Raw genomic sequence first — 48640 nt, forward strand, 5'->3', positions numbered from 1 at the left:
TAGGCGGCGCTGGTGCGCCCGGCCTTGGCCCCGGCGGCGAGCATCGCGCGGGCTGCCCGCTGGAGCCGTTCGGCGTCGTCCCAGGGGGTGGCATCGGCGGGGCCGGGCAGTTCGCGACGCCAGCTCAGCTCGTCGCCGGGGACGGCGAGGGCGAGCAGGATCGAGCGGGCGGAGGGGGTGCTGGAGCGGGAGAGGGCGGTGACGGCGTCGGTGAGGAGTTCGACCGCGTCGTCGAAGCCGTCCCCGGTGGGGACGAGGAGGCTGGTGCCGGGCTCGCCGTCGGGCGGGGTCCAGCGGCCGTACCGGGCGGCGGGTCCGCCACGGCGGATCCAGCCGTGCCGGGCGAGCAGGGTGGCGAGCACCGCGGGGTCGACGGTGGCCGGGTCCGGCAGGGCCGGGGTGTGGCCGTCCGGTCCGTGCGGCAGTGTCATGGGCGTGGTTCCTCGCTGCCGGGGCCGGGTGGTCACGGGCTGTCGCCCGCCCCGACCCGGGCCATGATGTCGCAGAGCGCGCGGTCGTCGAAGACCTTGTCGGTGGGGACCCGGACGTTGGTGCGCCGCTGCCCGGTGACGGGGTGGCCGGCCAGGTTGACCCAGTAGCAGCAGTGCCGCAGTTCGAGGGCGTCCGGGCGGGCCCGGAGCCAGTGGTCGACCCGGCGGGGCAGCAGCATCACGACCAGGATGCGCGGGACGGCGACCCGGGCGCGGGCGAGCTTGCGCAGGTGGTCGTTGTCCAGGGTGAAGCTGAAGAACGGCCCGGCCGGATCGGGCGCGATCTGCTGGGTCGCCTTGAGCTGGATCTTGATGGTGACCTCGTCGTCCACCTCGTGTTCCCGGTGGCCGTGGCTGACCTGCCAGTCGATGCCGTTGTCCGGGAACGGCTGGGAGAGCGAGCAGCCGGCCGCGGCGGCGACCGCGTGCAGGTAGCCGACCTGCAGCGTCTCCATGCAGGCGGTGACCGCGAGGTTCCCCCTGAGTGCGGCCGCCGCCCCGTCGGGCTGCGGCTGGGTCAGTGCCATCCCCCCGTGGCCTCCCCCGGCTCCGGGCCCGTCCGGATCCGGACGGGACTGTCGTGGGCAGGATCCCCGGTCGGGGCTGGGCCAAACGGGTTGAGCGGGCGTCAGGAACGGGTATCACCTGGGCGCGGATCGCACGCCTGAGGGGCAGTCATGCAGCAGCACTGGTACACCGGCCCACTCGCTTCCTTCGACACCGAGACCACCGGCGTGGACGTGGAGACCGATCGAATCGTCTCGGCCGCCCTGGTCGTCCAACTCGCCCCGGGCGCACCGGCGCAGACCACCACCTGGCTCGCCGACCCGGGCGTGCCGATCCCGGACGGCGCCCGGGCGGTGCACGGCATCACCGACGAGCGGGTCCGGGCGCACGGCCGGCCTGCCCGGGTGGTGGTGGCGGAGGTCACCCGCGCCCTGGCGGCCCAGGCGCGGGCCGGCCGCCCGGTGGTGGTGATGAACGCGCCCTACGATCTGACGCTGCTGGACCGGGAGTTGCGCCGCCACCACGGGCTGACGCTGAACGCCGGGCTGGACGGGGCCGGGCTGGTGGTGCTGGATCCACGGGTGCTGGACAAGCACGTGGACCGCTACCGCAAGGGCCGCCGGACGCTTACCGACCTGTGCGCCCACTACGGGGTGGACCTCACCGGGGCGCACGACGCGGCGGCGGACGCGACGGCGGCCATGTCGCTGATCCGGCGAATAGGCGCCCGCTACCCGGCGGCGCTCGGCGGACTGTCGGCGGCGGAGCTGCACCTGCGGCAGGCGGTCTGGCACGCGGCGCAGGCGCGCGGGCTACAGGCCTGGTTCGACCGGTCGGGGGCGCCGGAGCGGGTGGACCTGTCCTGGCCGCTGCGGCCGGCACGGTGCGCCTGCGGCCGCCGGATGGAGCCCGAACACGGTTGCGAGGCGGCCGCGTAGGCCCCGGGAACGCCGCAGGCCCCGACCGGTTTCCTGGTCGGGGCCTGCGTGCTGTCCGGTGGGCGATACTGGGATCGAACCAGTGACCCCTTCGGTGTGAACGAAGTGCTCTCCCGCTGAGCTAATCGCCCGGGCAACGAGAAGAACTGTAGCACCAATCGGGGGCGGTCGTACAACTCGCTCTTCCGGAGTACGGCCGACAGAACCACAGAACTCGCGCTCCGCGCGGAAGGTGACTGACCCTCAGCCGGATTTGCGGCCGGCACTCCGAGGGGATTCCGGAAATACATGTGAGGCCCAGCCGATAATCGACTGGGCCTCACATATCACAATGCATTCCGGTGGGCGATACTGGGATCGAACCAGTGACCCCTTCGGTGTGAACGAAGTGCTCTCCCGCTGAGCTAATCGCCCGGGTGCAGGGAAAACATTACCGCATCCCGGAGGGTGCTCCGAACACCCCGCCCTCCCACCGCCCCCGCCCCGGGCTCCCCGGCGGCCCCCGTCCGCCCCAGCCCCTGCGCCCAAGGGCCCCGAGCCGCACCTCCGCCTCCCTCCACCGCCCACGCCTCCCGCCCGCACGCACGACTCGTCGGGCCCGGCCGCACCACCCGCTCCCCTGTTCCCAGCCCTCTCGGTGCTTCGTACAGGAGGGGTACGGGCCGGCCCGGAATCCACCAGAGAAGAACCGCCGGTAATGCCCCGGGCGGGTACTCCGCGACGATTCCGCAATGCGCCGTAAGGGGTACGACTCGCGCCCGAATCGGGACAGAGGGGTTTACATCGGTCTTGGAGGTGGGATGGTCCGTTCGCCGACGTGCGATTCCCCGAGCGCACACTGAGCGAAAGGCCATGGCGCTTATGAACACCACGGTCAGCTGCGAGCTGCACCTGCGCCTCATCGTGTCCAGCGAGTCCTCACTGCCCGTCCCCGCGGGCCTTCGCTACGACACCGCCGACCCCTACGCCGTGCACGCCACGTTCCACACGGGCGCCGACGAGACCGTGGAGTGGGTGTTCGCCCGAGATCTCCTCGCGGAGGGGCTGCATCGACCCACCGGTACCGGCGACGTCCGGGTGTGGCCGTCGCGCAGCCACGGGCAAGGGGTGGTCTGCATCGCACTGAGCTCTCCGGAAGGAGAAGCCCTGCTGGAGGCCCCGGCCCGGGCGCTTGAGTCGTTCCTCAAGCGGACGGACGCCGCGGTGCCCCCCGGCACCGAACACCGTCACTTCGACCTCGACCGGGAGCTGTCCCACATCCTCGCCGAAAGCTGATCCCGCCCGCAGGCGGTGCAGCCCCGCTGTCGGCGGGGCCGTGTTTCCTGCCTGCTGTCATCGCGGCCGTCCTACTCGGGGGCACGGCAGCGGACTCAGCCGCGCGCGACGCGGTCTCGGGGCCGGTGAACGGCCCGCTCCCCTCGGAGCGGGCCCCCAGCACCGCAGGCGCCCGGCACCGGAGCCGGCCATCCGTACGGGTGGCCGGCCTCGTTGCCGGGCGCCTTCGTCCTTCCTCTCCTCCGACGGCCCTACGCGCCTCCCCCGGGGGGTCCACCGCGGGACTCGGCGCGGGCCCGGCGACCGCTTTGGGCCACTCTGACGGGATCCGTACAAGCCTTCGAACAAAGGCGCCGCCCTTATGCCGCAAGGGCCGGTATGGTCTGGGGTAACCGTGGACGCGGGGTACCGGAGTCCCCCTGCGCGAGGAGTCCCAACGTGCTGATCACCCATGACACCGAGTGCGCGCTGAGCATCCTCGTCGATCTGCTCAACACCGCACCCGAGGTGTGCGGAGACGAGCGGCTGCCGGACGTCGCCGCACTGGACGCCTTCGTGGACCGCCAGGAGATCAGCGAGATCGACTCGCTCACCGAGGACGACCTGCACCAGGTGCAGGAACTGCGCACCCGGCTGCGCGAGGTCTTCGGGACGGAGTCCACCGAAGAGGCCGCCGAGCTGGTCAACGCGATCGTCGCGGCCGCCGGGACGACGCCCCGGCTGGTCAACCACGACCACCACGACTGGCACATCCACTACTTCGCGCCGCACGCCGCGCTCGGCCCCCACCTCGCGGCCGAGCTGGGCATGGCGCTGGCCTTCATCCTGATGGCGGGCGAGCGGGAGCGGCTGCGCCGGTGCGAGGCGCCGGACTGCGCGCGGGTCTTCGTGGACCTCTCCCGGAACCGCTCGCGGCGCTACTGCGACAGCCGCACCTGCGGCAACCGGCTGCACGTCGCCGCCTACCGGGCGCGGCAGCGGTCGGCGGAGGCCGTCGCCTCCGCCTGACGCGCTCCGGCCGGTGGGCCAGGGTGCCCGAGTGCCCGGCTGTGCGCCCGCGGGCCCGTGGGCGCGGCTCAGATGCCGCGCTTGCGGAGGATCTCCTCGATGTCGGCGAAGTCGCCGAGGCCGTCGTCGTGCTTGCCCGTCTGCTTCTTGGGAGCCCTCGGCGCCTCGGGTGCCTGGGCCACCGCCGGGCGCTCGGGGGCCGGTCCGGCGGCGGCCGGACGCTCCGCCGGGGCCTCCACGGCGCCGCGGCGGCCCACCCAGCGGGTGGTGACCAGCAAGGCGGCGGAGACGCCGAGCAGCACGATGCCGGCCCACACCCGGGGGTCGAGCACCAGCTTGGCCGCCCAGTCGGCGAACTCCCGGCCGATGGTGCTCGCCAGCGGGAACAGCCCGGTCAGGTAGAGCCCCGCGGGCAGCAGGGCCACCGCGAACCAGCGGGTGGCCGAGAGGAAGCGCCGGCGCCAGGCCCGCTGGCCCGCGACGGCCACTCCGCCGGCCGTGAGGAGGAAACTGATCGCGGCGGTCAGCACGAGTGGGCCCCTTCGCTTCCGATCGTCCTGGTCATCGGTGCCTCCCTCTCGGTCCGCCCTCGGGCGCACCGCCGGGCGGGAGCGGGCACCCACTAGTGGAACACTGGGGGGATGATCGATGGTTCCCTCCCCCGCCTCGAGTTCTGGTGCGACCTCCAGTGCCCGGACTGCCGCACCGCGCTGGACGACGTACGGGCGCTGCGCGCGCAGTACGGCGACGCACTCTCCGTGGAGCTGCGGCACTTCCCGCTGGAGAAGCACAAGCACGCCTACGCCGCGGCGGAGGCGGCCGAGGAGGCGTTCGACCAGGGGCTGGGGTGGCCGTTCGTGGAGGCTCTGCTCGCGCGGGTCGAGGAGCTGGACGCGCGGGGGCAGCAGGTGTTGCTGGAGGTGGCCCGGGAGGTCGGGGCGGACGTCGAGGAGGTCGACACCGCGCTGATCGACGGCCGGCACATGCTGACCGTGGACGCCGACCAGGCCGAGGGCAGGGCGATCGGGGTCACCGGCACGCCGACGTACGTGATCGGCCGGGAGCGGCTGGACGGCGGCAAGAGCCAGGAGGGGCTGCGCGAGCGGATCGTCGCCGCCATCGAGGCGGCGCGGGCTTCCTGACGCCGCGTTCTGACGTCCCGTCAATTCCTCACAGCTGCTTGCCGTAGCAGCGGTTGACGGTCCGGTAGCCGAGCGAGGCGTAGAGCCGCAGGGCGACCTCGTTGCCGGAGAAGACGTTCAGGCCGAGTTCGCGCACCCCGGCGGCCAGGCACTCCTGTTCGGCGAGCAGCATCAGGGCGCGACCGTGTCCCCGGCCCCGGTGGGCCGGGGACACCTCGACCACCATGACCCAGGCGAGCGGGGTGCCGTCCGGCAGGTCGCGCAGGTGGAGGTCCACCCAGAGCGAGCCGAGCGGCTCGGGGGCCGTCCGGTCGTCGCCGCCCGCCCGGTAGAGGCGGCGCAGGGCGACGCCGGGGGTGTCGGCGCCCTGCTGGAGGACGTTGCGGTGGTCCAGGTGCGATTTGGCCCGGGCCTGCTCCTCGGTGAGACCGGAGTCCACCAGGGAGCGGACGTACTCCCGGGCAGCCCGGTCGAGCCACGCCGGGAACTCCGCGGCGCCGATCGGGCGGGCGATGACGCCGGCGGGCAGGGCGGGGGCGGTGGCCAGGGTCTTGCCCAGGTTCCGCATCCGCTCGGTGTAGCCGAGGGTGGCGGCGAGTCCGCGGGCGACCTGGGCGGACTCGGGGACGACCACGTCCGCCCGGGTGCAGCCCCAGGTGCGCAGCACCTCCTCCGCGGCCAGCGCGCCGAAGGTGCCGCGCCCCCGGCCACGACCCTCGACGATCTCCAACTCCGATATCTCACCCCAGAGTTGACCGCCGTGACGGGTGGAGGTGGTGCGCAGTCCGCCGACCTGGTGGCCGTTGCTCAGGATCCGCCAGCGTCTGGTGCGGCCACCGGCCGCAGTGGGTGTCTCCGGGCCCTCGGGGCGCAGCGTGGTGGTCATGGGTGGTCCCTTCCCTTCGTCGGGAAGGTTATCCGCGCCGCCCGTTCCGTCTGCTCGGGCGCTGCCCCGGGGTGGATCAGGGGTCGAGGTCGTCGCCGCTGCGCTCGGCGAAGACGGTCATGGCCTTGGCGGTGACCGGGCCGGTGCCGGGCAGTTCGCGGTCGTCGACGCGGGTGACGGCCTGGACGTCGCGGGTGGTGGAGGTCAGGAAGATCTCGTCGGCGTCCTGGAGGGCGCGGAGCGGGAGGTCGGCCTCCTCGGCGCCGCACCAGTCGATGACCAGCTGCCGGGTGATGCCGGCCAGGCAGCCGGAGGCGAGGGTGGGGGTGAGCAGGCGGCCGCCGATGACCACGAAGACGTTGGAGCCGGTGCCCTCGCAGAGCCGGCCGGCGGTGTTGGCGAACAGTGCCTCGGAGGCGCCGGCGCGGTGGGCGGCGGCGAGGGCGACGACGTTCTCCGCGTAGGAGGTGGTCTTGAGGCCGGCGACGGCGCTGTGCTCGTTGCGGCGCCAGGGGACGACGGCGACGGCGGTCTCGTCGGGGCGGCGGTGGATGGCGCCGAGGGCGACGACCAGGGTGGGGCCGGTGGTGCCGCGCTCCGAGCCGAGCGGGGCGTTGCCGCCGGTGTAGGTGACGCGCAGGCGGCCGAGCGGGGCCGGGTTGGCGGCGAGGACCCGGGCGCAGGCCTCTCGGACCAGGTCGTGGTCGGGGTCGGGCAGGCCGAGGCCGCGGGCGGAGCGGGTGAGCCGGTCGAGGTGGCGGGTGACCGCGAAGGCCCGGCCGTCGACGGCCTTCATGGTCTCGAAGACGCCGTCGCCGGTGGTGAGGCCGTGGTCGAGGACCGAGACGGCGGCGTCGGCGGAGTCGACGAGGGTGCCGTTGACCCAGCTCGTGGTGCGGTTGTGCATCGAGGGCTGCTCCTAGGCGCGGTGCGGCTCGTGGGGGGTGCCGGTGTCGGTTTCGCTGGCGGTGTCACCGGCGGTTTTGCTGCCCGACGCTATCGCGACCAGCCGGGCCGCCTTCAGTTCGGTTTCCGCCCATTCGCGCTCGGGGTCGGAGCCCCAGGTGATGCCGGCGCCGGTGCCGAAGCGCAGGACGGGTGCCTGCGGGTCCTGCCGGTCGAGCCAGAAGGTGCGGATGCCGACGGCGAGTTCACCTTCGCCGCGGTCGGCGTCGACCCAGCCGACGGCACCGCAGTAGGGACCGCGGGGGGCGGTCTCCAGGGCGTCGATGATCCGCAGGGCGCTGGACTTGGGAGCGCCGGTGACGGAGCCGGGCGGGAAGGTGGCGGTGAGCAGTTCGGGCCAGCCGGAGCCGTCACGCAGGGTGCCCTCGACGGTGGAGACCAGGTGGACCAGGCCGGGGTGCTTCTCGACGACGCAGAGGTCGGGGACGGTGACGCTGCCGGTCTCGCAGACCCGGCCGAGGTCGTTGCGGACCAGGTCGACGATCATCACGTTCTCGGCGTGGTCCTTGTCGAGGAGGTCGTCCTCGGTGCGGCCGGTGCCCTTGATCGGGCCGGAGGAGACGGTGCGTCCGCTGCGGTGCAGGTAGAGCTCGGGGGAGGCGGTGGCGATCTCGACGCCGTGCCCGGGCAGCCGGATGGTGCCGGCGTAGGGGGCGGGGTTGCCGTGGGCGAGGAGGCCGGTGAGGGCGTCGATGTCGCTGCGGTCGGGGTCGGGCAGCGGTGCGGACAGCACTCGGCAGAGGTTGGCCTGGTAGACCTCGCCGGCGGCTATGTGCTCGCGGATGCGGCGCACGCCCGCGGTGTAGGCGGCGCGGTCCAGGGAGCTGCGCCAGCTGCCGGCGTCCGGGCCGTGCCAGCCTGCGCCCGACGGCGGGGCGGGGGCGGGGGCGGGGCGGACCTCGTCGAATCGGGCGCAGGTCAGCCGGCCCTCGAAGTCGTACGCGACGGCCCAGTAGCCGGAGGATTCGAGCGCGGCCGGGTCCGAGGTGACGTCGCGCAGTCCGGTGGCCACTCGGCCTGCGAAGCGGGCGAGCGGGGTGCGGGAATCGGGGTGGCCGGACACGGTTCTCCTGCGCGGTGGTGCTGGGGGCGGCGGTGCCTGAAGTGTAGGTCGGAGGGCGCGGCTCCGGTCGGGGCCGGCGCTTCCCGCGCCCCCGCGTACGGGCGGCCGAGTGCGTCGGGCGGGTGTGCGCCGGGTGACCTGCGGGTGATCGTCCGGGAGCGCCGCAGGTGGTGGCCGGTGACCGACCGGAAGGGCTGACGGGACGGCACGCGGCGGGCATCCCCTCGCCAGGCTGCGGGAACGGATTTTTAGCTGGCCCGGGAATCCGCTAGAGTTCAACACGTCGCCGGGGAGCGCAGCCGAAGAAAAGCGGTGAAGATCCCGGGAGACAGGCGGACGTGGCTCAGTTGGTAGAGCATCACCTTGCCAAGGTGAGGGTCGCGAGTTCGAATCTCGTCGTCCGCTCGATGGAGAACAGTGTAAGATCGTTCTTCGTGTGTTGCCTGGTGGAGTGGCCGAGAGGCGAGGCAACGGCCTGCAAAGCCGTGTACACGGGTTCAAATCCCGTCTCCACCTCCAAGAGGCTCTCCCGGACCTGCCGGGAGACCTCCCCGCGCGATTAGCTCAGCGGGAGAGCACTACCTTGACACGGTAGGGGTCACTGGTTCAATCCCAGTATCGCGCACGCCGGATCCTCCGGGATCTGCTGCACAACCGCCACACCAGGCGCGATTAGCTCAGCGGGAGAGCACTACCTTGACACGGTAGGGGTCACTGGTTCAATCCCAGTATCGCGCACAGTAACGGGCCCTTCGAGGCCTGCTGCACAACCGCCACACCAGGCGCGATTAGCTCAGCGGGAGAGCACTACCTTGACACGGTAGGGGTCACTGGTTCAATCCCAGTATCGCGCACAGTAACGGGCCCTTCGAGGCCTGCTGCACAACCGCCACACCAGGCGCGATTAGCTCAGCGGGAGAGCACTACCTTGACACGGTAGGGGTCACTGGTTCAATCCCAGTATCGCGCACAGTAACGGGCCCCTCGGGGCGCGCTGCACAACCGCCACACCAGGCGCGATTAGCTCAGCGGGAGAGCACTACCTTGACACGGTAGGGGTCACTGGTTCAATCCCAGTATCGCGCACAGTAACGGCCGAGGCCGCGATCCTTCAGGGTCGCGGCCTCGGCCGTCTGTCGTTCCGGTGCCGGTGAGAAGTTCCGGTGCCGGTGAGAAGGAGAAGAGCCGCGTACGGTCGTCCTCACCGACGTCCGTACGCGGCGTCTCCGCCTGCCGGGGCGCTCTGCGCACCGCTCTCGCCCGTCCGCGTGTCATCGCGGCCGCGGCCTCCCCGGCGGCACTGCTCCCCGTCCCCAGGGGAACAGTGCCCGTTCTGGTGTTCTCTTTCCGCGGCCTCGACGGCCTCGGCCGCCTCAGCGGGAGATCAGCTCGGCCAGGGCTTCGGCCTGGTTCGCCATCTGCTCCCACCCGCCGAAGAGCAGCACCAGGAGCACGGCGCACGGCAGGGCCATGGCCAGCGCGACGGCGGGGTGCCGGGTGGGCTGCTCGGCGGACTTGGGCTGGGTGAAGGCCGGCCGACGGCGGCGGGTGGTGGTGCCCGTCTGCTGTATTGCCATGGCCTTGCTCCTGATCCGGTCGAGTGGGCGCGGTGGACGGCTTACCTCGGGGGACGAGCTCCCCGTCCACCGCTGAGCACAACGCTATTGGTCAAGGGGCCGTCCGGACGTCATGCCGTCGTACTGTTCCGCGGGCATCCCGGAGGATGACGCTCAGACTCAAGGCGTACTACCGGAGAGGGAGGGCGGCCTCACCCCGCCCCCGAGGGAACCCTGAGGGGTAACCCCGAGAAACGATTCGGCGCCCCCGTGACCTGCAGCTCAGAGCACGATCCGACAATCGCACGATGGCTTGAGGTGTTGCGTATCAGCACACCGCAGCGGGCAGTCCGTAAGCTGTGCCAGACAGGAACTGACGATGCCCCAACCGACGGGGCCTCACCCACAGGCTGACGGAGAACGGGACATGGCGATGATGCGGCTGAGGCGTGAGGACCCCCGCATCGTCGGGCCGTACCGCCTCCACCGGCGACTCGGCGCCGGCGGCATGGGCGTGGTCTACCTCGGCTCCGACCGCCGCGGACAGCGCGTCGCCCTCAAGCTGATCCGCGCCGAGCTCGCCGAGGACCAGGAGTTCCGCACCCGCTTCGCCCGCGAGATCGCCGCCGCCTCCCGGATCCGGGGTGGCTGCACCGCACGGGTCGTCGGCTCCGACATCGAGGCCGACCGCCCCTGGCTCGCCACCGCGTACGTCCCCGGGCCGTCCCTCTACAAGCAGGTCGGCGACGAGGGACCGCTCAGCTGGCCGGAGGCCGCCCGGATCGGGGCCGCACTGGCCGACGGGCTGGTCAAGGTGCACGAGGCCGGGGTCGTCCACCGCGACCTCAAGCCCTCCAACATCCTGCTCTCGCCGCGCGGCCCGCGGATCATCGACTTCGGCATCGCGTGGTCGCGCGGCGCCAGCACCCTCACCCACGTCGGCACCGCGGTCGGCTCCCCCGGCTTCCTCGCCCCCGAGCAGGTGCGCGGCGCCGCCGTCACCCCGGCCACGGACGTCTTCGCCTTCGGTGCCACCCTCGCGTACGCGCTCACCGGGGACACCCCGTTCGGATCCGGGGCGTCCTCCGAAGTGATGCTGTACCGGGTCGTCCACGAGGAACCCGACCTGTCGGCCGTGCCGCCCCAGCTCGCCCCGCTGATCCGGGCCTGCCTGGCCAAGGAGCCCGCCGAGCGGCCCGGTGCGGCCGCACTGCACGAGCGGCTCAGCGAACTGGCCGTCCGCGGGGCGGCGACCGCCGGCGGCAGTGGGCGCGCGCCCCGGCGGGGCACGTCGCCGGCCGCCGCGGCTGCCGGGCCCACGGCGCCCGCCGGTGCACCGCGGGCGCCGCAGCAGGACGGCGGGCGGCAGATCCCGGCACCCGGGCGCTCTCCCGAACCGGCCGCGTCGGCGCCCCGGGCCCGGGCGGCGGCGGGGCGTCCCGGCGGGCAGGCGCCCGGCGCCCCGGGACGGCGCCAACAGGGCGGCCCGCTCCCCCGGCCCGAGCCGACGCCGGTCACCCGTCCACTGCGCAACCAGCCCCACACTCCCCCGCCGGCCCGCCCGCGGCCCCGGGACCGCCAGCACACCCCCGCCCCCGGCGGGCGGCCCGGCACGGCGCGCCAGCGGCTGCTGCGGCAACGGCTGGTGGTCTTCGTCACCGTGACGATCGGCGTCGCACTGGCCATCGCGGCGGCGCAGGGCTGCGAGAACCGGAGCAACCAGGGGGCGCGGTCGCTGGTCGTCCAGACCGCGGCCACCGCGGGTCGCGGCGGCGAACAGGCCGTATCCGGGACCTCGGTGGACGTCGCACCCCCGGCCTCCCCGACTCCGCTCCCGGCGGCCGCGCGCGGCACGGCGGACGGGGCGCTGGCACCCGCGCAGGGGCCGGGGCCCGTGGTCGACTGGCCCAACCGCGGCTACTCCGACGGGGCTGGCGGGCCCGCCATCGCGCTGAAGGACGGGCACTCGGCCGGGGCCGGACCGCAGCTGGCACTGAGCGCGGTGCTGCCGGCCCGGTACAAGGGCCAGCCGGCCGCGGTCGTCGTGCTGCGGCGAACTGAGGGATCGGCTCCGGCCGACCTCGTCCAGCTCTACACCTTCACCGGGGACACCCCCTCCGTCACCACCTCCCGCACCTCCACCGCCGACCCGCAGGCCACCACCACCTGGCGCCTGGACGGCAGCGCGGTCGTCCGCGAGGAACGCGTGGCCGCCACCGGCGCGGTCATCTCCACCCGCTACACCGTGCGCGCCGACGGCACCCTCGACGAGTCCTGGCCCGGCGCCGGCGCCTCCGGCGGCGCCATCCCCACCACCCCTCCTCCCGCCGCCGCCCCGGCCCCGCCGACAGCCCCAGCGAGCTGAAGGCGCAGCGGCCCCGTCGACTGCCGACGGCCGCGCCGCAGGGGAAGCCGGCCCGACCGACTTCCCGTGCACGCCCTGCGAGCTGCGGGCGGGTCTCGTGGCCGCCCGGCCCGTGGCCAGCGCGCCGCTCTGCCGGGGTGGCAGAGCGGCTGTGCTGTGCCGCACGATCCCGGAGTGGGACAGGAAGTCGGACGGGGCGACCTCCCGTGTTCGGCGGACACCGAGCCCGACCACCTCCAGCGCACGACGGCCGCCGGGCCGCGCGACCACCAGAGCCGTGCGTCACCGTGCGTCACGCAGACGCGCACGGGACGGCGGACAGGTCGACTTCCCGTACGCAGCGGGGCCGGTCAAGGCGTCGGCGGGACTGCGTGCAGCGCGCTCGGCGGTCCGCGCTGCGGTAGGCAGGTGCCGGCACCACCCCTCGGCCTCCCCGGTACGCGGATACCCGGGGGAAGCAGTTGCGCATGCCGGCTGATGCGACAGGCGTCACGGGGAGGGCGTGGGGGTCAGGGGGTGGTGACCGCGTAGAAGGCCACGGCGGCGGCGCCGACGTTGAGGGAGTCGATGCCGTGGGCCATGGGGATGCGGACGGGGTGGTGGGCGGCGGCGATGGCGTGGGGGGGTGAGGCCGTCGCCCTCGGCGCCGAGGAGGAGGGCGGTCCTGGGGAGGGCGTGGGGGGTGAAGGTGGCAAGGTCGACGGCGGTGTCGGCGGAGGTGAGGGCGAGGAGGGTGAAGCCGGCGTCGCGGACGGTGCCGAGGGCGGCTGGCCAGGGGTCGAGGCGGGCGTAGGGGACCGCGAACACTGCGCCCATGGAGACCTTGACGGCGCGCCGGTAGAGCGGGGCGGCGCAGTCCGGCGAGAGCAGGACGGCGTCCATGCCGAGGGCGGCGGCGCTGCGGAAGATGGCGCCGCCCGTCTTCCGTTTTTCGGTCTACCACGGAAGGCGAGCAGGTGGACCCCGTCCGTCTCGCTACCCCTGGCAGGCGGCACTCGGCCCGCCCGTGTCGGGCCGCCATCTCGGCGCGGCAGGTAGCAGCCGTTGCCGCGCAGCCAGCCGCGGGCGTGAGTTTGCGCAGCTTGCCACGCACTGGCTCCACGCTCGCGGTGCACACCGGGTATGCGGTGCCGGGGCCGCCCGCGAGGATCTTCTGGCAGGTGATCTCGTGGCGCCAGCAGTCGCCGAGGTCGTAGGTGTAGTTCAGGCAGCTGCCCTGCCAAGGCAACACGTCGGCGAGGAGAACGGTGTCCTCGTCGACGGCGTCCAGGTCGCACCAGGCGGGGGCGTAGGTGCGACGGCCGGGCCCCTGGAAGAGATGCAGGTGGTCGTCGTCCCAGTCCAGGACGGTGCGGATGACCTCGTGCAGATCGCCGAGGGCGAGGGTGGGGCGTACCAGGACGCGGCGCCATGCTCTGCAACCGGTCAGGGAGATCTTGAGCTGGTACACGCTGGGCTGTGACTGCTCGGCACCGCTGTGCGTTAGGTGGTCGGCGAGGGCCGCGGCGTCCGGGTGGCCGCTTGCGCGGACAGCGGTCAGACGCTCGGGGCCGTCGGCGCCCGGCAGGTCAAGGAGAAGTGGTGGGGCAACGACCACTGGCCGGCGCGCGCCATTTCGAGGATGCGGGCCCTGACATCCCCCGCGTCCAGCGTGCCGCCGGCGTTGGAGAGGACGGACAGAAGGACCGCGAGGCAGGTGGCTCGCTGGTCGTCGTCGAGCGGTCGGTCTGTCCCCGCACCGAGGGGGACGGCCGCCGACAGAGCGTCCAGCCAGCGCCGCAGGACGGTCTCCGACGGCAACTTCGACCAGTCCGCCTCCGCTGCAGCGCCGTGGCCCCGGCGCCCGGTGGCTGGGCCTCTCAGACCGTGCCGAAGGTCGCGCTCAGCCATGCCAGGTCGGCAGCGGCCCTGGCCCGCGCGTTCGCGGCGCTCGTGAAGAGCTTGTCGGTCTTGGTCAGCACCAGGGTGTAAGGGCGCCCCTGCCGGCGGGTCTGGTGCCGTACCGGCAGCTCCGCCGCGTCAATCCGGGAGTGGATATGGCGACGCCCGTCCTTCGCCAGCGGCCACTCGTGGACCCGCTGCCTCCGCGAGCCGAGAAACGTTCCCAGCCGAGCGCAGAGGTCGCACCCGCACCCGGTCCACGAGATCGACCAGTCGTCTTCACTGCGCGGCGGCGCAGCGGCGATCCGGCCGAGCCGCCGTGCGCAGTCCCGGGCGAGCGGGTTGAGCCCGCCGTCCCCCGCGCGTGTGCCAGGCGCAGCGCCGGCATCAGGCACTCCAGGACGGTATCCGCGTACGCGTGCAATGTTCCCGTGATCTCGTCGCGGATCTCGTCGTCAGCCACTTCGAGGAGCCGCGCCAGAGGTGCGCTCAGGATCTCCAGCTGCGCCCGGCGGAGGTCGCTCTGCGCGATGGTAGTCCCTTGCCGGAGCCCACCGCCCAGCCAGCGCCACACTTCGGCTGCCAAGTGCCGCGCCACGTCCGGGTTGCCGGCGGTACGCAGCGCTGCGTACAGCTCGGGCAGTGTGCTGCCGACCCATTCGGACAGGCCGGTCCGATGGCGCCGCTCCGATCCGAACCAGCCGCCGATGACACTCCGCGTCCAGTCCTCGCCGTACAGCCCCGCCACTGCCGCCAGCCCGTCCGTGTGCTCCCGCGCGAGCAGCCCGGCATGGAACGGCTCCAACAGCATCGCGGCCGTCCCGGCCGCGTTCACGGCCTCCGCCGCGTCCAGGGCCTCGGTGAGCAGGCCCGCCTCTGCTTCCAGCCCTCCCCAGAATGGTGCGAGGGACTCCGCCGCGCTCCGCGCGCTCGGCAGATCTCCCACGTCGACGCGGGAGCGGATTTCGCGCAGAGCCCACCGGAACCCGGCCTCGGCCCGCGCCGCGAACGCCCTCTCGCGCGGCCACACGACGACCGCGGCCCGCCGGTACCACCGGTCCAGCGTGTTGCCGTAGTTGCCCATGTAGCCCTCGTACTCGGACTGGTAGGGCGTCAGACTCGCGTTCGGGGTGGCGGTGCACACCTCGTAGTCGCGGACGTGCAGCGAGACCGGTTCACCGCCGGTGCCGTCCTGTCCGGTCCACCAGTCGAGGGTGATCTCGTCGTCGATCAGCTCGTTGAGGTGGTAGTCCTCAAGGGCCTCGTCCGCCGCTTCGATCCTGTCCTCCTCGTCCTCCTCCTCGTCCTCGTAGCGGTAGTAGTCGTTCCACGGGTCGTCGCCGTCGGGCAGGGCGTCCCACGTCTCCTTCACCTCGGCGAGTGCCAGCATCGTCTCGCATCCAGCCTGCTCCGCTGCGGCGCGCAGCAACGCTGCTCGCTACGCGTCGGCGCCCTTGAGCCGGTTCCGGATCAGGCCCCGTTGGGTGTATTCGTGGTCTAGCAGGAAGACCAGCCGGTTCGGCGGGGCGAGGTCGGGGCCTCCGTAGCGTGGGGTGGCCGGCGTGCTGAAGTGCTCGGTGAGGAAACGTGCCGACTCGATGGCGGGACCGGTCCGCGTGGCCGGGGAAACGGCGTCGGCGAGCAGGTTGAAGGTGAGCGTGTGACGGTACCCGGACGTGACGGGCTTCACCTGGTGGCGGCAGTCGGCGTAGAACGCGACGAAGGTCAGTTCGTCCTTCGAGGCCCGGTAGACGACGCTTTCCCCGGAATGGTCGATGATCAGTTCCCCGCCGGTGTGCGCCGAAGGCAGGGACACCACCAGGGTGCCTACCATCGCGTCGTCCTTCTCCGAGTCCTGATGGGGGAGGAAGAACTGCCCCTTGCCGTAGATCAGCATCGAGTGCGGTTCGGCTCGGAGACGGGACCCGCGCGGCAGCCCGAGCTCGGCACGGAAGTGCTCCAAGGCCTTGCCGAGCAGCGCCGGCCTCACTACGACATGGACGAGTACGTCCACACCACGGTAGGGGACGACCTGCCCGGTTTCCCGTGACCCGGTTCGTCGGCCAGCGGATCCTCTCCGTCCGGGAGATCCACTACCAGCACCGCAACTACGACTTCGCCGTCGGCATCACCCTCCAGTTCTCCAGTGGCACCACCCGCATCCTCAATCTCGCAGACGAGGTCGTCCTGGCCCATGACCAGCACCTGGGGTCCGGTCGAAGAGCAGCTCTGCGAGGCGACGGCTCCCACGCTAGGGAATCGCCGACCAGCGACCCGCTGTGCACCGGTGGCAGTGTCAGTACCTCATGTCACTGTGCGACCCGTGATCAACAATCTTGAGGGCGTCGACCGCGTCGACTGGTCGTCGATGGGTCACGCCTACGGTCCGGCCGACGAAGTCCCGCTGTGGCTGGAGCAGATGGCCTCGCCCGACCCCGACGTCCGGGAGAGGGCCTTCAGCAGCTTCTACAGCTCGGCCCACCACCAGGGCGACGTCTACTCGTGCACGGCAGCGAGCCTGCCGTTCCTGTTCGCGCTCGCCGACGATCCCCAGGCGCCCGACCGCGCGGCTGTCATCCGCCTCCTGCTCAGCATCGGCAGCGCGGCGCTGGACTGCGACCCCGACGGCGTCTACTACAGTCCGTCCGGCCACGCGTCGACGCCCCATGCGGATGTCGTGCCTCAGATGCGTGAGCGCGTCGAGGACTTCATCCGGCACGCGGCGGACCCGGACCCGCAGGTGCGGCAGGCTGCCGTCCCAGCCCTGGGGCTGTTTCTCGACGACGCCGGCCGGGCGTTCGCCCTGCTGCGTGAGCGGCTGGCGGCCGAGACCGGCACTGTGGAGCGGCTACTGGTCATCGAGGCGGCCGCGACACTGGCCCAAAGACTGCCAGCCGCGCTCGGCCCGGTGACGACCTGGCTTGCCGCCCTGGCGGCCGACCCCGCGCCGGACGCCGACATCCGGCTCGCCGCCCTCGTCCACCGGGCCGCCTGCACACCGGAGGCGATCGATGCCGGCCTCGTCCCGACGGCGACCCATCTGCTCCAGCAGCTCACACCCGAGCCCACGCCCCAGGACGAGATCGACACCCGGCCAGCCGACTGCGGGCAATGCACCTGCGCAGACCTCGCCGCCGCACCGGCACCGAACCCGGGTGTCCCGCCGCAGCTCGCCGCCATCTTCGCCGACCTCGACCGGCACGGCCGTGTACACGCCCCGACCACCGAGCTGCTGACCACCCTTCACCGGCTCCTGGACAGACGGGTGCCCGAGCGCACGGCCCTGCTCACCACCCAACTCCGCAGCCTGGACCGGGCCACCCGGTACGACGCCATCGGGATGGCCAAGGCCCTGGTCGGCTCCTGGCGCGGCGACCACTCCGGCCTCGTCCGACTGCTCGCCGACTGCCTGCTGCCCCAGGACCCGTACACCGCCGCCGAAGCGGCCGAGACCCTCAGCCGACTCCCCGCCGCCCTGACCGAACCCGCCCGCGAGGCCCTGGCCGCCTTCGTCCAAGCCCACCGCACCGCCCACGGGCCGACCGTTTGGACCACACCGCACCCCATGCTGCGCCGGGCTCACCAGGAGGCGGTCACGGCATTGGCCCGCCTCGGCGACGAGCGTGCCCTGCCCGGGCTGCTGACGGCGCTGGACATCGACGCCGATGCCTGGCGCGCGGTGCAGGTCGCCGGCTACCTCCCCCAGGCCGCCGGGGAACTGCTTCCCAGGCTGTCCCGGCGCCTGGCCGACGCGGACTTCTCGCAGGACTGGTCCTGGTCGGACGCTCGCGCGCTGGTCGCCGCCCTTCGCCGGCTAGGCGACCCGGCGGCCGTACCCGCACTCATCGCAGCCGTGACCGCCTCCGTCCGGCAGGGGCAGTGGCGCGGCGCAGCCGCCGCCCTCCACGCGCTGGCCCGCTTCGGCACCGGCGCCGCCTGCGCCCTGGAGACGGTCCGGCCGCTCGCCGACGCCGAGGACCTGGACCTGCGCCTCGCCGCGGCAGAAGCCCTGTGGGCCCTCGAACGCGACCCCGCGGATGCCGTCCCGCGCCTGACCGACCTGCTCGACACCCACAAGCAGCAGGACGCGGCCGCCGTCCTCGGCCGGATCGGAGCGCCGGCGACCGCGGCCCTGCCCCACCTGCGGCAGATACTCCACGCCGGGCACGAGCGGACCCGGGTGCACGCCGCCGCCGCGATCTACGACATCGGCGGCCCGGCCGAGGCAGAGGTCGTCCTGCCCGTGCTATTGGAGGTCTGGGAGAGGAACGACTCGACCGCCAACCACGTACTGAAGTGCCTGCAGCGGATGGGCCCCGCCGCCGCGCCCGCCCTTCCCCGGATCCGTGTGGAACTTGCCCTGGCCCGCCGCAGCGGCGGCTTCTTCAAGAGTGTCGAGGACGACGAGGCACTGCAGCGCGCCGCCCTGGCCGTCATCAACCAGCTGGCCTGAGGCGGGCCTGCTCGGCCTGGTCCTGGGGGAACCGGCAGCCCTGAGACACCCGGGCAGGGGGTTGGAACATCGGAACGACGCGAACGGACGGCCACGGCTCGGATGGTGAACTCGGCCCAACCGGAATCGGCCCCAGCGTTCCGGCTGCCGACGCGCCCGGTCGACGTTCCAGCAGTTCCCCAAGGCGGCAGCTGCCTACTCGCGTGCGCGGCCGGAGAGGAAGCGCCGAACCTTGCGCCACGGCACTGCCTTGCTGGTGATCCGCCGGCTGGAGGAAGTCAAGGGTTACCCTGAGTGATCTACCGGACCAGCTCGCGTCACGGGCGGGTCGCGTAGAAGGCCACCGCCGAGGCCGCTGCGACGTTGAGCGAGTCGACACCGGCATCCATCGGGATGCGGACATGCTCGTCGACCGAAGCGAGTGTCTTGGCGGCGAGGCCGTCGCCCTCCGTGCCGAAAACCAGGGCAAGCTTCTCGTCGTCCCGCGAAGCGAGTTCATCGAGGGTGATCGCCTGGTCGCTCAGGCACAGCGCCGCGACTGTGAAGCCTGCGGAACGCAGGATCTCGATGTCCTTCGGCCAGGCCTCCAGGCGAGTCCACGGCACCTGGAAGACGGCACCCATCGACACCTTCACGGACCGGCGGTAGAGGGGATCGGCACAGCGCGGGGTGAGGAAGATCACGTCGACGCCCAGGGCGGCCGCGTTCCTGAAGGCCGCCCCCATGTTGGCGTGATCGACGATATCCTCGAACACGGCGACGCGCCGAACTGCATGTTCCGGTAGACCCAAAGGCAACACCGCGCCGAGGTTGGTGTGGTCGACCAGGCCTTCCAGGACGGCGACGCGGCGGGCGCCGGTGAGCAGGTCGGCGGCGTCGGGGAGGGGCTTGCGTTCCATCGAGGCGAGGGCGCCGCGGTGGACGTGGTAGCCGGTGACGGCTTCGGCGAGCGCGGGTTCGACCACGTGCACGGGGGCGTCGGCGGCGGCGATGACGTCGGCCATCACGTCCAGCCACTTGGCCGTCAGCAGCATCGACCGCATCCGGTAGCCGGCGGCGAGGGCGCGGCGGATGACCTTCTCCCCCTCGGCGATGAAGAGGCCTTCGGCGGGTTCGCGGCGGCGGCGCAGTTCGACGTCGGTGAGGCCGGTGTAGTCGGCGAGGCGGGGGTCGGCCGGGTCGGTGATGGTGCTGGGTTCGGACACCCTGCGATCTTGCCAAGCCGGGGCGGGGAAGGCCAAACGGTCCGGATGACGGGGTGGTCCGGGGCTGGCTGGGATGTAAGCATGGCGGTATGGCCCGAAATCCGGGCCGATCCTGGGCTCCGTCGGCCTCTGGTGCCACCGGCGACGCCGGCTCCTTCGGTGGGCGCCCACACGGTCGGCAACAGTTGCCACGCGCGAAGCGCCCGCGACCGGCACGGCACCGGTCGGTGGCCGGGCAGGTGTTCGCGCTCCAGATCCTGGTCGTGCTGCTGCTGGTGGCCGGAGCCGCGGTCGCGTTGGTGGTGCAGTCGCACAAGGACGCCGACCGCGAGGCCACCAACCGGTCGGTGGCGGTCGCCCAGTCCTTCGCCAACTCGCCGGGCATGGTGGTCGCATTGCGCTCGCCGGACCCGACCGCGCTCCTCCAGCCGAAGGCGGAGTCCGCGCGGATCGCCTCGGGCGTGGACTTCATCGTGGTGATGAACAACCAGGGCATCCGCTACACCCACCCCAACCCGGCCCGGATCGGCCACCAGTTCATCGGGATCTACGAGCCTGCGGTGCACGGCCAGGTGGTGACCCAGCACCTCACCGGCACGCTCGGCCCGCTGGTCCAGGCGGTGGTCCCGGTGTACGCGCCGGACGGCTCGGTGGTCGGGCTGGTCTCGGCGGGGGTCACCCTCAGCAAGGTCTCCACAGCGAGCGAGCGCCAGCTGCCGGTGGTCCTGGGCGCCGCGGCGGGCGCGATCGGGCTGGCGACGCTGGGCACGGCGCTGATCAGCCGACGGCTGCGGCGGCAGACCCACGGGCTGGGCCCGGTCGAGATGACGCGGATGTACGAGCACCACGCGGCGGTGCTGCACGCGGTGCGCGAGGGCGTGATGATCGTCGCCGGGGACGGGCGGCTGCAGCTCTGCAACGACGAGGCGCGCCGGCTGCTGGACCTGCCGCCGGACGCCGAGGGCCGTCCGGTGACCGAGCTGGGCCTGGACCCGGCCCCGCTGGAACTGCTGACCGCCGACCGTCCGGTGACCGACGAGGTGGTGCTGGCCGGGGAGCTGCTGCTCGCGGTGAACGTCCGGCTGACCGACCAGGACGGCGGCCCGCCCGGCTGCGTCGCCACCCTGCGCGACTCCACCGAGCTGATGGCTCTGACCGGCCGGGCCGAGGGCGCGCAGCGGCGGCTGCGGTTGCTGTACGACGCGGGCATGACGGTGGGCAGCACGCTGGACGTCACCCGGACCGCGGAGGAGCTGGCGCAGGTCGCGGTGCCGCGGTTCGCGGACTTCGTCACGGTGGACCTCGCGGAGCAGGTGCTCGCGGGCGAGGAGCCGCCGCGGGGCACCTCGCTGGGGCGGATGCGGCGGGCGGCCGTCACCGGGACGAGGGCTGACGGCCCGTTCTACCCGGTGGGCACCGTCCTGGACGTGGTCCCGGCCACCCCGCTGGCCAGGGTGCTGCACAGCGGCGTGCCCGGCCTGGAACCGCGGCTGCCCGAGGCGCAGGGCTGGCGGGACCAGGACCCGGAGCGCTCGGCGCAGCTGCTGGCGTACGGCGTGCACTCGCTGGTACGGGTGCCGCTGCGGGCGCGCGGGGTGCTGCTGGGGGTGGTCCGGTTCTGGCGGGCGGAGCGGCCGGAGCCGTTCGAGTCGGAGGACCTGACGCTGGCCGAGGAGCTGGTGGCGCACGCGGCGGTGTGCATCGACAACGCGCGCCGGTACACCCGCGAGCACGCGATGGCGGTGACCCTGCAGCACAGCCTGCTGCCGCGCAGCCTGCCGGAGCAGAACGCGCTGGAGGTGGCGCACCGCTACCTGCCGGCCCAGGCCGGGGTGGGCGGGGACTGGTTCGACGTGATCCCGCTGCCGGGCGCCCGTGTGGCGCTGGTGGTCGGCGACGTCGTCGGCCACGGGCTGCACGCGGCGGCGACGATGGGACGGCTGCGGACGGCGATCCACAACTTCTCGACGCTCGACCTGCCGCCGGACGAACTGCTCGGCCACCTGGACGAGCTGGTGAACCGGATCGACCAGGATGAGGCGGGCGGCGGCGAGAGCGGCGGGCTGACCGGGGCGACCTGCCTGTACGCGATCTACGACCCGGTGTCGCGGCGCTGTGCGCTGGCCAGCGCCGGGCATCCGCCACCGGCCGTGGTGGACCCGCAGGGCCGGGTGACGTTCCCGGAGCTGCCGACCGGGCCGCCGCTGGGGCTGGCGGTCCTGCCGTTCGAGACCGCCGAGTTGGAGCTGGCCGAGGGCAGTCGGCTGGTGCTGTACACGGACGGGCTGGTGGAGGACCGCGAACGGGACATCGACGAGGGGCTGGCGCTGCTGCGGGAAGCGCTCGGCGGGCCGCCGCGCACGCCGGAGCAGACCTGCACGGACGTGCTCGGGGTGATGCTGCCGGCGCATCCCCAGGACGACATCGCGCTGCTGGTCGCGGAGACCAGGGTGCTGGCACCGGACCAGGTCGCGCAGTGGGACGTGCCCACCGATCCGGCGGCGGTGGGGGCGGTCCGGGCGCAGGTGGCGGAGCGGCTGGCGCAGTGGGGGCTGGACGAGGCCGCGTTCGTCACCGAGCTGATCCTCAGCGAGCTGGTGACCAACGCGATCCGGTACGGCTCCGGGCCGATCCGGGTGCGGCTGCTGCGCGACCGCTCGCTGATCTGCGAGGTGTCGGACGGCAGCAGCACCTCGCCGCACCTGCGGTACGCGGCGACCGAGGACGAGGGCGGACGCGGGCTGTTCCTGGTCGCGCAGTTCGCGGACCGCTGGGGGACCCGCTACACGGCCACCGGGAAGGTCATCTGGACCGAGCAGCCGTTGGACTAGGGCGGGCCCTCGCGGACCCGCCCCGGGGAAGTCGGGCGGGCCGACTTCCCACTTCCTAGCCCTGGAAGGCGGCGGCCAGCACGTTGACCACGTCGCCGACCACGATCACCGCGGGGGGCTTGACGCCCTCGGCCTCGACCACGGCGGCGACGGTGTCCAGGGTGGCGTCCACCCGGCGCTGGGCGGCGGTGGTGCCCTCCTGGACGACGGCGACCGGCGTCGCGGCCGGGCGGCCGTGCTCGACCAGCTTGGCGGCGATCGCGCCGATCTTGTCCACGGCCATCAGCAGCACCAGGGTGCCGCTCATCCCGGCGACGGCCTGCCAGTTGGTGACCGAGCGCGGGTCGTCCGGACCGACGTGGCCGGAGACCACGGTGAACTCCTGGGTCAGCCCACGGTGGGTGACCGGGATGCCGGCCGTCTCCGGGACGCTGATCGAGCTGGAGATGCCGGGCACCACGGTGACCGGGATGCCGGCCTCGGCGCAGGCCAGCAGCTCCTCGCCGCCGCGGCCGAAGACGTACGGGTCGCCGCCCTTGAGGCGGACCACGAACTTCCCGGCCCCGGCGTGCTCGATCAGCGCCTGGTTGATCGCCTCCTGGGCCATCTGGCGGCCGTACGGGATCTTCGAGGCGTCGATCACCTCGACGTGCTCGGGCAGTTCGGCGAGCAGTTCGCGGGGGGCGAGGCGGTCGGCGACCACCACGTCCGCGTCGGCGAGCAGGCGGCGGCCGCGCACGGTGATCAGGTCCGGGTCGCCGGGGCCGCCGCCGACCAGGGCGACGCCGGCGCCGTGCGAGCGGTACGAGCGGGTGGCGAGCGAGCCGTCCCGCAGACCGCCGACGATGGCGTCGCGCAGGGCGGCGGAGTGCCGCGGGTCGCCGGTGAGGACGGCGACGGTGGCGCCGGCGTCGCGGCCGCTGGCCGGGGTCCAGGCGGTGGCGGCGGAGGCGTCGTCGCTGCGGGAGCAGAACACCCGCTCGCGTTCGGCCTCGGCGCTGACCGCCGTGTTGACCGCCGGGTCGTCGGTGGCGACCAGGGCGTACCAGGCGCCGGCCAGGTCGCCGTCGGCGTACGGGCGGGCGTGCCAGGTCAGCTCGCCCGCGTCGGCCATGGCCTGGACGGCCGGGGTGGTGGCCGGGGATATCAGGTGCAGCTCGGCGCCGGAGGCGATCAGGGCCGGCAGCCGCCGCTGCGCGACCTGACCGCCGCCGACCACCACGACGCGGCGGCCGGCCAGCAGCAGACCGACCGGATAAGGGGTGCGGCCCTCGGTGCTGGGGTGCGGGGTGGGCGCGGTCATCGGCGGTGCTCCTGATCGGGAGTGAGGGTCTGGGGCGGTGCGGTGGTACGCCGGCCGGCGGTGCCGGGTGGCGGTACGCCGCTTCGCGGACCGGCGCGCCCTCGGGCCGGTCCGCGAAGCGGTGAGCAGGTCGTCAGGCCTTCTCGGTGACCCCGGCGGAGTCGAAGGTGGCTACATCGTGCATCGCGCGGGCCGCACTCTGCACCAGCGGCAGCGCCAGCAGGGCCCCGGTGCCCTCGCCGAGCCGCAGGTCGAGGTCGATCAGCGGACGCAGGCCCAGCTTCGCCAGCGCGGCCTGGTGACCGGGCTCGGCGGAGCGGTGGCCGGCGATGCAGGCGGCCAGCACCTCGGGCGCGATCGCCTTGGCGACCAGTGCGGCTGACCCGGCGATCACGCCGTCCAGCACCACCGGGGTGCGCAGCGAGGCGGCGCCCAGCAGGAAGCCCGCGATGGCCGCGTGCTCCAGGCCGCCGACGGCGGCGAGGACGCCGATCGGGTCGTTCGGGTCGGGCTGGTGCAGGGCCAGCGCGGCGCGGATGACCTCGACCTTGCGGGCGTGGGTCTCGTCGTCGATGCCGGTGCCGCGGCCGGTGACCTCGGCCGGGTCGAGGCCGGTGAACACCGAGATCAGGGCGGCCGAGGCGGTGGTGTTGGCGATGCCCATGTCGCCGGTGACCAGCGCCTTGTTGCCCGCCGCGACCAGGTCGCGGGCGGTCTCGATGCCGACCTCGATGGCCTGGAGGGTCTCCTCGCGGGTCATCGCCGGGCCCTGGGTCATGTCGGCGGTGCCGGGCTTGACCTTGCGCGGCAGCAGGCCGGTGGCGCGGCCCTGCTGGACGGCCTGCGGCAGCTCGGCGGCGACGCCGACGTCCACCACGCAGACCTCGGTGCCGATCTGCTTGGCGAAGGAGTTGATCACCGCTCCCCCGGCCAGGAAGTTGCCGACCATCTGGGCGGTCACCTCCTGCGGCCACGGGCTCACGCCCTGGGCGTGCACGCCGTGGTCACCCGCGAAGATCGCCACGCAGGCGGGCTCCGGGATCGGCGGCGGGCACTTGCGGGACAGCCCGCACAGCTGGGCGGAGATGATCTCCAGCATGCCGAGCGAGCCGGCCGGCTTGGTCATCCGCTTCTGGCGGTCCCAGGCCTCGCCGAGCGCCTTGGCGTCCAGCGGGCGGATCCCGCGCAGGGTCTCCGCGAGCAGGCTCTGCGGCTCCTCGCCGGGCAGCGCGCGGTTGCCGTACTGCTCCTCGTGGACGACCCAGGCGAGCGGACGCTTCTTGGCCCAGCCCTGCTGCTCCAGCTCCGGCTCGTCCGGGAAGGAGTCGACGAAGCCGACGCACAGGTAGGCGACGACCTCCAGGTGCTCGGGCAGGCCGAGCTCGCGGACCAGCTCCTCGTCGTCGAAGAAGCTCACCCAGCCGACGCCAAGGCCCTCGGCGCGGGCGGCCAGCCAGAGGTTCTCGACGGCCAGGGCGGCCGAGTACGGGGCCATCTGCGGCTGGGTGTGCCGGCCCAGGGTGTGGCGGCCGCCGCGGGTGCGGTCGGCGGTGACCACGATGTTCACCGGGGTCTCGAGGATGGCCTCGATCTTGATCTCGCGGAACTGCTTGGCCCGGCCCTTCGGCAGCGAGTCCGCGTACGCCTCGCGCTGGCGCTCGGCCAGGGCGTGCATCCGCTTGCGGGTCTTCGCCGAGCGGATCACCACGAAGTCCCAGGGCTGCGAGTAGCCGACGCTGGGCGCGGTGTGGGCGGCCTCCAGGACGCGGATCAGCACCTCGTGCGGGATCGGGTCCGGGCGGAAGCCGTTGCGGATGTCGCGGCGCTCGCGGATCACCTGGTGGACGGCGTCGCGGCCGGCCTCGTCGTAGCCGGGGGCGGCCGGGCCGCGGGGCTCGGCGGGCTCGGCGGACTGCTCGTCCTCGGCGGTGGTGGCCTCGGACGGCTCGACGGACTCCGCGGGCTGCTCGGGCTGCTGGTCGGCGGGCTGCTCGGCCTGGGCCTCGGACTGCGGTTCCTCGGCGGCGGGCGCCTCGGCGGCCGGGGTCTCGGACGGCTGCTCGGCCTGCTCGGCTGACTGTTCGGTGGCCTGCTCCGCGACCGGCTCGGCGGCGGTGGCCTCCTCCTGGACGGCCTCAGGAGCGGCGGCGATGGGCTCGGCCTGCGGCTCCTCGGCGGCGGGCGCCTCGACGGCCGGGGCTTCGGACGGCTGCTCGGCGGTCTCCACGGTCTCCGCGACCGGCTCGGTGGCGGCCTGCTGCTCCGTCTCCGCAGCGGCGGCCTCGGTGGGCTGCGCGGCGGCCTCGACCACGGCCTCAACGGGCTGCTCGCCGACCTGCTCCGCAGCGGCTTCGACGGCCTGCTCCGCGACCGGCTCGGCCGGGGCCTCGACGGGCTGCTCGGCCGGTACGGCCTCCGGCTGCGCCTGCTCGCCCTCGGCGGCCGGCTCCACGGCGACCGGCTCGGCGACGGCGGGCTCGGCGGCAACGGCCTCCTGGCCGGAGGCCTCCGGGCCGGCGTTGTCGGCGACGGCCTGGCCGGAGGGCATCTCACCGGTACCGGCGGCGGTCTCGGCGACCGCCTCGACCACGACGTCCTGGGCGGCCACGACGGGCTCCACGACCTCGACGGCCTGCTCCGCCGCCTGGTCCGCCTCGCCCTCCGGGGCCTGCTCGGCGGCCTGCGGCGCGTCGGCGGCCGCTATGGGGACGGCGGGCTGCTCCTGCGCCGCCTCCTCGGCCACCGGGGCCTGCTGGGCCGCCTCGACCTTGGGCAGGCCGTGCGGGGTCGGCGCGGCGAGGAAGGCGGAGATCCGGCGCGGCTGACCGGCCGGAGCGGCGCCCTCGGGCTGCTCGACGGGCGCGGTCCCCTCCGCCACGGCCTCGACGGCGACGGCCTCGGCCACCGCCGTCTCCACGGCGGCGGCGTCGACGACCACGGTCTCGACCGCGGCGCTCTCCACCGCGAACTCCTCGACGACCGCCTCGGCGACCGGCTGAGCGGCGGCATCCGCCGGGACCGGCTCGACCACGACGGCCTGAGCGGCCTCGGGAGCGGCCACGGCCTGCGCGGCCTCGGGGGCCGGCACGGCCTGGACGGCCTCCGGCATCTCGACGACCTCGACCACCTCGATCGCCCCGACCGTCTCGACGCCCATCAGCCCCTCGACCGGCTGCCCGGCCAGCGGCACCTGCTGGTACCCCTGACCCTGCGGCACCTGGTGGACCTCCGGCCCGCCCTCGACCGTGGTGGCCACCGGGGGCATCGGCGCGGCGGGCGCCATCGGGGCGGCCTGCGGCACGCCCTGCGGGACGGTGCCCTGGACCGGCGGGACGGCCTCGCCCATCGGCGGACGGCCGACGACCGGGATGCCGTGCGCGGGCGTGCCGCCCTGCGAGGGGCCGCGGTCGGCCAGCGAACGGACCGGCACCTGGCCGGTCATCAGCGACGGGTCCGGGATCGGCGGACCGGCGTGCAGCGGCCGGCGCGGCGGCTGAGCCTGCGTCACCGGCTGCTGGGCGTGCGGCTGTGCCTGGGCGGCCTGGACGTGTTGCTGGGTGTGCTCGCCGCCGAGCACCGGCGGGTCCACCGGAGGCCAGGACGGCTCGACCGGGGTGCCGTCCGGCTGCGGCGCGAACGGAGCCTGCTCGGCTCCCCAGGAACCCTGCGGGCCGGGCATCAGCAGGACGTCGTCCTCGTCGTCCAGTCCGTCCGGCTGGTCGACGAAGTGGAAGGCGGGGCGCGCCGCGCCCTGGTCCACGGCCCAACCCTCGCCCGGGACGGCCTGGGGCGGCACGCCGGGGACGGTGAAGTTCGGCTGGCCCTGCGGCGGGATCACGCCCGCGCCGGGGGGCATCGCGCCGGGCACCGCACCGGGCGGAGCCGCCGGGTGCGGGATCACGCCGCCGTCGGTCGCGACGCCGTGCAGGGGTGCAACGCCCGCGACGCCCTCCGGTCCGCCGAGCGGGTCGGGCCCGGCGTGCAGGTGCTCCGGCAGTCCCTCGCCCGGGACGTGGCCGCCATCGGTCATTGTCAAAGCTCCTTCCAGGCCGCTGCCGCGCCCTTCGGCGACGCGATCACCGACCGCAGCGCCCATCCGCACGGGCCGGACCTGCACCGACCCGCCCCTCAACCACACGTGGCCGCCGCGCCGTGGCGCTGCGGCCCAAGTCCTTCCGGCGCGCTGCGGCACCCCGGCCCGGGCACCGCCCCCGTGGACGGTGCACCATCTGAAACAACGACAACCCGGAGCAACCGGTACGACCGCACCGGACCCTACGGCATTCTCCAGGTCCGGCACCCGGCCCGTCGAATTGCCCACACTCCGAGCGGAACCGGGTTGCACCACGTCAAAAAGGTGACAAACCGACCGAATCGGGCAGGTCGCCGACGGCTGCAGCCGCCTGGGACGCCACATTACCGGCCCGGCGCGGCGACCTCTCGAATCGGTGTCCGGATGCGACCTGGATCACCGCCCGGCCGCCCACCGGCCCCGGCGCGCACCCGAGGCCTTCACACGATCTGCTCACCCCAGAGCAGCAACGCGCCGCCCGCGCCCGCCCCGAGCGACAGTCCGCCCACCTCCTCGGCGGCCCGCAGCGGGGTGGACTGCAGCAACGCGCCGTCCGCCCGGTAGCCGGCCCCGACGATGGCCCGGTGGATCTCCTCCGCCTCCGCGAAGGTCCGCGCCAGCGCCACGAAACGCTCCGGCTTGCGGGCCAGCACCGCCCGCACCACCTCGGGCCCGCCGGACTCCACCACCGCGGCGTCCGGCTCCGGCAGTCCGCCCAGCACCTCGGGGCCCTGCCCGTACACGGTCTCCACCTCGACCCCGTACCGGCGGGCGTTGACGGTCAGCCGGGCGCAGGCCGAGCGGGAGGCCTCGACCGCGACCACCGCGGCCCCGAACCGGGCCGCCTCCACCGCGAGCGCGCCGCTGCCCGCGCCGACCGACCAGACGAGGTCCCCCGGACGTGCACCCAGACGGGCCAGCACCAGGGCGCGCACGTGCGCGGGCAACGCCTCCGATGCGCCCGGCTCGCCCTCCGTGCGCCCGGCGCCCGCGTAGGCGTCGGCGGGGAGCGCCCAGCCGCGTTCCGCGCCGGGGTAGCCGACCGGGCGCCCCGCCAGCCAGCCGGCCGCCTCGCCGACCGCGCCGGCCTGGGCGCCGCCGCCGATCACCAGCACCACGTTGGGGTCGCGCCAGACGTGGTCGGCGATCCGGTCGGAGGTCAGGACGGTGACGTCCTCCTCCGGGGTGCCGAGGGCCTCGCAGACCACGAAGGTCCGGTGCACCCCGCGCAGCATCAGGGCGAGTTCGCCCGGGCCCGCGCCCGGGGCGGTGAGCACCGCGACCTTGGGGTGGGCCCGGCAGATGTTGGCCGCGCGGCGCAGCCGACCCCCGTGGGCGCTGACCACCTGGGCGTCCTCCCAGGGCATGCCGGCCCGGGCGAAGGCGGTGGCGACGGAGGAGACGGCGGGCAGGACTTCGAGTTCGAGGCCGTACTCGGGGCGGCGCAGGGTGCGCACCACGCCGAAGAAGCCCGGGTCGCCCTCGGCGACCACGACGGCGGCGCCGCGGTGCTCGGCGATCGTACGGGCGGCCTGCTGGATGTTGCCGAGGGTGATCCGCTCGGCGTCCTCCGGCACCGGAAGGGCGTCCAGTTGGTAGGGCGCTCCGGCCACCAGGGTCGCCGCGGCGAGGGCCGCACCGGCGGCCTCGGTCAGCGGCGTACCGTCCCACCCGATGACCGTGATCCGGTCAGCCATCTGCGGCCGTTCTCCCTCGACTCGGTGCGGCACCCACGTGTACGGCGCCGGTGGAGAGGCTACCGGGTGCGACCGCCCGGAGGCCGACATCTCGCACACATGTCCGCGCCGGGCGGCTGGCCGGACGGTCGCTCAGTCGTGCAGCACGTAGCGGTGGTCGCCGTGCCAGCCGTCGCGGTGCAGTTCGGGCGACTCCAGGTCCTCCGGGAGCAGGCTCCACAGGATCAGGTCACTGCGGCTCTCTCCCCCGGCCCGGCGGCCGGGAGGTGCCCCCACCACTCCCTCGCCGGACTCGCCGCGCACTATCCAGGCGCTGCGCAGCACGCCCTCGCTGATGCCGCCGATCTTCTGGGCGACCTGCTGGGCGGCGGTGTTCCCGGCGGCGGTGCGCATCTCCAGGCGCAGGAAGCCGCGGTCCTCGAACAGCCACTGGGCGACGCCGAGGACGGCCTCCGGGGCGTAGCCCTCGCCGCGGGCCCAGGGGGCGGTGACGTAGGAGATCTCGGTGCTGCGCAGCCGCCAGTCGGTGTTGCGCAGTTCGACCAGGCCGACCAGGCGCTGGGTGAGGTGCTCGGTGACGGCGAAGACGATGCCGCGCCCGTCGGCGCGGTGGGCGGGGGCGAGGGTGCGGGCGAGTTCGGCAGCGTAGCCCTCGGTGAAGGGGTGCGGGAGGTCCGTCCAGGCGAGGACGAGGTCGTCGGCCATCATGGTGGCCAGGCCGGGGGCGTCGTCCTCCGCAAGGGGACGCAGCAGCAGCCGTTCGGTGCTGATGGCGGTCTCGGGGAAGCTCGCTGCCATGCCGTCTCTCCTCGCCGGGTCGTGAACACAACACCGTACGCCTCCGGCGTGCGCCGGGTACCACTCGGTGCGCCGCCCGCACGACGGTACGTCAGAACCCGGTCTGCCGTGGTGTCCCTGGTGCATACTGCCCGACCGGACCCCCGCCGAAGTGCGGCGGGGGCCCGGTCGGGCGCGACGGGGTACGTCCGTACGACGATCAGAAGGCCGGGACGACCGAACCCTGGAAGGTGTCGTCGATGTACTTCTTGACCTCGTCGGAGTGCAGCAGCTCGGCCAGCTTCTTCACCCGCGGGTCGTTCTCCTTGCCCTTCTTGACGGCGAGGATGTTGGCGTACGGGTTGCCCTCGGCCTTCTCCAGCACCAGGGCGTCGGTGGCCGGCTTCAGGCCGGAGTCGAGCGCGTAGTTGCCGTTGATCACCGCGGCGTCGAGGTCGGCGATGGAGCGGGGCAGCTGGGCGGCCTCCAGCTCCTTCCACTTGAGGTTCTTCGGGTTGCCCGTCACGTCCGCCGGGGTGGCGGCGGTGCCGGCGCCCTCCTTGAGGGTGATCAGCTTGTTGTCGGCGAGCAGCTTGAGCGCGCGGCCCTCGTTGGTGGCGTCGTTCGGCAGGCCGATGGTGGCGCCGGACGGCAGGTCGTTGATCGACTTGACCTTCTTGGAGTAGACGCCCAGCGGCTCCAGGTGGACGGTCCCGACCGAGACGATGTCCGTGCCGTTCTTCTTGTTGAAGTCATCCAGGTACGGGACGTGCTGGAAGTAGTTGGCGTCGGCCGAACCGTCCTGCACCGCCGTGTTGGGGGTCACGTAGTCGGTGACCTCCTTGATGTCGAGCTTGAGGCCCGCCTTCGCCGCGAGGTTGTCGTTGACGAACTTGAGGATCTGCCCGTGCGGGGTGGGGCTGGCGACGACCTTCAGCGGCGCGTTCGGGTCCGTGGAGGACGAGCCCGAGCTGCCGCAGGCGGCCAGCGACAGGGCGAGGCCGGCGGTGGCGAGGACACTGGTGAACTTCACAACGTTGCGCACGAAAAGTGCCTTTCTGCGTGATGCGGGGAGCCGCGTCCGGAGGTCGGACGAGGGAGGTCTAGGAGGCGACGAGGTCCTCGTCGGGGGCCGGGGCGGAGGCGCGCGGGCGGAGCAGGCGGGTTCGTCCGCCGCCGCGGCCCCGGTTGGCCAGCCGTCGCACGGCGAGGTCGCCGGCCAGCTGGATCACGGTGACGATGACCGCGATCTCGGCCACGATGATCCACATGAAGGTGGTCTCGAAGCGCAGGTAGCCGTACCGGTAGGCGAGGTCGCCGAGGCCGCCGCCGCCGACCGTGCCGGCCATCGCCGAGTAGCCGATCAGTGCGATGACCGTGGTGGTGACGGAGGCCACGATGCCGGGCAGGGCCTCGGGGACGAGCGTCTTGCGCACCAGCGTCCAGGTGCTGCCGCCCATCGCCTGGACCGCCTCGATCAGACCGCGGTCGACCTCACGGACGGAGGTCTCGACCAGCCGGGCGAAGAAGGGGATCGCACCGACGGTCAGCGGCACGGTCGCGGCCTGCCAGCCCAGGGAGTTGCCGGTCAGCCACCGGGTGAAGGAGATCAGCGCGATCATCAGGATGATGAACGGCAACGAGCGGGCGAGGTTCACGATCGCGCCCAGCACCTTGTTCACCGGCTGGTTCTGCAGCGCCCCGCCCTTGGAGGTGAGCACCAGCAGCACGCCGATGGGCAGTCCGAGCAGGACGGTGCAGACCGTCGCGAGCCCGACCATCTGGAAGGTCTCCTGGGTGGCGGGCCACATCAGCTCCTGCATCTGGTCCCAGCTCAGGCCACTCATGCCGCCGCTCCGTTCGCCGTGCCGATCACGTCCACCTGGAGGCCCTGCTCGCGCAGGTAGCCGATCGGCACCACGTTGTCCTGGTGCCCGCCGGGCAGCTCGACCCGCATCCGGCCGACCATCCGGCCGGCGATGGTCTCCACGGCGGCGCCGAGGATGTTGATGTCGATCTGGTAGGTGCGGGCCAGCTGGGAGACGAACGGCTGGGCCGGGGTGTCGCCCTGGAAGGTGATCTCCAGGACGGTGGTGCCGGGGTGGCCGGTGCCGAACTCGCTGAGCGGGAACAGCTCCCGGGCCAGCTCCGAGCCGGGCTCGGCCAGCAGGTCGGTCAGCTCGCCGGACTCCACCACCCGGCCGCCGCGCATCAGGGCGGCGGAGTCGCAGACGGACTTGATGACGTCCATCTCGTGGGTGATCAGCAGGACCGTCAGGCCCAGCTGCTGGTTGAGGTCGCGCAGCAGCTTGAGGATCGAGCGGGTGGTCTCCGGGTCGAGCGCCGAGGTGGCCTCGTCGGAGAGCAGCACCTTGGGGTCGCCGGCCAGGGCGCGGGCGATGCCCACCCGCTGCTTCTGGCCGCCGGAGAGCTGGTTGGGGTAGCTGCGGGCCTTGTCACCGAGGCCGACCAGGTCCAGCAGTTCGGCGGCCTTGCGGCGACGCTGGGTGCGGTCCAGGCCGATGATCTCCAGCGGCAGTTCGACGTTCTGCTGCACCGTGCGGGAGGAGAGCAGGTTGAAGTGCTGGAAGACCATGCCGATCCGGCGGCGCGCCTCGCGCAGGTCCTTGCCGGCCCGGTTCTCGCCGCCGGACAGCGCGGTGAGCTCGACCCCGTCCACGGTGACCGTGCCGGAGGTCGGTCGCTCCAGCATGTTCACGCAGCGGATGAGGGTGGACTTTCCGGCACCGCTGGTGCCGACGACTCCGTAGACCTCGCCCGGGCGGACGTGCAGGTCGACGCCGGCGAGGGCGGTCACCTCGCGGCCTCGGGAACGGTAGACCTTGGTCAGGTCCGTGGTGGTGATCACAGCGGCTTCCGTGGGTCGGGGGCGGGCGGCGGTGTCGACCGGCCGACCGGGGTGCGGTCGGCGGTGTCCTACGACGCCTCACCAGGGGGATCCGGAGTGGCCAACCCCTTGCTCGTGGCCGTCGAACGACCGGGCCGCGCGACGGCGTGGCCCTGACGAGTCACCGACGAGCCGCCGGTGGACGGGCACGCCGGAGGGGAGGGTTCCGGGAGGACGGCGCGCTCACACGGGCGGGAGCGGCGCCGGAGTCTCGCTTCGGGGCGCGAGGGGGGAGGCACCCTCGACGGGGTGCCCGGGGGCGGTGGCCCTCAGCAGTGACACATTCGACGGCACATGGCACGCTCACCTGCCGGCAGCGTGCCGGTGGGGGTCCAGTTCGTCGTCGCAGTCATGTGAGCCAGTAAAACAGATGAGTCGAATTGCACCCAACTGTTCGACGGCGAATGTCCGCATTGCGGACACCTGCCGCTCTGACCTGGGGTGACACGATTCGACGCCGCCACCGGGGCGTCCGAATGGTGGCGGCGTCGAGGAAGCCCGGGACGGGCGCGGCTCAGGCGGTCGCGGCGAGCGGGGTCGCGACCGGCTTCTCCAGGTGCACGAAGCTCAGTCGGCTGCTGACCTGCTCGACGGCGGTCTGCCGGTAGCCCTGGCGGGCGTACAGCCGCAGGTTGCCGAGGCTGCGGTGGCCGGTGAACAGCCGGTAGGCCGTCACCGGGCGGTCGCCCTCGGCCATCCGGCGCTCCAGCGCCTCCAGGAGCCGGCCGCCCAGGCCGTGCCGCTGCATCCGGGGGTGGACCACCAGACGCCCTATCCGGCCGATGCCCCCGGCGTCGACGTGGCCGCGGACGGCGCCCACCACCTCGTCGCCCAGGCGGGCGACGAGGACGTGCTGCTCGGCCAGTTCGGTGCGGAGGCTCTCCAGGCTCTGTGTCAGGGGCTCGATCGCCCAGTCGCCGTACAGCTCCGCCTCGGGCTGGTAGCCCAGGTACTGGAGCTTGAGGATCTGCTCCGCATCCTCGGCCGCAGCGGCCGAGATGATCACGCTCATGCCCATGTGGAGGGGCCTCCCCAGTCGTCGTGCCCGGCGCGCAGAGGGTGGCGCGCTCACGCTCAGTATCCGAGCGTATGCGCCACCGTCAAGAGTGGCGTTCGCCAGCGTGCTACCCGGGTGTCAGGTTCTCTCAACCTTCGGAGGGGCAGACGTGGCAAGGGTCACGCCGCGGTGGGGGTGGGGGCGCGGTGGCCCCGCGGGGTGGCCGCGGGGGCGGGGAGGCGGTCACGGAGCGCGAGTGGAGCCGGGCGGGCGAGGTCAGGGGTAGCGCTCGGCGTGGAGGAGCAGGCGCAGGCAGGCCAGGCAGCGGGAGCGGGTGGGGCCGATGGAGCCGCGCGGCATGCCGAGGCGCTCGGAGAGCTCCCGGTAGGTGGGTGGCGGGTCCTCGGCGAGGGCGGCGATCAGCTGGGGGCAGCGGCCTGGCAGGGCGGCGACGGTCTCACGGACCACGCGGCGGCGGTGTTCGGCGAGGTAGACGTCCTCGGCGGACGGGACGGGCGGAAGGGCGGTGCACACACCGTGCATGACGGGCCCGGGCGGGGCCGGTTACGCCCGGACCGGGGCGCACACGCGGGAGGGGCGCGCCGGTCGACCCGCCGCGCCCCTCCTCCGCAATCCCCAGGGATCAGCCCTGGGCGACCCACTCCTGCTGCCGCGCCAGGTCCGCCTTCACCTCGGCGAGCTGGACCGCGACGGCCGAGGGGGCGGTGCCGCCGCGCCCGTTGCGGGCGGCGATGGCGCCGTGCACGCTGAGCACCGAGCGGACCTCGGGGATCAGGTGCTCGGAGATCGAGGCGAACTGCTCGTCCGTCAGGTCCCCCAGCTCGATGCCCTCGGCCTCGCAGACCTTGACGCAGGCTCCGGCGACCTCGTGCGCGACCCGGAACGGCACACCCTGCTTGACCAGCCACTCGGCGATGTCGGTGGCGAGCGAGAAGCCGGCCGGGGCCAGTTCCTCCAACCGCTCCCGGTGCACGGTGAGGGTCGCCATCATCCCGGTGAACGCGGGCAGCAGCACCTCCAGCGTGTCGCAGGAGTCGAAGACCGGCTCCTTGTCCTCCTGGAGGTCCCGGTTGTAGGCGAGCGGCAGCGCCTTGAGGGTGGCCAGCAGGCCGGTGAGGTTGCCGATCAGGCGGCCGGACTTGCCGCGGGCGAGCTCGGCGATGTCCGGGTTCTTCTTCTGCGGCATGATCGAGGAGCCGGTGGAGAAGGCGTCGTGCAGGGTGATGAAGCCGAACTCCTTGGTGTTCCAGATGATCACCTCCTCCGCGATCCGGGAGAGGTTGACGCCGATCATCGCGGTGACGAAGGCGAACTCGGCGACGAAGTCGCGCGAGGCGGTGCCGTCGATGGAGTTGCCGACCGAGCCGCCCTCGAAGCCGAGGTCGGCGGCGACGGCCTGCGGATCCAGGCCGAGCGATGAGCCGGCGAGCGCGCCGGAGCCGTACGGGGAGACGGCGGTGCGGGCGTCCCACTGGCGCAGCCGCTCGGCGTCCCGGCCGAGGGCCTGCACGTGCGCGAGGACGTGGTGGGCGAAGAGCACCGGCTGGGCGTGCTGGAGGTGCGTGCGGCCCGGCATCGCGGTGTCCGGGTGCGCCTCGGCGAGGCCGACCAGGGCGTGCTGGAGGTCGAGCAGCAGGCCGCCGATGGTCCTTGCGTGGTCCCGCAGGTACATCCGGAACAGGGTGGCGATCTGGTCGTTGCGCGAGCGCCCGGCCCGCAGCTTGCCGCCGAGGTCGGCGCCGAGGCGCTCCAGCAGGCCGCGCTCCAGGGCGGTGTGGACGTCCTCGTCGGCGACGGTGCCGACGAAGGTGCCCGCCTGGACGTCGGCGAGCAGCTGGTCGAGGCCGGCCAGCATGCCGGCCAGCTCCTCGTCGGAGAGCAGGCCGGCCTTGTGCAGCACCCGGGCGTGGGCCTTGGAGCCGGCGATGTCGTACGGCGCGAGGCGCCAGTCGAAGTGGACGGAGGCCGAGAGCCTGGCCAGCGCCTCGGACGGGCCGTCGGCGAAGCGCGCGCCCCAGAGGCGGACGTCGGAGGACTGCTGGGCGGTCATCGCGGTGGCTCCTTACACTTGTGCAGCGGGTGGCATAAGTATGCATGACGCCGTATGAAACACAAAACCCCTGCCGCGGGGCTCCCGCAGCAGGGGTTCGGGTCGGACGGTTGCTACTGCGCCTTGGCCTGGGCGAGTTGCATGAGGTGGTCGGCCAGCGCCTGGCCGCCGGCGGGGTCGCGGCTGATCAGCAGCACGGTGTCGTCACCCGCGATGGTGCCGATGATCTCGAACACCTCGGCCTGGTCGATCGCCGAGGCGAGGAACTGCGCGGCCCCGGGCGGGGTGCGCAGCACGACCAGGTTGCCCGAGGCCGTGGCGGAGACCATGAGCTCGCCGGCCAGCCGGGCCATCCGGCCCTCGCTGGCCGACTCCCCCATCGGCGCGCGCGGCGTGCGGTCGCCGCCCTCGGCCGGGACGGCGTAGATCAGTGCGCCGTCCCGGTTGCGGATCTTGACCGCGCCCAGCTCGTCCAGGTCCCGGGAGAGGGTGGCCTGGGTGACCACGAGTCCGTCGTCGGCGAGCAGCTTGGCGAGCTGGCTCTGCGAACGCACGGGCTGGCGGGTGAGCAGGTCCACGATCCGCCGGTGGCGCGCGGTGCGGGTCTGCGGGACCTGCGGCGTCGGGCCGGCGGCGGACGAGCCGGAGCGGGAATCGGTCATGTGATTATTCTCCCGGACGGCGGTCAACTCGCATCGGCCGGGGCGCTCTCGCGCACCGTCCGGAGGATGCCCGGCAGCTCGGCGAGGAAGGCGTCCGCCTCCTGCTCGGTGAGCACCAGCGGCGGCGCCAGCCGTACGGCGTCCGGGACGGCCGCGTTGACCAGGAAGCCCGCCTGCTGGGCGGCAGCCTGGATCCGGGCGGAGACCGGCCGGGTGAGCACGATGCCGAGCAGCAGTCCGGACCCGCGCACGTGGGAGACCAGCGGGTCGCCGATCGCCTCGATGCCGTGCCGCAGCCGGTCGCCGATCTTGCGGGCGTGCTCCAGCAGGCCCTCGGACTCGATGGTGTCCAGCACCGCGAGTCCGGCCGCGGCGGCCACCGGGTTGCCGCCGAAGGTGGTGCCGTGCTGGCCCGGGGTGAGCAGCTCGGCGGCCTCGCCGAAGGCCAGCACCGCTCCCATCGGCAGGCCGCCGCCGAGCGCCTTGGCCAGGGTGACCACGTCCGGCTCGATGCCCTCGAAGGCCTGGTGGGCGAACCAGTGCCCGGTGCGGCCGATGCCGGTCTGGATCTCGTCCAGGACCAGCAGGGTGCCGGTGGCCCGGGTGATCGCGCGGGCGGCCGCCAGGTAGCCGTCGGGCAGCGGGATCGCGCCGTTCTCGCCCTGGACCGGTTCCAGGAAGACGGCGGCGGTCTCGGTGGTGACGGCGGCGCGCAGCGCCTCCACGTCACCGAACGGGACGTGGGTGACGTCGCCGGGCAGCGGGCGGAAGGGGTCCTGCTTGGCGGGCTGGCCGGTGAGCGCGAGCGCGCCCATGGTCCGGCCGTGGAAACCGCCCTGGAGGGCGACCAGGTGGGTGCGGCCGGTGCGCCGGCTGATCTTGAAGGCGGCCTCGTTGGCCTCGGCGCCGGAGTTGCAGAAGAACACCCGGCCGCCCTCCCGGCCGTCCAGCCGGAGCAGCCGCTCTGCGAGGGCGATGGTCGGCTCGGCCATGAACAGGTTGGAGACGTGGCCGAGGGTGGCGATCTGCTTGCTGACGGCCTCGACGACCGCCGGGTGGGCGGTGCCGAGGGCGTTGACGGCGATGCCGCCGAGCAGGTCGGTGTACTCCTTGCCGTCGGCGTCCCAGAGCTTGACGCCCTCGCCGCGCACCAGCGGGATCCGCGGCGTGCCGTAGTTGTCGGTGAAGGTGTGCTGCCACCGGTCGGTGAGCTGCTCGTTGTGCGTCATGCCAGTCCCCCGGTCACGGTCGGTTCGTCGTCCGGCACGACCATCGTGCCGATGCCCTCGTCGGTGAAGATCTCCAGCAGCAGGCTGTGCTGCACCCGGCCGTCCAGCACGCGGGCGGTGCCCACGCCGGAGCGGACGGCGCGCAGGCAGCCCTCCATCTTGGGGAGCATGCCGCTGGCCAGACCGGGCAGCAGCGCCTCCAGTTCGCTGGCGTTGAGCTGGCTGATCACGTCGTCGGAGCTCGGCCAGTCCTTGTACAGGCCCTCGACGTCGGTCAGCACCGCCAGCATCTCGGCGCCGAGGGCGACCGCCAGGGCGGAGGCCGCGGTGTCGGCGTTGATGTTGTAGACGTGGCCGTCGGCGCCGCGGGCGATCGAGGAGATGACCGGGATCCGGCCGTCGGCGATCAGCGCCTTCACCGCGCCCGCCTCGATGTTGACGATGTCGCCGACCAGGCCGATGTCGACCTGCTCGCCGTCGACCACGGCGTAGCGCTTGACGGCCGTCATGGTGTGGGCGTCCTCGCCGGTCATGCCGACGGCGAACGGACCGTGCTCGTTGAGCAGGCCGACCAGCTCGCGCTGGACCTGGCCGGCGAGCACCATCCGGACCACGTCCATGGTCTCGGGGGTGGTCACGCGCAGGCCGTTGGTGAAGTTGGACTCCAGGCCGAGCTTGTCCAGCTGGGCGCTGATCTGCGGGCCGCCGCCGTGCACCACGACGGGGTGGAGTCCGGCGTAGCGGAGGAAGACGACGTCCTGGGCGAAGGCCGCCTTGAGGCTCTGGTCGACCATGGCGTTGCCACCGAACTTGATCACGATGGTCTTGCCGTGGAAGCGCTCCAGCCAGGGCAGCGCCTCGATCAGCGTCATGGCCTTGGGCAACGCGGTGTTGTTGCGGGCCTGTTCGCCCTTGGGTGCGATCTGCACGGGATTCCCTCGTCGGAACGGATGTCGCGGATCAGCGGGCCCGCGGGCCGGTGGATCAGTGGACCGGCGGATCAGTGGCTCAGCAGCTAGGCGGATCAGCTGGAGTAGGCGCTGTTCTCGTGGACGTAGTCGGCCGTGAGGTCGTTGGTCCACAGCGAGGCGCTCGCCGTACCGGCGTTGAGGTGCGCGGTGATGACGACGTCGCGGGCCTTCATGTCCACCAGCTCGCGGTCCTCGCCCACGCCGCCGTCCTTGCAGACCCAGACGCCGTTGATGGCCACGTCGAGCCGGTCGGGGTCGAAGGCGGCGCTGGTGGTGCCGATCGCGGACAGCACCCGGCCCCAGTTGGGGTCCTCGCCGTGGATGGCGCACTTGAGCAGGTTGTTGCGGCTGATCGTGCGGGCGACCTCGACGGCCTCGTCCTCGGTGGCGGCGCCGGTGACGTCGATCCGGATGTCCTTGCTGGCGCCCTCGGCGTCGCCGATCAGCTGGCGGGCCAGGTCGGCGCTGACGGTGCGGACGGCCTCGGCGAACTCGGCCCTGTCCGGGGTGATACCGGTGGCGCCGGAGGCGAGCAGCAGCACGGTGTCGTTGGTCGACATGCAGCCGTCGGAGTCGATCCGGTCGAAGGTGGTGCGGGTGGCGCCGCGCAGCGCCGCGTCCAGGTCGGCGGCGTCCAGGTCGGCGTCGGTGGTGAGCACGACCAGCATGGTGGCCAGGCTGGGGGCGAGCATGCCCGCGCCCTTGGCCATGCCGCCGACCGTCCAGCCGGCCGGGCTGGTGAACCGGGCGGTCTTGTGGACGGTGTCGGTGGTCTTGATGGCGATCGCGGCGGCCTCGCCGCCGGTCTCGCTGAGCTGCCCGGCGGCCAGGGTGACGCCGGGCAGCAGGACGTCCATCGGTAGCCGGACGCCGATCAGGCCGGTGGAGGCGACGGCGACCTCGCCGGCGCTGAGCCCCAGCTCCGCGGCGACGTGCTCCGCGGTGGCGTGGGTGTCCTGGAAGCCGGCCGGGCCGGTGCAGGCGTTGGCGCCACCGGAGTTGAGGACGACGGCGGAGACCCGACCGCCCTTGAGGACCTGCTGGGACCAGAGCACGGGCGCGGCCTTGACCCGGTTGGCGGTGAAGACGCCGGCCGCGGCGAACGAGGGGCCGTCGTTGACCACCAGGGCGAGGTCCGGAGTGCCGGAGGCCTTGATGCCCGCGGTCACGCCGGCGGCGCGGAAGCCCTTGGCGGCGGTCACGCCGGTGTTCGGGGTGGTCACGGTGCGACTCCGTTCAGGGGAAGACCCAGCTCCTCGGGAAGGCCGAGGGCGATGTTCATGCTCTGCACCGCGCCGCCCGCGGTGCCCTTGACGAGGTTGTCGATCGCGCTGATCGCGATGATCCGCCCGGCGGTGGCGTCCAGGGCGACCTGGACCAGGGCGGTGTTGGCGCCGTAGACGCTGCTGGTCTGCGGCCACTGCCCCTCGGGCAGCAGGTGGACGAAGGGCTCGTCCTGGTAGGCCTCGGCGTAGGCGGCGCGCAGGCTCTCGGCGCTCACGCCCGGCTTCGCCTTGGCGGAGCAGGTGGCGAGGATGCCGCGCGGCATCGGGACGAGGGTGGGGGTGAAGGAGACCGTCACCGGCTCGCCGGCGACCGGGGTGAGGTTCTGCGCCATCTCCGGGGTGTGCCGGTGGACGCCGCCGACGCCGTACGGGCTGACACTGCCCATGACCTCGCTGCCGAGCAGGTGGGTCTTGGCGGCCTTGCCCGCGCCGGAGGTGCCGGACGCGGCGACCACCACGGCCTCCGGCTCGGCGAGCCGGGACGCGTACGCCGGGAAGAGCGCCAGGGAGACGGCCGTCGGGTAGCAGCCGGGCACGGCGATCCGGTTGCTGCCCTTCAACGCGTTGCGGTGGCCGGGGAGTTCGGGCAGGCCGTAGGGCCAGGTGCCGGCGTGGGCGGTGCCGTAGAACTGCTCCCAGTCGGTGGCGGCCTTGAGCCGGAAGTCGGCGCCGCAGTCGATCACCAGGACGTTCTGGCCGAGCGCCTCGGCGACGGCGGCGGACTGGCCGTGCGGCAGCGCCAGGAACACCACGTCGTGGTCGGCCAGCACCTCGGGGGTGGTGGCTTCGAGGACGCGGTCGGCCAGCGGGATCAGGTGCGGCTGCAGCGCGCCCAGTCTGGTGCCCGCGTTCGAGCCGCCGGTCAGCGCCCCGATCTCCACCTCGGGGTGGCCGAGCAGCAGGCGCAGCACCTCGCCACCCGCGTATCCGCTCGCGCCGGCGACGGCGACTCGCAATGCCATGGCGTTCCTCCTTCGTCGTGGCATGAATATACGCGGGAGGGAAAATCCATGCAAGACTGGACGGAGTCCGGGCGGGCGCGACGGGTTCGGGGATCGACGTGGTCGTCGCGGACGGGCCCCGGGTGGAGGCGGCGCCCCACTGAGCGTTACCGCTTGACCGCGCGCAGCACGACGAACTTGGGGTTCCCGGCGACGAGTTGGCAGTTGCCGAAGAGCTTGCGCAGCTTGACGTGGTACCCGAGGTGCCGGTTGCCGACCACCCAGAGCTCGCCGCCGGGCCGCAGCGCCCGCCGGGCACCGGTGAACATCCGCCAGGCGGTGGCGTCGGTGGTGGCCTGGTGGGAGTGGAACGGCGGGTTGTTGAGCACCAGGTCCACCGAGCCGGCGGCGAACACCGCCGGGTCGAGCGCGTCGGCGGTGCGGAACTCGGCCGGCACGTCCGGGCCCAGGTTGGTGCGGAAGGTCTCCTCGGCGGAGGCCACCGCCTGGTGGGACTCGTCCACGAACACCAGCTCGGCGCCCGGCCCGGCCAGCGCGGCGGCCGTACCGACCACGCCGTTGCCGCAGCCGAGGTCGACCACCCGGTCGCCGGGGGCGGGGGTGGGCAGGTGGGCCAGGAAGAAGCGGGTGCCGATGTCGAGCCGCTCGGCGCAGAAGGTGCCCGCATGGTTGACCACCGTACGGCCGGCGGCGGGGCCGATGTCCGGCGGCAGCGCGTAGCGGTGCGGCCACGGACTGGGGCCGGGGTCGAGCGCCGGGTCGGGGGTGCAGAAGACCAGCCGGGCCTTGCGGACAGCCAGCGAGGTGCGGGTCGGGCCGAGGACCTTCTCGAACAGCTGGAGGGTGGAGGTGTGGATCTCGGTCACCATGCCGGTGCCGACCACGACCGTGCCGGGGTGGATCGCCGGGGCCAGCCGGTGCAGCTGGTCCTCCAACAGGGCCAGGCTCTTGGGGACGCGCACCAGCAGGACGTCGATCCGCTCCGGCGGGGTGTCCCGGGTGGTGCGCAGCCGGGCCTCGTCGGCGGCGGCGCCGGCCCGGGCGAGGTTCTCCCGGGTGGCCTGCCGGCCGAGGTGGGAGTCGGTGATCTGGACCGGTTCGTACGGCGCCAGCGCGGTGGTGAGCGCGCCCCAGCGGTCGCCGAGGACGGTGATCCGGCGACCGGCCAGCTCGGTGGCGACGCCGTCGGCGCTGTCGGCCTCGCCGGCGAGGTGGCGCAGCAGGTACTCGTCGGCGGCGTCCCAGGCCCGCAGCCGCTCGCGCGGGTCCGCCGGGAAACGGGTCAGGTCGAGGGTGCCCCAGGGCGTGGCGAACGAGGTGGCCGGCGCGGACGCGGCGGGCGTGGTCTGCGGATTCATCGTGTTCTCAGGCTATCCGAAGCCCGCCGGGGAACGGTTCGGGCAGATACTGGAAGTGCCCGACCGAGAGGGGTGAGGGCGATGGACTGGAAGCTCGAAGTCGTGGTGGTCCCGGTGGCCGACGTCGACCGCTCGAAGCTGTTCTACGAGGAGCAGGCCGGCTTCACGGTGGACCACGACACCCGGCTGCGCGACGGGGTCCGGGTGGTGCAGATGACTCCCCCGGGTTCGCGCTGCTCGATCGTGGTGGGCACCGGGGTGATCGACTCGGCGCCCGGCTCGGTGAAGGGGCTCCAGTTGGTGGTGGCCGACATAGAGAAGGCGCACGCGGAGCTGGCGGCGCGCGGCGTCGAGGTCAGCCCGGTCCAGCACTTCGTGGCGGGAGCACGAGTGAACGGGCACGGCGAGGACTGGAACAACTTCGTGTTCTTCAACGACCCGGACGGCAACGGCTGGGCGGTCCAGGAGGCGCCCACGGCGGCGTAGTCGCGGCTCGGCATGACGTACGGCGCGGCTCGGGACGGGGCTTGGGTAGGCTCCGGGAATGGCTGAACACGAGGGAAGCGTGCGGGTGGACGTCTGGATCTGGTCCGTCCGGCTGGCCAGGACGCGCTCGCTGGCCGCGGCCGCCTGCAAGGCCGGGCACGTGCGGGTGAACGGCGAGCGGGCCAAGCCGGCGCAGACGCTCAAGCCCGGGGACGAGGTCCGGGTCCGCGAGGAGGGCTACGAGCGGGTCGTCGAGGTGCGGAAACTGATCCGCAAGCGGGTCGGCGCCCCGGTCGCGGCGGAGTGCCTGGTCGACAACAGCCCGCCGCGACCGCCGCGCGAGTTCACGGCACCGGCCTTCGAGCGGGATCGCGGCGCGGGGCGCCCGACCAAGCGGGAGCGCCGTGACCTGGACCAGCTGCGCGGACGGTAGTCGGCGGTCGCGCTACGCGGCCGTGTCGGTGAGCACCCGGGCCAGGAAGGCGTCGAGGTTGAGCACCGTACGGGCGACCTGGTCCTCCAGCGGCAGCGACTCGTTGGGCCGGGTGACCAGGGTGGACGTCTTCAGCCCGCGGACGTAGAGCGAACAGGCCAGGTCGGCGCAGATGTACGTGCCGACGGTGTTGCCCTCGCGCCCGGAGGCCCCGGCCCGGCGGGCGGCCGGCAGCGCGACGCCCGACCCGGCGTGCGCGCTGATGCACAGCGAGCACACGTTGGTCTTGGTCAGGCTGCGCCGGACCATCGGCGACCGCAGCGTCACCCCGACCAGCTCGCCCCCGTACGGCGCCACCAGGTACGCCCGGTCGGGCGCGCCCTGGTCCCGCCAGCCGAGGAAGTCCAGGCTCTCCCACGGCAGTTCGGCCAGGCCCCGGGGCAGGTTGAGCCGACGGGCCTCGCCCTTGGAGCAGTTGACGAAGGACGCGCGGATCTCTGGGTCGCCGAGGGGTTCCATGACGCGGAAGCTAACACCGCCCGCCCGGCACCGTCGCGTCATTTTCTCCCGGTACGCACCGGATGGGCGGTCTGCAGGGCGAGCCGCCCGGCCGCGGTCTGCCTCGGCCGGTCCCGGCGCCGGAGGGGGCGCCGGGACCCGCCGTCGGGTCACGCCTTGGTTCGGTCAGTCACGCCTTGATGGCGACGCCCGCGTAGGCGGAGACGTCCTGCCAGCCCTCCGGCAGCTCGGCCGTGCGGATGTGGCCCGCGGTGGGGCGCCAGAGCGGCAGTTGGACGAGCCCCGGTCCGACGAACTCGAAGTCGCCGAAGAAGGGTTCGACGCCCGCCCGCGGCCTCAGCACCAGCGGGGCGCTGGCGCTCCTGTAGATCCGGGCGCCCTCGGCGGCGCTCTCGCGGGAGGCGAAGTCGGGGCTGCCGTGGGAGAGGATCAGGGCGCTGCCGGGGGCGAGCGCTTCGCGCAGGGTGCGGACGATCCGCTCGGCGCCCTCCTCGTCGCGGATGAAGTGCAGCACGGCGACCAGCATCAGCGCGACGGGCCGGGAGAGGTCGACGGCGGCGGCCAGCGCCGGGTGGCGGAGGATGGCCTCCGGGTCGCGCAGGTCGGCCTCGATCACCGAGGTGTGCCCGGTCGGGCGGCCGGCCAGCAGGGCGCGGGCGTGGGTGGCGACGATCGGGTCGTTGTCCACGTAGACCACCCGGGCGTCCGGAGCGACCCGCCGGGCGACCTCGCTGGTGGAGCCCACGGCCGGGATCCCGGTGCCGATGTCGACGAACTGGCGGATCCCCCGGCCCGCCGCGAACTCGACGGCCCGGCCCAGGAACTGCCGGTTGGTGCGGGCCAGCAGCGGCAGCGCCGGGTAGGCGGCTATCGCGGCCTGGGCGGCCCTGCGATCCGCCTCGAAGTTGTCCTTGCCGCCCAGGTAGTAGTCGTACATCCGGGCGGTGTGCGGGACGCCGGTGTCGAGCTCGCTCGGCGGCTGCCAGTCGTCGGCTCTGGCCCACTCCCATCCGGTGCGGGCGTCCCGGTCGACGGCCGCGGTGTCCTCGTGCATCATGTTCCGCCCCCAATGCGCAATGCCGGAATGTGCCTACTGCCCCGTAACACGCGGTGCGCCGTGATCGTATCCAACGGCACGCCATGGAAACAGCGGGAGTTCAGGTTTACGCAACACCCCGAAAGGGAGTGTGTGCACGTCAAAGATAGTGCGGACGGCGGCGCCGGATCGCCCGGGGAGGCCGCCCTCTCTATGCTGGCTGCCGATGACTGCCGACCGCCGCACCGTACTGCGCACCGCTGCCAAGCTGGCCGCCCTGTCCGCCTCCGCGGGGCTCCTCACGTCCTGCGGCAGCGGCACGCCCCGCCGCGCCGAGCCCGGGGCGGCGCTCGCCGCGCACCCCGGCAGTGTCGACCCCCAGCACACCACCGACCCGGCCTGGAAAGGCGGTGAGGGTCCCGACTCCCCCGCCCCGGCCACCCCGGCGCCCACCGCCACGGCCGTCCCGACCGCCGCCCAGCCGTCCACCCCGCCGACCCCGCCCGTGCTGGCGCCGCTGGCGGCCGGCACGCCGTACGAGGTGGTGCACGGGCCGCGCACCGGCAAGAACGTGGCGCTCACCTGCCACGGTAGCGGCGACCCGACGCTCGCCACCGCCCTGCTGGAGGCCGCCGAGCGGCGCGGAGCCAAGCTGACCGTGATGGCGGTCGGCAGCTGGCTGGACCAGCAGCCGCAGATGGCCCGGCGGATCCTGGACGCCGGCCACGAGCTGGGCAACCACACCCAGAACCACCTCGACATCTCCGCGATGACCCCGGATCAGGCCCGCGCCGAGATCGCCCAGTGCGCCGACCGGCTGAAGGCGCTGACCGGCTCGATCGGCCGCTGGTTCCGCCCCTCCGCCGCGCAGTACGCCACCTCGATGGTGACCCAGCAGGCCAGGGCCGTCGGCTACGAGCACGTGCTGTCCTTCGACGTCGACCCGCGCGACTACACCGACCCGACCGCCGCCGAGTTGCAGCGCCGGGTGCTGGGCGCGGTGCGCGGCGGCTCGGTGGTGGCCCTGCACATGGGCCACCAGTGCACCATCGACGCGCTGCCGGCCATCCTGGACGGGCTGGCCAAGGCGGGGCTCAAGCCGGTCACCGCCAGCCAGCTGTGCGCCTGACCGGCTGACCGGCTGACCGGTCCCATCCGCGCCGGTGGACCGGACCGGTCAGGCCATCGGATCGTCGTCCTTGTACGGGCGCAGCCGCAGCGTCCGGGCGTCCTTCGCCCGGATCTCGTCGGCCCGCTGGACCAGCTCCTCCAGGTCGTCCCGTCCGGCGTGGACGAACCGCCCGTGCAGCGCGTCGAAGCGGCCGCGGGCGGCGTCCACGATGACCGCGACCACGTACGGGACGGAGTCCCAGGTCTTCCTGTCCCGGAACATCGGCATCCCGGCGGTCATGTCGGTGGCCACCGCACCGGGGCTGACGTCGAGCACCACGACGTGGTGCCGGGCCAGCGAGTCCGCGATGTTGTCGGAGAGCTGGAGCAGCGCGCCCTTGGAGGTCGCGTACGCCGTGTAGTCGCCGTTCGGGCGCAGCGCGAATCCGGTGTTGAGGTTGACCACCCGGCCGCCGCGGCGGGCGACCATGCCGGGCAGGACGCAGCGCAGCAGGTTGTAGGGGCCGCGCAGGTTGGTCTCGATCACCTGCCACCACTGGTTGGGGTCGGTCTCCCACAGTGGCACCTCGGCGCCGTCGACCGAGCCCGCGTTGTTGACCAGCAGGTCGATCGGGCCGAGGTCGCGTTCGATCAGGCGGACGGCCTCGCGCACCGAGCCGTGGCGGCAGACGTCGGCGGTGACGGCGACGCCCCGGGAGCCGTGCCTGACGCACTCCTTGAGGGTGGTGGTCAGCGTGTCGTGGGTGCGGCCGACCAGGCCGACGGCCATGCCCTCGGCGGCCAGCCCGATGGCGATCTCCCGGCCGATGCCCCTGCCGGCGCCGGTGACCAGGGCGACCTGCCCTGTAAGCGTTCCCGTCGGCACCACGTGCTCCCTTCCCGTCCCCGGCCCCCGCTTGCGGCATTCTGTCGGGCGCGCAGGGGCCACGGCCCCCGGGCACACCCGCGCGCGGCGCGGCCTCACCCGTTCGGAGGGCCCGTCCGCGCGAGCCCCGCGCCGGGCGGCGCGCCGGCACCGCGCCGGGGAGGGGGTGACCTACTCGCCGGTACGGAGTAGTAACGTCGTCGAGGCGGTGACCGGTGCACCCATTCCGGTACACCGACCCGTTGACCAGCAGCTCGCTGGGCCACCAGTTCGCTGGGCGACCCCCAGCACCACCGAAGGGCAACTGAGTGAGTGACATCGCGCGCGTCGGAGTAGTCGGCTGCGGCCTGATGGGGTCGGGCATCGCCGAGGTCTTCGCCCGGGCCGGCCTGGACGTCATGGTGTCGGAGGCCAGCGGTGAGGCGCTGGAGTTCGGCCGCACCCGGCTGACCAACTCCCTTGAGACGGCGGTCAAGCGCGGCAAGCTGACCCCGGAGCAGCGGGACGAGGCGCTGTCCCGGCTGTCCTTCACCGTCGAGCTGTCCGACTTCGCCGACCGCGACCTGGTGGTCGAGGCGGTCGCCGAGCGCGAGGACATCAAGGTCAGGATCTTCGAGACCCTGGACCGGGTGATCGAGCGCCGCGACGCGATCCTGGCCTCCAACACCTCCTCGATCCCGATCGTGAAGCTGGCCGCCGCCACCTCCCGCCCGGAGCAGGTCATCGGCCTGCACTTCTTCAACCCGGCGCCGGTGCAGAAGCTGGTCGAGGTCATCCCGACCCTGACCACCTCGGCCACCACCACCGAGCGGGTCGAGGCCTTCGCCTCCCAGGTGCTCGCCAAGGAGCCGATCCGCGCCCGTGACCGGGCCGGCTTCGTGGTGAACGCGCTGCTCGTGCCGTACCTGCTCTCCGCGGTGCGGATGTTCGAGTCGGGCGTGGCCACCGCCTCCGACATCGACAAGGGCATGGAGGCCGGCTGCGCCCACCCGATGGGCCCGCTGCGGCTGTGCGACCTGATCGGCCTGGACACCATCGTCTCGATCGCCGAGTCGATGTACGACGAGTACAAGGAGCCGCTGTACGCCGCTCCGCCGCTGCTGTCCCGGATGGTCGACGCCGGTCTGCTGGGCCGCAAGTCCGGCCGCGGCTTCTACGACTACACCGCGAGCGCCTGAGCCTCGACGACGGGGGCGGGGGGGGCCCCCCGGGGGGGGGGGGGGGGCCCCCCCCGGGGGGGGCCCGCCCCCGCGGGATTTAGCCCGCCCGCCGCCCCGGCCGCCGCGGGCCGGGGGGGGGGGGGTTGGGGC

Annotated in this window: 41 protein-coding genes, 9 tRNA genes and 3 pseudogenes (1 of these 53 running past the window's edge); 18 read left to right on the forward strand and 35 right to left on the reverse strand. The window is 73.3% G+C overall.

Features of this window, described 5'->3' with window-relative positions:
- Together ACH4J0_RS18045 and ACH4J0_RS18050 are read right to left on the reverse strand one after the other, a co-directional pair.
- Positions 1 to 431: the start of a hypothetical protein gene (locus tag ACH4J0_RS18045; protein WP_396241149.1), read on the reverse strand. The gene continues 736 nt to the left of window position 1, outside the view; only the first 431 of its 1167 coding nucleotides appear in the window; it begins with the start codon at positions 429 to 431; the stop codon falls past the left edge of the window.
- 32 nt (positions 432 to 463) lie between these two features.
- Positions 464 to 1018 carry a DUF4365 domain-containing protein gene (locus ACH4J0_RS18050; RefSeq protein WP_396241151.1) on the reverse strand — a complete coding sequence of 185 codons (555 nt, stop codon included), beginning with the start codon at positions 1016 to 1018 and terminating at the stop codon, positions 464 to 466.
- Positions 1019 to 1168: 150 nt separating this feature from the next.
- Between ACH4J0_RS18050 and ACH4J0_RS18055 the strand changes: the two genes are divergently transcribed.
- Complete coding sequence (locus ACH4J0_RS18055) at positions 1169 to 1936, forward strand: 3'-5' exonuclease (RefSeq protein WP_396241153.1); 768 nt, start codon at positions 1169 to 1171, stop codon at positions 1934 to 1936.
- A gap of 59 nt (positions 1937 to 1995) precedes the next feature.
- Here ACH4J0_RS18055 and ACH4J0_RS18060 read toward each other — a convergent pair.
- Together ACH4J0_RS18060 and ACH4J0_RS18065 are read right to left on the reverse strand one after the other, a co-directional pair.
- Positions 1996 to 2067: transfer RNA gene (locus ACH4J0_RS18060), tRNA-Val, on the reverse strand.
- Between the two features lie 211 nt (positions 2068 to 2278).
- Positions 2279 to 2350 (reverse strand) — tRNA-Val (locus ACH4J0_RS18065).
- A 447-nt stretch (positions 2351 to 2797) separates the two neighbouring features.
- On the opposite strand from ACH4J0_RS18065, the gene ACH4J0_RS18070 reads away from it, so the two are divergent.
- Together ACH4J0_RS18070 and ACH4J0_RS18075 are read left to right on the forward strand one after the other, a co-directional pair.
- Entirely contained in the window at positions 2798 to 3211 is a 414-nt protein-coding gene (locus ACH4J0_RS18070) for an SsgA family sporulation/cell division regulator (protein WP_030056266.1), read from the forward strand.
- 438 nt (positions 3212 to 3649) lie between these two features.
- A complete protein-coding gene (locus tag ACH4J0_RS18075) occupies positions 3650 to 4219 on the forward strand; it encodes a CGNR zinc finger domain-containing protein (RefSeq protein WP_396241155.1) in 570 nt (189 codons plus the stop codon).
- A gap of 68 nt (positions 4220 to 4287) precedes the next feature.
- Here the strand turns inward: ACH4J0_RS18075 and ACH4J0_RS18080 are convergent, their stop codons facing one another.
- Positions 4288 to 4749 (reverse strand): hypothetical protein, encoded by a 462-nt coding sequence (locus ACH4J0_RS18080; RefSeq protein ID WP_396241157.1) that lies wholly within the window; start codon positions 4747 to 4749, stop codon positions 4288 to 4290.
- Positions 4750 to 4860: 111 nt separating this feature from the next.
- Here ACH4J0_RS18080 and ACH4J0_RS18085 point away from each other — a divergent pair, with 111 nt between their 5' ends.
- Entirely contained in the window at positions 4861 to 5361 is a 501-nt protein-coding gene (locus tag ACH4J0_RS18085) for a DsbA family protein (RefSeq protein ID WP_396241159.1), read from the forward strand.
- A gap of 28 nt (positions 5362 to 5389) precedes the next feature.
- Here the strand turns inward: ACH4J0_RS18085 and ACH4J0_RS18090 are convergent, their stop codons facing one another.
- The 3 genes from ACH4J0_RS18090 to ACH4J0_RS18100 all read right to left on the reverse strand — a co-directional run bounded on the left by ACH4J0_RS18090 (position 5390) and on the right by ACH4J0_RS18100 (position 8276).
- The gene (locus ACH4J0_RS18090; RefSeq protein ID WP_396241161.1) at positions 5390 to 6247 is read right to left on the reverse strand and encodes a GNAT family N-acetyltransferase; all 858 of its coding nucleotides are present in this window, start codon (positions 6245 to 6247) and stop codon (positions 5390 to 5392) included.
- A gap of 76 nt (positions 6248 to 6323) precedes the next feature.
- A complete protein-coding gene (locus ACH4J0_RS18095; protein WP_396241163.1) occupies positions 6324 to 7154 on the reverse strand; it encodes an aminotransferase class IV in 831 nt (276 codons plus the stop codon).
- Between the two features lie 12 nt (positions 7155 to 7166).
- Complete coding sequence (locus ACH4J0_RS18100; RefSeq protein ID WP_396241165.1) at positions 7167 to 8276, reverse strand: chorismate-binding protein; 1110 nt, start codon at positions 8274 to 8276, stop codon at positions 7167 to 7169.
- A 332-nt stretch (positions 8277 to 8608) separates the two neighbouring features.
- Between ACH4J0_RS18100 and ACH4J0_RS18105 the strand changes: the two genes are divergently transcribed.
- The 7 genes from ACH4J0_RS18105 (at position 8609) to ACH4J0_RS18135 (ending at position 9362) form a co-directional block, all read left to right on the forward strand.
- Positions 8609 to 8681 (forward strand) — tRNA-Gly (locus ACH4J0_RS18105).
- Between the two features lie 40 nt (positions 8682 to 8721).
- Positions 8722 to 8795, forward strand: a tRNA-Cys gene (locus ACH4J0_RS18110).
- Positions 8796 to 8829: 34 nt separating this feature from the next.
- Positions 8830 to 8901, forward strand: a tRNA-Val gene (locus ACH4J0_RS18115).
- Positions 8902 to 8942: 41 nt separating this feature from the next.
- Positions 8943 to 9014, forward strand: a tRNA-Val gene (locus tag ACH4J0_RS18120).
- A 44-nt stretch (positions 9015 to 9058) separates the two neighbouring features.
- Positions 9059 to 9130, forward strand: a tRNA-Val gene (locus tag ACH4J0_RS18125).
- Between the two features lie 44 nt (positions 9131 to 9174).
- Positions 9175 to 9246: transfer RNA gene (locus tag ACH4J0_RS18130), tRNA-Val, on the forward strand.
- Between the two features lie 44 nt (positions 9247 to 9290).
- Positions 9291 to 9362: transfer RNA gene (locus ACH4J0_RS18135), tRNA-Val, on the forward strand.
- A 287-nt stretch (positions 9363 to 9649) separates the two neighbouring features.
- Here ACH4J0_RS18135 and ACH4J0_RS18140 read toward each other — a convergent pair.
- The gene (locus ACH4J0_RS18140; protein WP_396241167.1) at positions 9650 to 9853 is read right to left on the reverse strand and encodes a hypothetical protein; all 204 of its coding nucleotides are present in this window, start codon (positions 9851 to 9853) and stop codon (positions 9650 to 9652) included.
- 406 nt (positions 9854 to 10259) lie between these two features.
- Between ACH4J0_RS18140 and ACH4J0_RS18145 the strand changes: the two are divergent.
- Positions 10260 to 11540, forward strand: a pseudogene (locus ACH4J0_RS18145) (serine/threonine-protein kinase); the annotation flags it as partial.
- Between the two features lie 1166 nt (positions 11541 to 12706).
- Here ACH4J0_RS18145 and ACH4J0_RS18150 read toward each other — a convergent pair.
- From ACH4J0_RS18150 to ACH4J0_RS18175, 6 genes and pseudogenes are all read right to left on the reverse strand, one after another.
- Positions 12707 to 13112 (reverse strand): annotated as a pseudogene (locus tag ACH4J0_RS18150) (TrmH family RNA methyltransferase); the annotation flags it as partial.
- 199 nt (positions 13113 to 13311) lie between these two features.
- Positions 13312 to 13794, reverse strand: a pseudogene (locus ACH4J0_RS18155) (plasmid pRiA4b ORF-3 family protein); the annotation flags it as partial.
- Positions 13734 to 13997 (reverse strand): hypothetical protein, encoded by a 264-nt coding sequence (locus ACH4J0_RS18160; RefSeq protein ID WP_396241169.1) that lies wholly within the window; start codon positions 13995 to 13997, stop codon positions 13734 to 13736. The gene ACH4J0_RS18160 and the pseudogene ACH4J0_RS18155, both read right to left, overlap by 61 nt.
- Positions 13998 to 14151: 154 nt before the next feature.
- Complete coding sequence (locus ACH4J0_RS18165) at positions 14152 to 15507, reverse strand: hypothetical protein (protein WP_396241171.1); 1356 nt, start codon at positions 15505 to 15507, stop codon at positions 14152 to 14154.
- Positions 15508 to 15516: 9 nt separating this feature from the next.
- Positions 15517 to 16092: a 2OG-Fe(II) oxygenase gene (locus ACH4J0_RS18170; protein WP_396241173.1), complete on the reverse strand. Its 576-nt coding sequence runs from the start codon at positions 16090 to 16092 to the stop codon at positions 15517 to 15519.
- Complete coding sequence (locus ACH4J0_RS18175; protein ID WP_396241175.1) at positions 16068 to 16274, reverse strand: hypothetical protein; 207 nt, start codon at positions 16272 to 16274, stop codon at positions 16068 to 16070. Before ACH4J0_RS18175 ends, ACH4J0_RS18170 begins: the two co-directional genes overlap by 25 nt.
- Before the next feature lie 127 nt (positions 16275 to 16401).
- Between ACH4J0_RS18175 and ACH4J0_RS18180 the strand changes: the two genes are divergently transcribed.
- On the forward strand, positions 16402 to 18531 hold the full coding sequence (locus ACH4J0_RS18180; RefSeq protein WP_396241177.1) for a HEAT repeat domain-containing protein: 2130 nt from the start codon (positions 16402 to 16404) through the stop codon (positions 18529 to 18531).
- Between the two features lie 317 nt (positions 18532 to 18848).
- Here ACH4J0_RS18180 and ACH4J0_RS18185 read toward each other — a convergent pair whose 3' ends face one another.
- Positions 18849 to 19736 (reverse strand): TrmH family RNA methyltransferase, encoded by an 888-nt coding sequence (locus ACH4J0_RS18185; protein WP_396241179.1) that lies wholly within the window; start codon positions 19734 to 19736, stop codon positions 18849 to 18851.
- A gap of 89 nt (positions 19737 to 19825) precedes the next feature.
- Between ACH4J0_RS18185 and ACH4J0_RS18190 the strand changes: the two genes are divergently transcribed.
- A complete protein-coding gene (locus ACH4J0_RS18190; RefSeq protein WP_396241181.1) occupies positions 19826 to 22567 on the forward strand; it encodes a SpoIIE family protein phosphatase in 2742 nt (913 codons plus the stop codon).
- A 55-nt stretch (positions 22568 to 22622) separates the two neighbouring features.
- On the opposite strand, the gene cobA is transcribed toward ACH4J0_RS18190, so the two are convergent.
- The 16 genes from cobA to ACH4J0_RS18270 all read right to left on the reverse strand — a co-directional run bounded on the left by cobA (position 22623) and on the right by ACH4J0_RS18270 (position 42860).
- Positions 22623 to 23870 (reverse strand): uroporphyrinogen-III C-methyltransferase, encoded by a 1248-nt coding sequence (gene cobA, locus ACH4J0_RS18195; protein WP_396241183.1) that lies wholly within the window; start codon positions 23868 to 23870, stop codon positions 22623 to 22625.
- 133 nt (positions 23871 to 24003) lie between these two features.
- Positions 24004 to 27900 (reverse strand): nicotinate-nucleotide--dimethylbenzimidazole phosphoribosyltransferase, encoded by a 3897-nt coding sequence (cobT, locus tag ACH4J0_RS18200; protein ID WP_396241185.1) that lies wholly within the window; start codon positions 27898 to 27900, stop codon positions 24004 to 24006.
- Positions 27901 to 28382: 482 nt separating this feature from the next.
- Positions 28383 to 29639: a precorrin-6y C5,15-methyltransferase (decarboxylating) subunit CbiE gene (gene cbiE, locus ACH4J0_RS18205; protein ID WP_396241187.1), complete on the reverse strand. Its 1257-nt coding sequence runs from the start codon at positions 29637 to 29639 to the stop codon at positions 28383 to 28385.
- 132 nt (positions 29640 to 29771) lie between these two features.
- Entirely contained in the window at positions 29772 to 30437 is a 666-nt protein-coding gene (locus ACH4J0_RS18210; RefSeq protein WP_396241189.1) for a GNAT family N-acetyltransferase, read from the reverse strand.
- Positions 30438 to 30636: 199 nt separating this feature from the next.
- Positions 30637 to 31461 carry a MetQ/NlpA family ABC transporter substrate-binding protein gene (locus tag ACH4J0_RS18215; protein ID WP_396241191.1) on the reverse strand — a complete coding sequence of 275 codons (825 nt, stop codon included), beginning with the start codon at positions 31459 to 31461 and terminating at the stop codon, positions 30637 to 30639.
- Positions 31462 to 31519: 58 nt separating this feature from the next.
- Positions 31520 to 32254 (reverse strand): methionine ABC transporter permease, encoded by a 735-nt coding sequence (locus ACH4J0_RS18220; protein WP_396241416.1) that lies wholly within the window; start codon positions 32252 to 32254, stop codon positions 31520 to 31522.
- Positions 32255 to 32259: 5 nt separating this feature from the next.
- Complete coding sequence (locus tag ACH4J0_RS18225) at positions 32260 to 33285, reverse strand: methionine ABC transporter ATP-binding protein (protein ID WP_030286283.1); 1026 nt, start codon at positions 33283 to 33285, stop codon at positions 32260 to 32262.
- Between the two features lie 553 nt (positions 33286 to 33838).
- The gene (locus ACH4J0_RS18230) at positions 33839 to 34342 is read right to left on the reverse strand and encodes a GNAT family N-acetyltransferase (protein WP_396241193.1); all 504 of its coding nucleotides are present in this window, start codon (positions 34340 to 34342) and stop codon (positions 33839 to 33841) included.
- Between the two features lie 255 nt (positions 34343 to 34597).
- Complete coding sequence (locus ACH4J0_RS18235; protein ID WP_396241195.1) at positions 34598 to 34855, reverse strand: hypothetical protein; 258 nt, start codon at positions 34853 to 34855, stop codon at positions 34598 to 34600.
- Between the two features lie 109 nt (positions 34856 to 34964).
- Positions 34965 to 36392 (reverse strand): argininosuccinate lyase, encoded by a 1428-nt coding sequence (gene argH / locus ACH4J0_RS18240; RefSeq protein ID WP_396241197.1) that lies wholly within the window; start codon positions 36390 to 36392, stop codon positions 34965 to 34967.
- Positions 36393 to 36505: 113 nt separating this feature from the next.
- Positions 36506 to 37054 (reverse strand): arginine repressor, encoded by a 549-nt coding sequence (locus tag ACH4J0_RS18245; RefSeq protein WP_350741532.1) that lies wholly within the window; start codon positions 37052 to 37054, stop codon positions 36506 to 36508.
- A gap of 23 nt (positions 37055 to 37077) precedes the next feature.
- Entirely contained in the window at positions 37078 to 38283 is a 1206-nt protein-coding gene (locus tag ACH4J0_RS18250) for an acetylornithine transaminase (protein ID WP_396241199.1), read from the reverse strand.
- Entirely contained in the window at positions 38280 to 39155 is an 876-nt protein-coding gene (gene argB / locus ACH4J0_RS18255) for an acetylglutamate kinase (protein ID WP_396241418.1), read from the reverse strand. Before argB ends, ACH4J0_RS18250 begins: the two co-directional genes overlap by 4 nt.
- A gap of 152 nt (positions 39156 to 39307) precedes the next feature.
- Positions 39308 to 40456, reverse strand: a complete 1149-nt coding sequence (gene argJ / locus ACH4J0_RS18260) for a bifunctional glutamate N-acetyltransferase/amino-acid acetyltransferase ArgJ (RefSeq protein WP_396241420.1) — start codon at positions 40454 to 40456, stop codon at positions 39308 to 39310.
- Between the two features lie 17 nt (positions 40457 to 40473).
- A complete protein-coding gene (argC, locus tag ACH4J0_RS18265) occupies positions 40474 to 41502 on the reverse strand; it encodes an N-acetyl-gamma-glutamyl-phosphate reductase (protein WP_396241200.1) in 1029 nt (342 codons plus the stop codon).
- A 146-nt stretch (positions 41503 to 41648) separates the two neighbouring features.
- Entirely contained in the window at positions 41649 to 42860 is a 1212-nt protein-coding gene (locus ACH4J0_RS18270) for a methyltransferase (protein WP_396241202.1), read from the reverse strand.
- An 81-nt stretch (positions 42861 to 42941) separates the two neighbouring features.
- Here ACH4J0_RS18270 and ACH4J0_RS18275 point away from each other — a divergent pair, with 81 nt between their 5' ends.
- A complete protein-coding gene (locus ACH4J0_RS18275; RefSeq protein WP_396241204.1) occupies positions 42942 to 43346 on the forward strand; it encodes a VOC family protein in 405 nt (134 codons plus the stop codon).
- 58 nt (positions 43347 to 43404) lie between these two features.
- On the forward strand, positions 43405 to 43779 hold the full coding sequence (locus ACH4J0_RS18280; protein ID WP_396241206.1) for an RNA-binding S4 domain-containing protein: 375 nt from the start codon (positions 43405 to 43407) through the stop codon (positions 43777 to 43779).
- Positions 43780 to 43791: 12 nt separating this feature from the next.
- Here the strand turns inward: ACH4J0_RS18280 and ACH4J0_RS18285 are convergent, their stop codons facing one another.
- Positions 43792 to 44298: an FBP domain-containing protein gene (locus ACH4J0_RS18285; RefSeq protein ID WP_396241208.1), complete on the reverse strand. Its 507-nt coding sequence runs from the start codon at positions 44296 to 44298 to the stop codon at positions 43792 to 43794.
- Positions 44299 to 44467: 169 nt separating this feature from the next.
- Complete coding sequence (locus ACH4J0_RS18290) at positions 44468 to 45355, reverse strand: SAM-dependent methyltransferase (protein ID WP_396241210.1); 888 nt, start codon at positions 45353 to 45355, stop codon at positions 44468 to 44470.
- Between the two features lie 205 nt (positions 45356 to 45560).
- Between ACH4J0_RS18290 and ACH4J0_RS18295 the strand changes: the two genes are divergently transcribed.
- Positions 45561 to 46463: a polysaccharide deacetylase family protein gene (locus ACH4J0_RS18295; RefSeq protein ID WP_396241212.1), complete on the forward strand. Its 903-nt coding sequence runs from the start codon at positions 45561 to 45563 to the stop codon at positions 46461 to 46463.
- A gap of 48 nt (positions 46464 to 46511) precedes the next feature.
- On the opposite strand, the gene ACH4J0_RS18300 is transcribed toward ACH4J0_RS18295, so the two are convergent.
- Positions 46512 to 47330: an SDR family NAD(P)-dependent oxidoreductase gene (locus tag ACH4J0_RS18300; RefSeq protein ID WP_396241214.1), complete on the reverse strand. Its 819-nt coding sequence runs from the start codon at positions 47328 to 47330 to the stop codon at positions 46512 to 46514.
- Between the two features lie 308 nt (positions 47331 to 47638).
- Here ACH4J0_RS18300 and ACH4J0_RS18305 point away from each other — a divergent pair, with 308 nt between their 5' ends.
- The gene (locus ACH4J0_RS18305) at positions 47639 to 48508 is read left to right on the forward strand and encodes a 3-hydroxybutyryl-CoA dehydrogenase (protein WP_396241216.1); all 870 of its coding nucleotides are present in this window, start codon (positions 47639 to 47641) and stop codon (positions 48506 to 48508) included.
- Positions 48509 to 48640: the final 132 nt, after the last annotated feature.

The organism is Kitasatospora sp. NPDC017646 (assembly GCF_044329365.1).
Lineage (GTDB): Bacteria > Actinomycetota > Actinomycetes > Streptomycetales > Streptomycetaceae > Kitasatospora.

What these genes read in the sequence shown, in the direction of transcription:
- ACH4J0_RS18050 (WP_396241151.1), bottom strand. Translation starts at nt 1,018, where the DNA reads ATGGCACTGACCCAGCCGCAGCCCGACGGGGCGGCGGCCGCACTCAGG.
- ACH4J0_RS18055 (WP_396241153.1), top strand. Translation starts at nt 1,169, where the DNA reads ATGCAGCAGCACTGGTACACCGGCCCACTCGCTTCCTTCGACACCGAG.
- ACH4J0_RS18070 (WP_030056266.1), top strand. Translation starts at nt 2,798, where the DNA reads ATGAACACCACGGTCAGCTGCGAGCTGCACCTGCGCCTCATCGTGTCC.
- ACH4J0_RS18085 (WP_396241159.1), top strand. Translation starts at nt 4,861, where the DNA reads ATGATCGATGGTTCCCTCCCCCGCCTCGAGTTCTGGTGCGACCTCCAG.
- ACH4J0_RS18090 (WP_396241161.1), bottom strand. Translation starts at nt 6,247, where the DNA reads ATGACCACCACGCTGCGCCCCGAGGGCCCGGAGACACCCACTGCGGCC.
- ACH4J0_RS18095 (WP_396241163.1), bottom strand. Translation starts at nt 7,154, where the DNA reads ATGCACAACCGCACCACGAGCTGGGTCAACGGCACCCTCGTCGACTCC.
- ACH4J0_RS18140 (WP_396241167.1), bottom strand. Translation starts at nt 9,853, where the DNA reads ATGGCAATACAGCAGACGGGCACCACCACCCGCCGCCGTCGGCCGGCC.
- ACH4J0_RS18175 (WP_396241175.1), bottom strand. Translation starts at nt 16,274, where the DNA reads ATGGGCCAGGACGACCTCGTCTGCGAGATTGAGGATGCGGGTGGTGCC.
- ACH4J0_RS18190 (WP_396241181.1), top strand. Translation starts at nt 19,826, where the DNA reads ATGGCCCGAAATCCGGGCCGATCCTGGGCTCCGTCGGCCTCTGGTGCC.
- cobA (WP_396241183.1), bottom strand. Translation starts at nt 23,870, where the DNA reads ATGACCGCGCCCACCCCGCACCCCAGCACCGAGGGCCGCACCCCTTAT.
- cobT (WP_396241185.1), bottom strand. Translation starts at nt 27,900, where the DNA reads ATGACCGATGGCGGCCACGTCCCGGGCGAGGGACTGCCGGAGCACCTG.
- cbiE (WP_396241187.1), bottom strand. Translation starts at nt 29,639, where the DNA reads ATGGCTGACCGGATCACGGTCATCGGGTGGGACGGTACGCCGCTGACC.
- ACH4J0_RS18210 (WP_396241189.1), bottom strand. Translation starts at nt 30,437, where the DNA reads ATGGCAGCGAGCTTCCCCGAGACCGCCATCAGCACCGAACGGCTGCTG.
- ACH4J0_RS18230 (WP_396241193.1), bottom strand. Translation starts at nt 34,342, where the DNA reads ATGGGCATGAGCGTGATCATCTCGGCCGCTGCGGCCGAGGATGCGGAG.
- argH (WP_396241197.1), bottom strand. Translation starts at nt 36,392, where the DNA reads ATGACCGCCCAGCAGTCCTCCGACGTCCGCCTCTGGGGCGCGCGCTTC.
- ACH4J0_RS18245 (WP_350741532.1), bottom strand. Translation starts at nt 37,054, where the DNA reads ATGACCGATTCCCGCTCCGGCTCGTCCGCCGCCGGCCCGACGCCGCAG.
- ACH4J0_RS18250 (WP_396241199.1), bottom strand. Translation starts at nt 38,283, where the DNA reads ATGACGCACAACGAGCAGCTCACCGACCGGTGGCAGCACACCTTCACC.
- argB (WP_396241418.1), bottom strand. Translation starts at nt 39,155, where the DNA reads ATGACGCTGATCGAGGCGCTGCCCTGGCTGGAGCGCTTCCACGGCAAG.
- argC (WP_396241200.1), bottom strand. Translation starts at nt 41,502, where the DNA reads ATGGCATTGCGAGTCGCCGTCGCCGGCGCGAGCGGATACGCGGGTGGC.
- ACH4J0_RS18270 (WP_396241202.1), bottom strand. Translation starts at nt 42,860, where the DNA reads ATGAATCCGCAGACCACGCCCGCCGCGTCCGCGCCGGCCACCTCGTTC.
- ACH4J0_RS18275 (WP_396241204.1), top strand. Translation starts at nt 42,942, where the DNA reads ATGGACTGGAAGCTCGAAGTCGTGGTGGTCCCGGTGGCCGACGTCGAC.
- ACH4J0_RS18280 (WP_396241206.1), top strand. Translation starts at nt 43,405, where the DNA reads ATGGCTGAACACGAGGGAAGCGTGCGGGTGGACGTCTGGATCTGGTCC.
- ACH4J0_RS18285 (WP_396241208.1), bottom strand. Translation starts at nt 44,298, where the DNA reads ATGGAACCCCTCGGCGACCCAGAGATCCGCGCGTCCTTCGTCAACTGC.
- ACH4J0_RS18290 (WP_396241210.1), bottom strand. Translation starts at nt 45,355, where the DNA reads ATGATGCACGAGGACACCGCGGCCGTCGACCGGGACGCCCGCACCGGA.
- ACH4J0_RS18295 (WP_396241212.1), top strand. Translation starts at nt 45,561, where the DNA reads ATGACTGCCGACCGCCGCACCGTACTGCGCACCGCTGCCAAGCTGGCC.